Source organism: Cytobacillus massiliigabonensis (assembly GCF_900199725.1).
Taxonomy (GTDB): domain Bacteria; phylum Bacillota; class Bacilli; order Bacillales; family Cytobacillaceae; genus Cytobacillus; species Cytobacillus massiliigabonensis.
The window spans coordinates 676,741-722,115 of record NZ_LT904903.1 but is presented as its reverse complement, the minus strand read 5'-3'; the positions used below and the strand labels follow the sequence as shown (position 1 = coordinate 722,115).

Here is a 45,375-nt window from a genome sequence, read left to right as displayed (position 1 = left end):
GGACTTTTTACAAGCTATCCGGACATGATCGGGACTTCATAACCTTGATGAAGGACTTTTTACTAGTATTCGAACATGAATTGGCCTTCATAACCTTGATGATGGACTCTTTTCAAGCTATCCCACCGAATTCGGGCTTTCATTTCCTTGATAAAGAACTCTTTACAAGCTAACCGGACATGATTGGACTTTCATAACCTTGATGAGGGACTTTTTACAAGCTATCCGGACATGATCGAGACTTCATAACCTTGATGAAGGACTTTTTACAAGCTAACCGATCAATATCTATCCTTCATATGTAGTTATCTTTATGAAGAATATAAAAAAAGGCAGGGGGATTTAACAAAATTCCCCTGCCCTTTTTATACTGAACTTCAATGCATAAGGTTTCCATTGCTATTTTCTTATGAGAGCCCGCTATCACAAAAGCATCAACTTTTTTGTCCACCACAAGCGATCAAACTTATAGCTTCTGCCCACGCATGCCGCCTGGCACCTGTTCGAAGGCAGACCAGTTAATACATTTTTCTAATAAGATGGATAGAAGTACCCCCATTATTAGGCCATTTGAGATAAATGGCTGGATGAGTACAGGCAGGTTCTTGAAAAGGGATGGCGAGACGTTCATTAAACTGATGCCAATGAGAACTGGAGCAGCCAGACGAAAGATTGTATTTGAGTTAAACTCTTTTCCATTCAAACTGCCAAACGCCGTACCAAACAACTGCAAGTACGCAACAAACAGGACTGCATTCCCAACGGTAATAGGCATTGACGCTAATAATGATCCTAATGCAGGAATTAGTCCAATAACTGCGAGAAGTGCGCCGCCAATGTAAAGTGGCTTCTTTTCTAATATCCGTGTGCTTTGCAAGAATCCGATTGAAGAAGTAAATGGCGTGAATGGAACGAGTCCAAAGCCTGTCCCTACAACAGAAAAAATACAGGTTATAAAAATAGAATGACGGTACTGCTTCTCAGATGCCTTACTATTAAAAAGCTTTTGCGCAGCACTTATGGAAGCAATCGTATTGCTTAAATTTAACATTCCAGCAAAAAAAGCTACTGCTATGATTCCAACCTCTAGATTCGGATTTCCTAATGGGAATAATGTAAAAGCAAAACCAGAAGCTTGTGTGACTGAATCTGCTTGATTAAAAAAGATTAATTCATACAGCCCCCATCCAATAATCAAACCTATTAAAATTGAAAAATTACTGATGACTGTATTGCCCTTTAATTTTATTAGACTCACCAATATGACAATCCCAACGGAAAAAAGGCTAACAGGTATGTCAATCGTTCCTTGCTCTGTAACTTTCAGCATTCCTTTAAAAAAGATAAAAACGAGCTGAAAGGTTAATAGAAATAAATAAACCGACATTACCATCGGACTAAAGATTGATTGCAAAAGAGAAATACCATTGAAAGCTGCAAGAATAATTGTCACTAGACAAGCCAAAAGGACCCCAGTGGCAATCCCTCCGCCAATGGAAGAATAACTCATTCCAAGTGAAGAGGCTGATAAGCCTAAGTTAAGAATTAGTCCCCACATTAAACCTGAATGACCTTCCATTAGGGGATAACGATGTCCTTTCCAGCCCTGCAATATACATGCAAGACCTGTAAAGACAAGTGAAACTTTCAGCATCATCGCCATCGTTTCATGTGGCAGGTGAAAGGCATTTGCCACAGATATCGGAATCATGACTGTATTTGCAAAAATAAAAAACAGCCATTGAACAGAAGAAAATACTGTTATCGATGAAAACCATTTATTCATATTTCCACCACTTTCTGAAAAACAAACTAATAATTTTATAACCTATTTTGCTAGGCAAAAACGGAAAAAAGCCGGCTTTTTCAGCCGACTTCCCTATTATAATATAAATTATCGCAGCCTTAAAATTTTTTTATTGCCAATCCATTAGTCAAAGCCTATTTTCACAAGACATACTACTTACAGTTCGGCAGCTTATACCGTCACAGCAGCAAAAAACTCCTCATAAAGTGCCTGCACTGCTCGCTTTTCATCAATTTCCTTTACTCCAAACATCATACTGACCTCAGATGAGCCCTGATTAATCATTTCGATATTAACGTTCGCATTTGCTAATGCTTTTGAAGCTCTTGCCGTCGTTCCGATATTGTGGCGCATCCCTTCTCCAACGACCATGATTAAAGCAAGACCCCGCTCGATTACTACCTCATCTGTGTGAAGCTCTGTTTCAATCCGTTCTTTTATTTCCTTTTCCATCAGCGGACTAAATTGGTTTTCCCTTAAAATAATGGAGACATCATCAATGCCTGAGGGAATATGCTCATACGATAATCCGAAGCTTTCTAATATAGCTAAAAGCTTTCTTCCAAATCCAACCTCTCTATTCATTAAATATTTACTGACATAAATGCTGCAAAATCCTTGGTCACTGGCAATGCCAATAACCGGTCCATTTGTATTATCCCGTTCAGACACAATCCTTGTACCAGGTGCTGATGGGTTATTCGTATTCTTAATTTGCACAGGAATGCCTGCCTTAAATGCTGGAACAAGCGCCTCATCATGAAGTACCGTAAATCCTGCATAGGAAAGTTCACGCATTTCCCTATAGGTTAACTCTTTAACCTCCTTTGGCCGGCTAACGATGGATGGATTAACCGAATAAACAGCATCTACATCTGTAAAATTTTCATATAGGTCTGCTTTAAGCCCGCTGGCAAGAATAGAACCTGTCACATCCGACCCGCTGCGAGAAAAAGTATACACATCCCCTTCCTTGCTATATCCAAAAAATCCTGGAAAAATTAATATACCAGAACGTTCACGAAGAGAATAAAGCAAATCATAGGACTCGGGAAGGACTTGGGCATTCCCTGGATCTGCACTGACAAATAGACCAGCATCCTTTGGATTCACGTAATGGGCTTCCACTCCCTGATTTTGAAAATAAGCTGCTATCAGCTTTGCATGATTATCTTCCCCGCTCGCTTTTATTAAATCTATGAACTGGCTTGGCTTGCTTCTGTCTCCGGTCAGCCTCGCTGATAAATCATCTTCAATGATCCTAACAATCTCACTAGGAAGCTGCAATTCAAATGCTATAGAGGAATATCTTTCTATTACCCTTTCAACCCATTCTATCGGGTCATTATTTAATAAGCATTGCTCTGCACATTCAATTAATAAATCTGTCACCTTATGATCTGCGGCAAACCTCTTTCCTGGTGCTGAAACAACAATAATCTTTCTTTCTGAATCGGATTGAATAATCTGAAATACCTTCTCAAGCTGTTTTCCAGTTGCTAAAGAGGAGCCACCAAACTTCACGACTTTCATCCATACATCTCCTAATCTCTAAAAAATTTAATCTTAATTTTACTCCTATTCAGAAAATAATCAAGAGTTTTTCTCCTGTATAAACACATTTGTTTATATAGAATGGACAAAAATTCTTCACACTATGAGTAATTACCTATATTCTTGAATAAATCAATTTGAATAATACTTACCTCCATGCCAAACGAATTGTTTTTAAGCGAATCCCTAACGGATGGAGGCTGTTTTAAAATATAATGATAGTATCTAATTCAACCGTATTTTTACATTTCATACAGGAAATTGAGAAAGGAAGCATAAACTCATGGGGATTTTAATAGTAGATGACAATCAATCAAATTTGTTTGTTATTGAAAATATTCTAAAGCGTGCCGGGTACGACAATTATCTATCACTCACATCCGCTAAGGAATTGTTTGCTTACTTCCAGCAAAAGCCGCCATTGCCTATGCAGGCAGACATTATATTAATGGATATTATGATGCCTGAAATGGATGGCATTGAAGCCTGCAGACGTCTTCAGCAAATACCTCATCTTAAAGATATCCCTGTCATTTTTGTAACTGCGCTTGAAGATTCTAACAAAGTCGTAGAAGCGCTTGATGCCGGAGGAATCGATTATGTAATGAAGCCAATTAATAAAACAGAGCTTCTAGCAAGGATTCGAGTTGCATTAAGATTGAAATATGAAAAAGACTGGCATATCGAGAGGGATGAGAAAATCCGAAATGAGCTTGACCTCTCTATGAAGGTACAGACGAGCCTTTTAAGTGAACCTGTAAAAAAAGAAAACCTATTATTAACAGCCTCCTATTTGCCCGCATATAAGCTTGCAGGTGATATGTATTATTGGCAAAAACTTGATGAAGACCGCTATGCTGCTATCCAGCTTGATATGATGGGACATGGGATATCCGCCTCACTCGTGTGCATGTTTATATCTTCTGTCTTAAGAGATGCGATCACATCAGGTTCTGATCCAGAATATGTCATGAAGGAGCTCAATCGATGGATGAATTCACTAAATCAGCGTAATCAGCAGATCCCCTACTACTTCACAGCTATCTATCTTGTTCTAGATACGAAGAAGAAGTGCATTGAATATGTAAATGCCGGCCATCCAACTGGATTTGCCTTAATTGACAGCAACGAGATAAAAGAGCTAGCCAGCAATACATGCGCTGTAGGATTTTTTGAGGAAATCCAAATTAGTAAAACAGTTATTTCCTATTCTGACTCTGTTCAGCTTCTGCTTTGCACAGATGGAGTGGAAGATTCAATTGAAAAATACGAGGAAAATGGATATGAGTTTCTAAAGGAAAAAGCGTCAGTCTATTGGACCGAAACCGATAATTTGCAGCCCATTGATCATCTTTTATCCAAAAAGCAGCAAGCAAACGCTGAAGATGATATGTGTGTAGTCTTCATTCAGGCCAGATAAAAAAGAAGCAAATAATCCAGCAGATTATTTGCTTCTTTTTCAGGAATATTGATTCCATATTTATGATTCAGTTCTTTTTATATATTCCTTCAAGTCATCTTGAATGCTTTCCTTCGCAAGCTCTACATGTGAACGATACGCCGCCCGGTTTAACAAATGCGCTACGACCGGCGAGGTTAAAAACACAAAAAAGATTCCTAGTATTAATCTAATGCTCACGTATCCCTCGGTCAGTAAAAAATAAAGAAAAGTCCCAAATAATATACAAAGAACCCCTATACTCGTGCTCTTTGATGCCGCATGTGCACGAGTATAAACATCAGGCAGGCGGATTAAACCAATTGCACTTAGAAAACTAAATGCCGTTCCGATAAAAATTAAAATGGAGACAATGATTTCACTCAGCATGTTTGCGTTCAATGACAACACCCCTTTCAATGTATCTAGCAAAGGCGATTGTGCCAACAAAGGAAAGAATCCCCAGCAAGAGAATAATATCTAAAAATGCATGTGTATGAAGGAGAATAGAAAGAATAGCCACACCTGCCAAAAGGTTGATTCCAATATTATCTAACGCCATCACACGATCAGGCTTAGAAGGACCTTTTACAGCACGATAGAGTGCTGCGATAATGGAGAGAGTGATAAAAAATAAACATCCCATTAAAAATAATTTGAACATTATCGGGTTACCTCCTTTATGGCTTTCTCATATTTAATTTTCGATTGAATGACAGCATGCTCAGATTCTGGCAAGTTCAACCCATGAATGTAAAAAATCCTATTATCTGAGGAAATCTCCATAACCACTGAACCAGGGGTTAAAGTTAGAAGTAGAGCGAGAAGTGTTATTTCCATATCTCCTTCTAAATCTGTTTCCAGCTTAAATATTCCTGGCGTTACATTGATCTTCGGTCCTATTACTTGGCGAATGACATATATACTTGACGAAATTGACTCACTTATAAACAAGAGAAACAAACTTAGAATAGAGATAAAGCGTTTCATATAAAAGGAAGCGGGAAAAAAGCGCCTCATACTAAACAAAACAAGGATACCAACTAAATAACCGCCTATGAATGATAAGATGCTCCATTCATCTTGAAAAAACATCCATAAAAAAGCGATAAATAGGTTAATTAAGACTTGAATGGGCAATGGTACCCCCTCCTTTCCATGGTCATCAGAAAACTATCAACTATTAACGAATGGGATCCCCACCCATAACTGCCTCTATATACAAAATCGGATTCAGCATGCTCTCAGTCGCGATTTGTACGTATTCATGGATACCCTCTGCTCCCAATCCAAGAGCAATTGTTAAGGCAGTAAGACAGCCGATTGGCAGCATGGTGCTCAAGCTGGTTGTTCCCTTCTCCATTTCCTTACTTACATACGTTTCTCCCCAAAAGCTATTCATAAAGATTTTCATAATTGAATAAAGAACCATTAAACTTGTAATGAGCCCAATTGCACCAAGCCAGTAGTATCCTGTTTCAAATGTCCCTCGAGTAATGAAGACCTTCCCCAAAAACCCGCTAAGCGGCGGGATTCCTGCAAGGGAAAGCGCAGCAACAAAGAACATCCAGCCCACATAGGGATGATTCCGTATAAGCCCGCTAATTTCCTTCAGCTTGCTCGTTCCGGTAAGATGAATGATCATCCCTCCTAATAGGAAAATAAGCGCTTTAATAACCATGTCATGGATTAGATAATAAATGGACCCCACCATTCCCATAGATGTTAATGAAGCAAGACCAGCGATGATGAAGCCAACCCCGACGATGACATTATAGGTTAATATTTTCTTTATATCCCAATAAGCTACTGCACCAATTGCCCCGAGTACCATTGTAATTGCCCCAAGAATGCCTATAGCTAAATGGGTGATTTCCGGCTCATGATAAAACACGAGTGTAAACAGACGGAAAATCGCATAAATTCCTACCTTTGTCAGTAAGGCAGCAAATATAGCAGCAACAGCTGTCGGCGGTGCACTATATGAACCTGGAAGCCAAAAGAAAAGGAAAAGAGCCGCTTTCATGCTAAACACGATTAAAAACAAAAAGGCAACCGTTGTCATGAGTCCGTCCTGTCCCGCCTCAGCGACACGCAAAGAAAGATGCGCTAAATTCAAGGTACCTGTTATTGCATATAAATAAGCGATGGCAATTAAAAACAAGGAGGATGAAATGACATTAATTAAAATGTACTTGACTGACTCCCTAAGCTGGAGCTTCGTACCGCCTAAAGAGATTAGTACATAAGATGAAATCAGCATGACCTCAAAACAGACAAATAAATTGAATAAGTCCCCTGTCAAAAACGACCCACATACACCTGAAATCAGAAATAAAAACATGGGATAGAAATAATGCTCTTCCCTCTCTCTCCCAATAGATGAAAAGGCAAAGATTAAACAGAAAAAAGCAACTATACTCGTCGTAAGAAGAAGGATAGCAGAAAACATATCAGCTACAATCGTAATGCCAAATGGGGCTTCCCAGCCACCTGCCTGAAGTGTCTGTATTCCTTCATTTCTAATTTGGTTCATCAATAAGATAGATACAGTACCTACTATAAGAATGGCAATGATACTAAACAGCCGCTGAAAACGAATATTTTTTCTAAAGATGACCATTATTAGACCTGCTATGACAGGAATAATGATTGGCAGTATAACAGTATTATTCATCTTCCATTCCCCTTAATTGATCCAAATTATCAGTCCCTAATGTTTTATACGTTCGGTAGCTGAGTACTAGAAATAGTGCAGTGACTGCAAAATTTATCACGATCGCCGTTAAAATAAGTGCCTGAGGCAATGAATCTGTAAATGTAGTGTCATGCTGGCCTAACAATGGAGGACCACCTTTCTTTAAACCGCCCATTGTAAGAATAAGCAAATTCACACCATGACTAATAATGGATGTTCCTAAAATGATCCGAAGCAAACTCTTCGTCAAAATTAAATAGGTTCCTATTGTAAAAAGAACTCCTATAAGAATAGACATTGATGTTTCCATTTTATCCATCCTCACTTATGCTTAAGATAATTGTTACTGCTGTTCCAATAACCGCTAGGGCAACACCAACATCAAATATAACTGCAGTTGCTAGCTCAGTCTTTCCGAAAATAGGAAGATTAAAATAGCCATAGGCTTGATTTAAAAAGGGCTTATCAAACAATAAAGAACTCGCTCCTGTAAAGATGGCAATTAATACTCCAAAGGCTGCCACTTTTTTAAAATCAACTGGGATATTTCTTCTAACCGTTTCAATATCAAAGGTTAGATAAAGAAGAACTAACCCTGAGGCTACGCTAAGCCCTCCGATAAACCCACCGCCAGGATTATGATGGCCTCCGAAAAAAAGGTAAATGGAAAACGTCAAAATAATAAAGACCGCTACCTTTGTTACTGAATGTAGAATGACATCGTTCGGTTTCATTTCTTCTCCCTCCCAGCTAATTGAAGCTTTATTAGTGTGTAAACGCCGAGCCCCGCAATACAAAGCACAAGAATTTCTAGCATGGTATCTAAGCCACGGAAGTCAACAAGAATGGCGTTAACGATATTTTTCGCACCGGCTAGTGTATAGGAATCTTCAAAGTAACCAGAAATCGATTCAAAAAGCCGATGATTATTCGCTGATAATGCAATGAAAGTAAAGACTGTTCCTACTCCCAGTGATACAAATAAATTGGTTAATTTGAACGGAATACTGCTTTTTTCCTTACGCAGCTCTGGTAAATGGTAAAAGCATAATAGGAATAACGCTGCTGTCACTGTTTCAACAACTAACTGTGTTAATGCTAGATCTGGTGCACGGAAAATGACAAAGAAAAGAGAGACAAGATATCCTAATGCACCGACAGCAATAATCGCTGTAAATCTAGATTTAGAAAAAAGCACAGTGAGGGCAGCAATAAGCATCGCGACAATAACCCCGCCTTCATATAGGTGAATGGGTGCATTATTTGATAAATCAAACGAGAGATCGTTCGATAACCAAAGCGACCATCCAAGCAAAAAGATCAAAAACGTAAAAATATACACTAAATAATCTCGGACAAAACCAGTCATATATTGTTTTGTCAGTTTCAGCGAGATTTTTTCCATACCTGCAAGCAAATGGTTATACATTCCATTTAACGTTAGTGCCTGCGGATAATAGCCATAAAGCGGGGACCATTTTTTAATAGAACGATACATAATCACACCAAAACCAACTACACCTATTGTCATAAATAGCTCCGTACTCCACCCATGCCAAGGGGTAATTTTGACCTCAATCCCGCCTGCTCCAGCAAATTGCGGGAGAACTGAAGTCAAAGCAGGCTGCAGCAAATGATCTGAGATTATATTAGGGAAAAAGAAAATAACAATGACTAAACAGCTAAGAATGATCGGTGGAATCAGCATGCCAATCGGTGCTTCATGCGCTTCCTTATCCAGTCTTTCAGGACGGTGTTTACCCATAAATGTTTTAAATACGAGAATCATGCAATAAATAAATGTAAATACACTCGCTGACCATGCGATAACTGGAAATAGCAATCCTAAGCTCTTCATTCCAAACACTGGTGATTCGAAAACCGTCAGGACACTTGTAAAGAACATTTCTTTGCTTAAAAACCCATTAAAAGGCGGCAGTCCTGCCATTGCAAAGCTTCCGATGATTGTTAATGTAAATGATATAGGCATGAGACTCATTAGCCCGCCTAATTTCCGAATATCACGCGTCCCAGTTTCATGGTCGATTATACCGACAATCATGAACAAACTCCCTTTAAAGGTGGAGTGATTAATTAAGTGAAAAAGTGCTGCTAAGACAGCAAAAGCATATACTGATGATTCATCTCCAAACCCAAAATACATAGAAGCCGAACCGATTCCAAGAAGGCTCATGATCAATCCTAATTGACTAATTGTCGAATATGCTAATAATCCTTTTAAATCCTTTTGATTTACAGCGTTAACCGAACCATACAATAAGGTAATTAATCCAATGCCTGATACAATCCAAAACCATTCAGCGATTCCTCCAAAAACAGGAGTCATTCGGGCTACTAAATAAATGCCTGCCTTAACCATCGTTGCAGAATGTAAATAGGCACTTATTGGAGTAGGTGCTTCCATCGCATCTGGCAGCCATATACTGAATGGAAATTGTGCAGATTTCGTAAATGCACCTAAAAGAATAAGAATCATCGCAGGCAGAAAAAGATGATGCTCTGTTATACGATTTGCATGCTCAACCATTTCACGTATGCTGTATGTGTCCGCCATCATTGAAAGCATAATCAATCCTGCCAGCATGGCAAGACCGCCAAAGATGGTAATTAACATCGACTTCTGGGCACCATTTCGTGAATTCTTCCGCTGATACCAGTAAGCAATTAATAAGAACGATGAAATGCTTGTTAACTCCCAAAAAACATATAAAACCAATATATTATCTGAGACTACAAGCCCAAGCATAGCTCCCATGAATAACAGCATATAAACATAAAAGTTATGAAGTGCTTCTCTTTCCTTCGACATATAATAAATCGAATACAAAACAACTAGCGCACCAACACCGGTGATTAATAAACCAAAAATCAGGCTTAGCCCGTCGATATAAGCGGTATAATTTATTCCTAATGATGGCATCCAGGGAAGGTCTAAGCGAATGGTTTCCCCCTTTGAAATAGAAGGAATATACTTTAATAAATATAGAAAGACTGCTAAAGGTGCAGCAAGAACAAACCAGCCGGTATGCACTCTTCCAGAAAGCCATTTATAAACAAATGGGACAAAGATAGCAAAAACAAATGGGATGAATATCATAAGGTGTAACCAGGACATCAAATCCCCCCTCCTGACCATTTAGTCTAAAAAAATTGTATTTTGTTAAATTACCAGTGGTTGATATTGACTGAAACGAGTGCATAAGCTATAGTCATACATAGTCTAACCGTGCCGCCTAAATTTCATCTAACTTTGAGGTGAGTATTAAATGAAGAAATTCAAAGGACGTATGGACGAAAGCATCCTCGTCTGCGTCTATTATGGGCCAAATGGTGAACGGCTCATTCAGCGTGGATGTAATATAGCGCATATGCTTGATTGTCCACTATATATCCTAACCATTGATCGTTTGCCTTTTGATGAGCTGGATGCCGAAAAATCAGATTATATTACAAGATGGAAGCAGTTAGCTGAACAGCATAATGCAGAGGAATTTATCTTAAAAGATAATGAAAAACGGCCAATCGCAAAAGTGATAGCTGAAATCGCAAGAGAAAAGAAAATAACTCAAATTATTTTAGGCCAGACAGCCCAGAGCCGATGGGAGCAAATTGCAAAGGGGTCCATCATAAACTCATTATTACGTGAAATCCCTTTCGTAGACTTACATCTTATTTCCGTTTCTCGTGCACTAAGAGACCAAGAGGGGCAGTTTGAAAAAGGGGTCCGTGCGTATCTGACGAGAGAAGGAGAAGTTTATCGTTTAAGCTTTAACTATACGAAAGATGTTGAATTTGAAGGAATTTTCTTTAAGGACCATGGAACAGATTTTAATAATGGCGTATTTAAATTTATGAGAGATAAAGAGACACTGCAAGTAAATGTAACAGAAGACATTGTGAAGGAACTAAAGCATGTTCGAATGATTGAACCGCTGGACATAGATGATGATGAATGATATATGCTCTTCCACTTACTCATTTGTAAAGGGAAGAGCCTTTTTATTGTATTTATAAATTCACATCTACTTTTATTAACTGCTTTTCGTTCTTCTCAATTCCAATATAGCGTAAGGTTTCTGCTGGAGTATGATGATTATAGATCGACATTAATATAGAAATAGCAATGCCCTTACTGTATGCGTGATAGCCAAAGGTTTTCCTCAGTGTGTGCGTTCCTATTTTCCCGCTGATCCCCACTTCTTTTGCCGCTTGATTAATAATTCGATAAGCCTGCTGACGCGTAATAGGCAGGTTATTTTTCTTGGATTTAAAAAGGTAATCACAATCTTGTAATTTTGAATTTGCTAAATAATTTTCAAGTGCCATTTTTACTTGATTATTAATGTAAAAGCCCTTCTTTTCCTCGCTTTTTTCATCACTTATATAAAGAAACTCTTTCACATATGTTCCATCCCAAACATCACAAACTTTTAGGGAAAGCAAATCATGCACTCTAATCCCTGTATTAATTCCTAATACAAATAACAATAGATCCCTTGATGACTGATTTCGTAAATTCTTTTTTATGGCAAGAATTTTATTTATGTCTCTTATAGGATCGACATATTCCACCGTTATTCCTCCTACCGCCTAATGTTACATAATATAATTTTATCAAAAACTAAGTAACATTACAATTATCATAAATGCAAAAAAAATAGAGCGTAATGAAACACTCTATTTTTCCCTATCCAATTGCAGCCTATTTTAATTTGTTTTTTTTCGAAATATTTTTTCTTTCATATTGAAGTCTTCGAAATAATCGGCTTCTGTTCGAATGGACTCCTTACTCCCTAATCCGAGAAATCCGTTTGCACTTAAACTTTCATTAAATAATTCAAGAACATGTGACTGAAGTTTAACATTAAAATAGATCAGGACATTCCGGCAGATAATGACATGAAACTCATTAAAGGATCGATCAGTCACTAAATTATGCTGGGCAAAAACAACCTTTTCCAGCAAATTTGGATTTAAATAGGCGTACTCACAATCAGCTGTATAGTATTCAGAAAAGGATTGCTTTCCACCTGCTAGCATGTAGTTTTTTGTATAAGCCTGCATTTTTTGCAATGGAATGAGCCCTTTTTCTGCTTTTGATAGCACCTTTTCATTCATATCCGTTGCATAAATCTTTGTCCGGTTCATTAGCCCTTCCTCTTCCAGTAAAATAGCCATGGAAAAGACTTCCTCCCCAGTAGAACAGCCTGCATGCCAAATACGGATTTCTGGCAGCTCTCTTAGATAAGGTACGACCTCCTTGCGAAGGGCATAAAAGAAGGACGGATCCCTAAACATTTCTGTCACATTGATGGAGAAATCACCTAATAGTTTATTTAAATACGTTTCATCGTGGATAACTCTTTCTGTAAGGCTTGCAATGTTTGGCAATCTCTCTTGATTTAAACGGCTTTGAACCCTTCGCATAATTGAAGACTTCATATATTGTCTGAAATCATAACCTGAAAGGCGAAATACAGCCCATAAAAGGATTTCAAGCTCTACTTCTTCCTTATTTACTCTTGGCATTCTAAGCATCACTTCTCCATAAAAAATCTATTTCCTTATAACATTGCTACGACAGCCAAACCCTCATCACTGATAATAGCTGTTCGAGGTTTAACGGCTTGCTGATATAATCAGAGGCACCTGATTCAATGCATTTGCGGCGATCACTTTTCATTGCTTTTGCAGTCAATGCTATAATCGGTACATCCTGATGTTCCTCCATCCCGCGAATCCTCTGCATCGTTTCATATCCATCCATGACTGGCATCATAATATCCATTAACACAATATCCATTTTATTTGTTTCTTCGATTATTCTTAAACATTCCATGCCATTTTCAGCCGTTATTACATTCATGCCCTCCTTTTCGAGTGCATTTTTCACCGCAAAAATATTTCGAAGGTCATCATCAACAACAAGAACCGTTCTTCCTTTTAAAACAGTAGAGTTCTCATCAAAAGGTTCAATTGATTCAGCCGGCTCGTGCTCCACCAGTTCTTCAGTAAGCACGACATCAGCTATAGCAGATGCAGCCTCAACTTTCACTCTATTCTCCTCTATTTCTAGTAGCCCTTCCGGCAAACTAGGGATAAGTAAGGTAAAGCTGCTTCCTGCCCCTTCGCTGCTTTGTACTTTACATACCCCGCCAAGAAGCTGCGCAAACTCTTTTGTGATTGATAATCCCAATCCTGTACCCCCATACTTCCTCATTGTTGCACCGTCCACTTGCTGAAATGCTTCAAATATTTCCTCATGCTTTTCCTCTGGAATACCAATACCAGTATCAGAAACAACTACTTTTAGCCACATATCAGCTTCATTTCCAAAAGATATTTCTTGAAATTCCTGGCTGATTGCTTTTTCTACTGAAACAGAAACAGAGCCTTCCTCTGTAAATTTAAAGGCATTCGAAAGCAGGTTTTTAATAATTTGCTGTAGACGCTGCTCATCTGTAAAAATAGAATGAGGCGCCGTTTCACTTACATTAACTGTAAAGGCAAGATTTTTTTGCTTAGCAAATGGCATGAAGTGACGGTTTAATCGATCGGCAAATTCATTAACATTTACCTCTTCAAAATGAATATCAAGCTTCCCTACCTCAACCTTTGACAAATCCAAAATATCGTTTATTAAATTCAGCAAATCCTGGCCTGATGAGTGGATAACCTTGGAAAATTCAACTTGTTCTTCACTCAAGCCATGGTCTGGATCATCTGTCATCATTTCAGATAGCAATAAAATACTATTTAGTGGTGTCCGAAGCTCATGTGACATATTTGCCAGAAATTCAGATTTATATTTCGAGCTTTGCAGTAGTTCACGTGCCTTTTCTTCTAGACTCTCTTTCGCTGCTTGAAGTTCTTCTGATTTAAGCTCAGCATCCTTCGTCCGCTCTTCAAGCTGCTCATTGATCATGCGGAGTTCTTCTGCTTGTGTTTGCATTTCCTCAGATTGAGATTGTAATTCCTCAGATTGGGTTTGCAGCTCCTCGGATTGCATTTGCAATTCTTCCGTCTTTGCCTGTGACTCTTGAAGCAGACAGGCGATCTCCATTCTTCCAAGAATATTTGTAATAGCGATTCCGAGAGTTCCTAGCACCTCTTCCAAAAGCTTTACTTGTGTAGATGTAAAGGCTTGTAAGCTAGCTAATTCAATAACAGCTAACACCTCATCCTTTAATAAAATTGGCGCCATTAATATACTTTTCGGTTTGATTGTCCCCAGTCCTGTTGAAATCACCTGATAATCTTCAGGAACATCATTTAAGAAAAATACTTTTCTATCATTCGCACATTGCCCAACAAGCCCTTCTCCTTCAAAAAAGTAATCTCTTCCCGCCTTTTGCTCCATATCTGCATAAGAAGCAATGTTACGAAAAACAGGCTTTTTCCCTTCTTCCTTTAAATAAAAGACACCAAGCTTTGCTTCTAACACATTTGCTAAATTATTAATTAGCTCTTCAGCAAACCCTTTAATCGTTACATGATGACTATACAAATGGACAATGCTTGACGAATGAGTTGTTATCCAGTTTTGTTCTGTAATTTCCAAAGTATATTGCATTTCCTTTGCACTATAGGTTTCCAGCGATGAAGCCATTGAATTAAATGCGGACGCAATTTCACCGATTTCATCTTTTGCTTTTACATCAAGCCTCGGAATTCTTGTTAAATTTGCAAAATCAATCTTCTTGATTCCTTTTGTTATCGAATGAATATTTCTGCTTGTGCTTCTAATTAACCAAAGTGTTACAAGTATGATTAATATAAGTGCAACTGCGACTGCAGAGATTAGCACAATTACTAGGGTATTATATGTATTTGTAGCATTTTTCAATGATTCTTCCATTAACGATTCCTGATAATCCTTAAAATCGTCTAAGTTGATTAATAACCCATCTCGATTTGCTCGTTCTTTATCGTATAATGCTTTGAGTTTTTCTGCTTCCCCATTTTTCAGGTCTGCAAGAAATTGCTGTTCCATTTCATAATACGATTGATATGCTAATTCTATTTGATTAACATGCATTCTGCCTTCTTTCGTATTGACTGAATGCTGGAGATCAATAAGTCTCGATTGTATGCCTGCATCGTTTGCTTTCAATGACTCGGAAATAATCGTCGTATCTGTTATTTCTTTATCAACAACAATTCTTAAGAGCTGCCGATCAGCTTGATCAAATAATTGTCTAATTTCCGTTGCTTGCTTCACTTTATAATATCGGTCTTGGACAATTTCTATCATATTTGTTCTCATCAAATTGACCATAAACAAAATCACGAACATTAATAGAACCATACAAAAGACCGTTAAGCCCAATGCAAGAAATTGCTTCTTTTTAAAACTCATTTTTTCCTCCTCCTCCCTGCTAAAATATCATTCTTATGAAACTCTATCGGAATGCATTTTAGAAGGCTGTAGTAGATCAGTGGTGAATTTATTAGATAAGAGACGGAAGTATGATTACTTCCGTCTGATCATGTGGAGTCTTTGTAGTTTTTTCTTACTGATACTGATGGAGTGCTTTACCAGCATTTGTCATCCATTCAAATTGCCGTAGCTTCAGCTGGAAGAGTGTTATCGGATCCCGGTAGGTTTCCGGATTCATTCTCATTTCTCTTAATGATTCTTTATTCCATTCTATTTCTTTATTTGCTTCTTCTGCTGCTTCGTTTAGTACGCAGAATGGATGATCGAAAAACATGTGTATATCTCGATCTAACGCCTTCTCAAACAATTCAAATGGTTGAAGCAGCTGATTTAAAATTGCAGCAGATACACTGCTATAATCTTCATGTTCAATATATTGCTTATACTTATTAAGAATTAAAGCCTTATTCTGCGGAAGAGCGTTAAACAGTTTGCCTGCGCTTTTCAGTAAAAATTGGGCTGGGGTAAATCGCATAAGTATATTCATTTTTTCTAACTGAATCGAACCTCTTGTCATCCGGTCTGCATCCCGCCGCCAATCATCCAATAGTTTAAAGTCACAATCCAGTTTTATTTTCTCATCATTATAAAGGTCATTGAATCCAATACTCATTTCATTCAGGAAGCTTTGACTTTGTTCAAACTCGATCCTTGCATCAGAAATCCAATTTTGAAAAGCATCATGAATGCTCGGCAGTTCTTTTTCATCCATATAATTCTGAATTCTATCATTCATTTCATCATTAAGCTTGATATGGATTTTTCCAAAATCACAGTTCTCAGTAATATGCTCTGAGCATGTTCGCAGTAAACTTGGAATTTCCTCTGTTACTTCTAACTTCATATCATCTACCATTTTTCGAAAAGCTCTCTTGATCGTTCGAATCTTCTCTTCTTCCAGATCATTTAATTGATTCGTTGCCCCGTTAAGCTTTGTTACCATTTCTTCATTCCATTTTATTGAATCAATATAGCTATTTTCCATTTCTACACGTCTTTCTAGCAGATACTTAATCGTTCTTCGGATATATTGATGTACTTTAGATATGCGTTCTTCTTCAAGATTTCGATTGTTTTTTATTTCAGCTATAAGATTTGAGAGACCATTTAACTCGAAATCAGCAGTGGAAATAGCAAGAAGCTTTACTTTCGGGAAATACGTATGCACATGTGCAGAGACTTGGTCAACTACCTCTTGATCGGTGTTATTGATAAGAAAATGAATAGGCAGATTCGGTGCTTTCTCTCGTATCTTTAACGCTGCCTCAAGCTCCTTCTCCGAAAAAAGTTCATCTGAATTAAGAATAAATAATAAGCTATCAGCGAACTGCAAGTATTGATATACTTCATTCCTGAATTTATACTCTCCAGTCATGGCAGGCGTATCAATAATTGCAATTTTATTATCCTGCAAAAAAGACATCGGCTGCTTATATTGAATAATTGCTTGCGGATGGATGGATTGCTCTGATAGATTAGCAATCTCTCTAAATTCTTCATCAGAAATTTCCATTATTTCAGACGTATCACTATCTTTATAAATAGCTGGTATGGAGGATAGATTATGCATCGTTTTTTCGCCAATAGTTGATTGAATAAAATTTAATTTACTTCGATAATCAGTGCCAGCCAGAAGAATATGATGGTCATTCAGATTCAGCAGCTCTTTGACCATCCATCCAAAACGCTTTCCTAATTCAATTCCATTCTTTTTGGCCCACTGAGCAATAGATTCAAATAGAAGATATCCCTCTTCCAGTTCATCTCCATCTCTCGCGGTTTTCTTTAATAAACTTTCTGCTTTATTGATGATTTCTGGTTCAATTCCAGAGGTAAAAATTTCACTCCAGGCCAGGGTGGAAGCAGCGGCAAACAAAGCATGAGATGAGTCAGCCAGCTTCAGCCAATTCGTTAGGTGATCCGGGATAAGGTGAGACAATTCTTTGATTAAATACTTCCCATCGATTAATTCGAAATACGTATGATGATAGAGTTCAGATAACTCATGCCATTTATGCGCCTTGCTCCCATCCTTATGTAGAAGAATTTGATTAATCTCATTAAGCCAAGAAAAATAGAATTCACTATTCTTATAACACTTCCAGAATGATACGGATAGTACTTCAAACTTCATTAAGTCCACTTTATAGAGTGTATGCAGCACCTCACTGAAATCACTTGGAGGCATTTTCATCATTTTTCCTTGTTCAACATATGTGTGGAGAATACCGTACCACCGCAAATCTCCTGTGCGAACAGATTCATTTACCGCAAGCTCCACCGCATTATGCCAATCCTGATATTCCTCAAAAAAGGATCGTGCAATTTCCGTTACTTCCGAATAGTCCGGGTTTAAGATCACAGCTTCTTTAATCACTTCTACAGCCCGTTCAAGCTTCCCCTGCTCAATATAAAGTGAAAACAGCTGCAGAAGTACTTCTGTCTTTAATACATCTGAATCGGTATGAATGGATCGATAAATATCCTCTGCCGTTGAAAGCAGTTCAAGCTCAAAATAGGCATCAGCCATATTTTTCTTCGCCCATGGCTCTAGTTCATTACTTATGTTTTCCCATTTAAAAATGGCAGCTTCATAATCCCGGTTATGGAAATAGAATTCCCCTTGTGAAAAGCGGATATAGGATAAATCAGATAACTCCTTCTTCTGTTCCTCCATATAAAGATCTCCAAGGATTTTCATTGAATGCAAATACTCATTTTCGTTTACCAATGTTTGGTAATAAACTTTCTTATTTAGCTTTTCATCTATTGTCATCATGTTTCCCCCACGAACATTATTTTGAAAGATAAACAAATTCAGCCTAGAAAGCTGAAGGGTCACGGCCACGATTCAACAAATTTCTTCAACTCTTTCTTGTATTCTAACAAATTATCTATATTTTTTTGATTACATTATTGTATTCCATTGTAACAATTTTAATAATAGGAAAATATTCATGCGCTTTTTTATCTAAATAGCCGCTTTTAAATAAAATGAAACATGCATATATAAAGAAATTCGTCAGGATGCAGGTTTTTTTGTCACATTCTGCAGGTTCCTCACATCGTCCCTCATTGATTTACCTAGTAGAAATCAGTAAAATAAAGAATAACTATATATTATAGAAAGGCTGATACAGGTTTGGAAAATAATTCATCCAATTTTATTAAAAATATTATGATTGAAGATTTGGAGACTGGAAAGCATAAAGGAATTATCACTCGCTTTCCGCCTGAGCCGAATGGATATCTTCATATCGGTCATGCCAAATCGATTATTATTAACTTTGGTCTTGCAGATGATTTTGAAGGAAAAACAAATTTACGCTTCGATGATACAAACCCATTAAAGGAAGACCAAGAATATGTAGATTCTATTAAAGAAGATGTCAAGTGGCTTGGTTATGAATGGGATGAACTGCGCTTTGCATCTGATTATTTTGAAGAAATGTATAATCGTGCGGTCCTTTTAATAAAAAAAGGAAAAGCATATGTTGATGAATTATCACAAGAAGAGATCCGTGAATACCGCGGCACACTCACAGAACCTGGAAAAAACAGCCCGTACCGCAATCGTACGATTGAAGAAAATCTTGATTTATTTGAGCGTATGCGCAATGGAGAATTTGAAAACGGCAGTAAAGTTTTGCGGGCAAAGATTGATATGGCCTCACCAAATTTAAACATGCGTGATCCAGTCATTTACCGAGTAGCACATGCTACACATCACAATACTGGAGATAAGTGGTGCATTTATCCGATGTATGCTTTTGCACATCCGCTTGAAGATGCAATTGAAAATGTTACACATTCAATTTGTACCACTGAATTTGAAGATCAGCGCCCGTTATATAACTGGGTTGTTGAGGAATGTGATATGGAAAGCAAGCCGCAGCAAATTGAATTCGGACGCCTGAACATCACAAATACTGTCATGAGCAAACGAAAATTAAAACAGCTTGTGGATGAAGGCTTTGTTGATGGCTGGGATGACCCGCGGATGCCAACGATTTCTGGTTTAAGAAGAAAAGGCTTTACACCAGGAGCTATTCGCGAATTTGTTAAAGCAACTGGCGTTTCAAAAGGCTCTGGAGCTGTCGATGAGGCAATGCTTGAGCATTTTGTCAGAGAAGACTTAAAGCTTGAAGTACCGCGTACAATGGGAGTATTAAATCCATTGAAAGTAGTTATTACAAACTATCCAGAGGATAAGGTTGAAATGCTTGATGCTGAAATCAATCCTGAAAATCCTGAAATGGGTTCACGCCAAATCCCATTCTCGAGAGAAATTTATATTGAGCAAGATGACTTTATGGAAGATCCGCCGAAAAAATACTTCCGCCTTTTCCCTGGCAACGAAGTACGTTTAAAGCATGCTTACTTCATTAAATGTAATGATGTCATTAAAGATGCAGATGGCAAAGTCGTTGAAATTCACTGCACATATGATCCTGAGACAAAGAGCGGCACAGGCTTTACTGGGCGTAAAGTAAAAGGAACAATCCATTGGGTAGATGCAAAAAATGCCGTTCCAGCAGAGTTTCGTTTGTATGAACCGTTAATCCTTGATGCAGAAATGAACGAGGAAATTCCTCAGGAAAAAACATTCCTCGACTATGTTAATGCCAACTCACTGGAAATTGTCCAAGGGTTTGTTGAGCCTAATATGAAGGATGTTCAGCCGCAGGATAAATTCCAATTTTTCCGTCATGGCTATTTCAATGTTGATCCAAAGCATTCAACTTCTGAAAAAACGGTATTTAATCGCATTGTTTCATTAAAAAGTTCATTTAAATTATAATAACATCAAAGCAATTGGAAGAAATAAGGAGGAATTCAGGTGACAAATCAACATAATAATCAAGAACTGCCGCCAAAAACTTGTACAATCGATAAATTAGTAACGGTTCCTGAAGATATAGAAAAAGTGCTTGCAGGCAAAAAAACAGCTACACGCCGCAATGGACGCTATGCGGACATCGGTGAAATTATGACCCTTCAGGGAAAAGACTTTGTCGTTGAAAATGTTTATTCTCAAGCACTTGGTGAGTTAACGGATGAACATGCCAAGCAAGAAGGCTACGAAAATGTAGAGGAGTACAAAGAATCTATTCTTTCTTTCCACCCTGGTATGCCTTGGCTGCCGCAAATGAGGGTGTGGGTACATGAATTCCGTCCTGTTTCGGAGTAATGGATACACTTTACCGATTTATTGTTTACCTGCATGTAGGTAGTGCGGTTTTCTCAATTGGGCCCTTCATTATCTTAATTCCAATTGTAAAAAAGCTTCGTTCTGCCGATACAAATGTGCAGCAAGCCTATATCGATATCATTCGATTTTCCGTCAGACTCGTTAAACATGCTGGACATGTCTTAGTGGGGAGCGGTGTTTTACTTATTGTAATGGGTCCTTGGACATGGAAAGCATCATGGATCATTGCAACATTAATTGTCATGTTTGGTTCAATTTTTTTCTTAGCTCGTGCGTATACACCTACACTTCGTGTTTTTTTTGAGCCTAAACAAGACAAACCTAAATTAGTCAAAAAACTATCATGGTCAAGCTGGCTCTATCTCATTCTTCTTATGATCATGCTTTGGTTTATGGTGGCTAAGCCAGCACTTTGGTAAAAAACCATAATAATGGTCAGTCTCCTATTTAGAGGCTGACCATTTTTTAAAAGATAGGCGTATAACTTATAAGTCAGAGAATTGTCTAGCTTCAGCGCCTGCCCCCTCGAGGTCACAAGCCAATCCTCCCAAAAAGTAAAGAACACCTTTCCGGGAGGATTGGCTTGTGCTTGTCGGGGGTGAACACAAAGGAAAGCTTCTTTGAGAGATCATCGCAGGAACAATCGGAACTTTGATTGTTCCGAAGGCGCTTGCGCATTTCTATTAAGGGATATTATTTTCTTTTTCATAGACTAGTGAACTATAATATACATAGGAAATAACGAATTAGCTGAAACTTTTTACACATATAAACGTTAATTAACTAACTGCACTATTTTAAGGAGTGAATAATTGTGGGCGTTACTTTACGTAAAGGTCAAAAAGTAGATTTAACAAAAACCAATCCCGGTTTGGAAATGGTTGTTGTCGGATTAGGATGGGATGTAAGCAGTGGAGGCCGTTCAAACTATGACTTAGATGCTTCTGCATTTTTAGTAGGTCCTTCAGGAAAAGTTCAAAGTGATTTGGATTTCGTCTTCTATAATAATCCATCTGGCGGAAACGGATCAATTATTTATAGCGGCGATAACAGAACAGGTGCCGGCGCAAGCGATGATGAGCAAATTAAAATTGAACTGAATAAAGTTCCACCTTCCATTCACCGCATCGCCTTCACGATTACTATCCACGATGCCCAAGCAAAAGGGCAAAACTTCGGACAAGTTTCGAATGCCTATGTAAGAATATTTAACGCATATACGAATGAAGAATTAATTCGCTTTGATCTTGGACGTGAATTTACGGTAGAGACGGCCATTGTAACGGCAGAGCTATACCGCCATAATGGCGAATGGAAATTTAATGCCATTGCCAGCGGGTTCCAAGGCGGTTTAGCAGCACTTTGCCGTAATTTCGGTGTGACTGTTGACGATGAGCCTGCGGTACAGCCTGCATTTCAGTCAGGATACCAGCAGCAGAACAGCCCATCCTTTGGCGGCACACAACAGGTATTTAATACTCAGCCAAACACAGCATACAATCAACCAAGCTACGGCCAGCCGACTCACCAGCAAAGTACATTTAATCAGCCTGGGTTTGGATCAAACGGACAATACAATTCTCCGTATAACCAGCCACAAGGGATTGGTCAAGCTGGACAAGCTAATACGTCCTATAATCAGCCTTCTTATGGACAATCCAGCTACTCATCAGCGAGCAACCAATCTACATATGGACAGACAAACTCCTCCTCCCATGCATATGGGGGTGACAATATCAATTGTATTCGCTGCGGATCTTCGAACGTTAGAACCGGAGAAAAGGGCTTCGGCCTTGGAAAAGCAGCAATAGGCGGACTTATCCTAGGTCCAGTGGGACTATTAGGCGGATTTATAGGAAAAAACCAATTAAAATTTACTTGTAACAACTGCAGCCATTCCTGGTCACCAAATCAAACCGATTACGCACAATGGGCAAATCAGCAAAAAAGAAGAGCGCAAGAGCTATTTACCCGCTATAAGAGTCAAGATGTTATGGATGCGGTAGTAGCTGCCTGTGCACTTGTAGCACTTGCCGATGGCAGACTTGATCAGGCTGAGCGTCAAAAAATGATTGAGTTTGTCAACCAGAGCGAGGAATTAAGAGTTTTTGATACAAACAAAGTGATTCAGCAATTTAATTTATTTGTGCAAAAAATTGAAAGAGATTCTATTATTGGACGTGCTGAAGCATTCAAAGCTTTAGGACGTATTCGATCAAAACCGGAAATTGCCAGATTGGTTGCTCGTTATTGTATTGCTATCGGCTATGCAGACGGCCATTTTGATCCAGGCGAGAAACAAATCGTTACTGAAATTTGCATGGAGCTTGGCTTAAATCCGCATGAGTTTTTGTCATAACTTGAAAAGCGGAAGCGTCTGCTTGCGCTAGACTGTTCTCAAATTCTAAAAATAGATAATAATTCTGCAAAAAGAGGGCGATCCTTACTGGATCCTCCTCTTTTTGCAATATTATATAAATGGAGGGATTATGATGCAAAATAGAAAACTAGTGATTACCCAAAATCTTAGTCAAGGACTAATTGAAAAAATTAAAGAGATCATACCAAACTGGGAGCTTGTGATTGGAAAAGAAAAAAGCATCTGGTCCGACCATTTAAATGAGGCAGAAGTTATTGTTAGCTGGAAGAAGGAAATGGAGGGATTGATATCTTCCCACCATTCCAAATTGCGCTGGCTGCAAGCATGGTCAGCTGGAGTGAATAGCTTGCCATTACAAAAATTAGAAGATAAAAATATACATACAACCTCAGCAAATGGCGTTCATGCCTATCCCATCTCAGAAACCATCTTTGCCCTTATGCTTGCATTAACACGGAAAATCCATACATATGTAAAAAACCAGCAGACAAAAACATGGGATCATGCAGGGCTAAATCTTGAAATACACGGGAAAACCATTGCGATTTTAGGAATAGGCGCTATCGGCAAAGAAACTGCAAAAATTGCTAAAGCATTCGGGATGGAAGTCATTGGCTTTCGGCACTCAGGAAAACCTGCGGAATATGTAGATACGATGTATACACTCCAGCATTTAAATAGTGTGCTGCCGCAATGTGACTATGTCGTGGTCACTCTTCCTTACACAAAGGAAACCCATCATCTATTTGGAATTGAGCAATTTAAATTGATGAAGCCCTCCTCTTTCTTCATTAATATAGGCAGAGGAAGCATCGTTGAAGAACAAGAGCTCATTAAAGCTTTGCAAGATGGAGAAATTTCTGGTGCGGGTCTTGATGTTTTTGAACAAGAGCCTTTATGCGAAGGCAGCTCATTATGGGAGCTTGAAAATGTCATTATTACTCCACATACATCCGGGTCAACAGAACATTATACAAAACGTGTGATAGAAGATATTTTCATCCCTAATTTGAAACAGTACATACAAGGAGACACTCCTGCAATTAATTTAGTTGATTATAATAAAGGATATTAATGTCATAGCCTTGCAGAAATTTGCAAGGCTATCTATTATTATCTGCCGGAAAAATAAGACCCATCTCTTTCCTTGCAGCGTCCAAAATCGTTGCAGTTACATGGGAGTTCCTATGGGAATTAATAGAGGACTCTTTCTTTCCTTCCTTAATCAAATCAACAAAAGCCCTAGCTTCATCGTACATCCCATCCCCTTCATGCTTAGTAGAAATAACTTCTTTTTTTCCATCCCGATAACGAATTTCTACATGTCCGGGTTCAGCCATATGATCAATGATCATCGTTCCTTCCTCCCCTTGTATTTCTGAAGGCAAGTTGGAATCCGTTATTTTTGAGTGCATAATAACTGCTTCCATTTCATCATACTTTATAAGGAGGCTTCCCTCTCCATCAACGCCCGATTCTAGCATGACACAAGTTGCCTTTACTTCCTTCGGCTCACCGAATAAGACAACCATTGGGTAGATGCAATAAACCCCTAAGTCCATTAAGGATCCGTTAGAGAAAACGGGGTTAAATGCATTCAAAATTGTACCTGCTTTATATGCGTCATATCTAGAGGAATACTGACAATAATTTGCGGCATATCTGCGGATTTTGCCAAGCTTATACAGATTTTCCTTGATAAGAGTAAAATTAGGAAGGAAGGTTGTTCTCATCGCTTCCATCAGCAGCACATCATTTCTTTTGGCTGCTTCAATCATTTTCTCTACTTCTGCTGCATTTGAAGCGAATGGCTTCTCACATAATACATGCTTGCCATGATTTAAAAAGGTAATTGCCTGACTTGCATGAAATGAATTCGGACTGGCTATATAAACCGCATCCAGCACATCACTCATCGCCATTTCTTCAATAGAAGTAAATGTATTGTGAACCTGATACTTTTCAGCAAATTCACGTGCCCGCTCCGAAGTCCGTGAATAAACAGCAGTTAATGAAAAATCAGTCATTTTCTTTACCGCCTGTAAAAATCGATCAGTAATCCAGTTCGTTCCTATTACTCCAAAGCGTATCATTATCTTTGCCTCCATTCAGTTTGTCGATAGATTATCAATATGTATGCCATTCAATCAAGTTACCACTAGTTTAAGTACTTATCCTTTTTTTAAGCCACTAATTTAATAGATTTTGTCAATTTTAACATTTTTAATCTATGACCACAAAAAAACAGTACCTCCAAGAAGGCACTGCTAATTAAATTATCTAATATCTTGTTCATGATATGCTTGTTTATCAGCCTTAACCTTTTTCGTCTTTTTAGGTTTTGGTCCCATATTGTCAAATCGTGCTTGCTCATAAACAGCTGTGCCTACGATTTCAGCAACATCCTTCAGCTTTTCTTTGCTAATTTTATCAATAGTATCTTCTGGCGTATGGTACCAAGGTTCAGATGGACTATGAATGAATAGAGCAGCAGGGATTCCAGCTTCCGCAAATGGGACATGGTCGCTTCTTCCACCTTGTGAGTATGGAGTTGATTCTCCATTTAATCGTATACTAGAAGCCTGAGCAAGCTCAGTAACAAGGTTCGGCTGTCCGTCTAGAGTTGCCATAATTAATTCACCAGCATCCTTGCTTCCTACCATATCAAGATTAAAGTTTGCAATGATGCGGTTTTTATCATCATCCGAAAGGTTTGCAACATAGTGTGTTGAACCAATCAAGCCTAATTCTTCAGCACCAAATGTAATGAAGCGAATTTCAGAATCAGTCGGTAAATCTTTAAATACACGAGCTAGTTCAAGTGTCATTGCAGTTCCGGAAGCATCATCATTTGCTCCAGGTGCACCAGCTACTGAATCGTGATGAGATCCTACTACGATCACATCATTTGTATCCTTCTTTTTATTCGTTGGTTTTTTCGTTGCGATTACATTATGGGAAACACTCTCCCCCGTCCTTGCACCCTCGATTTTTAAAGCTGCTGTAAGTGTTTCCCCATTACTTAAGGAAGCAGCAAGGGCATCCCCCTCTGCTTTTGATAAAGACGCGGCAGGAACATATTGATCATTTGCCTCTCCAAGCGTACCGTTCATGGCGCCTGAAGTATTATTGTAAATCACAACGCCTGATGCGCCTTTATTAGCGGCATTTAACACTTTTTCCGCAAATGAAATATCCCCGCGTTTAATCAGAGCAATTTTCCCTGTAAGATCCAAACCTTCTAAGTCACTTGCGGTAGCTAATCCGGCGTATACAAGTTCACCTGATACCTCTCCGCTCACTGTATAAGTAAAGGAACCTGGATTTAGCTGTCCATCATAACCGGTTACATCCAGCTCAATTGTATGAGGAGGGGTATAGCCATAGAAAGTAAATGGCTGCAAATCTACTTCATACCCATAGGATTCGAACTGCTCTTTGATAAACTTAACAGCATTATCTTCCGCTTCCGTACCTGCAACTCTAGGAGTCTTTGATAAATATTCAATATTTTTATAAATGTTTTCTGTATTTAACTTGTTGATCACCTTATGATCAAACACTTTAACCGGCTGATTCTCAGCAATTTCTACCGGTTTGGCAAAAACTGCCTGTGAACCGACTGCACCAAATGCTAATGTACTAGCTAGTACTATTGTTAAAACAGGCTTTTTCATATGTTACCTCCTAATAGATTAATAGATTCTAATTAAAATGTTATAATATTAAAATAATTTAAATAAGAGCACTAAATACTAAGTTTACCTAGTTATAAATTTCTAATTACAAACAAATATATACCTATCAGTCCATTAATCATGGGCACGACCACATAAAAAAAACCAGTCTCTACCAAATTGGTATGATACCGGTTTTGAACAAAATATTTATTTCATTATGTCATGGTCAACATAGCGCTCACCATTTAATTCACTTATTACATTAATCGCTACTCTTGCACCATCGCCAGCTGTAATGATTGTGTGCATACTTACACCAGCAACTGTGCCTGCTCCCCAGATGCCTTCGATATTTGTCTTCCCATTGGCATCCAAGTCTAAGATCGTCTTAATACGCGGCTCTGTACCAGGCTTTGTTTGTAAACCAATTTTTTCAGCTAGATCTGTTAGCATCCCAGTTGCAAAGATAACATGCTTCGATTCAAATGATTGATCACCCGTATGAATTGTGAAGCCAGATTCAGCCTTCTCGATATTTTCCACGGTCGCTTCTTTAAGCTCTGCTCCAAACTTAACTGCTTGTTTTTTACCTGTCTCAACTAACTCAGGACCAGTAATCTCCATTACTCCATAATGGTTTTCAACCCAAGCACGCTTTGTGACACTTTTATCACTATCAATAACCAATACTTTTTTCCCTGCTTTTGCAGCAAATAAAGCAGCACTTGCACCTGTAGGACCAGCCCCAATAATTGTAATATCAAACATGCGAATTCCTCCTTTAATATTTTCTATTTATAAGACTATATCAAATAATATTAATTGTAAAACAATGTGTTTTCAGAAAACATTATCCAAAATTAATCCTCATCCTTTACATCTAAATCTTCTGGGATTGGTTCATTTAAGATTTCTTCTACCAATTCCTTATATTTTTCGACTTGCTGCAAATGAGTTGTGAATTGGTCTTTATTGATTAAATATTGTTGTCCGTCATAAATTGCACGAATTCGTTTTTGTTGAACTAGGCTTTCAATATATGATTCTGGATAAGAGAGATATTCAGCTGTTTCTTTAATGGTCAAATACATATTTGTTTCATTCCTTTTTGAAAGTATATGAGTCATTATAACAGAAGAAAATGACTCATTTCGCTGCGAAAAGCCAAAGAAGCATGTATAATCATATGTTGATTCATACATGCTTCTTCATATTACTAATCTCATCCTTTAATTTCTATTAGTTTTTGCCTTAAATCACTTTCCATTGCTGCCAGTTCATTTTCTGCAAGACGGCGTTTATGACGTCCCTCCTCCTGAATTTTCAGCGTTTCCTCCAGGGTGGAAATCAAGCTTTCCTGTGTTTTCTTTAACGTTTCAATATCCACGAGCCCGCGCTCATTTTCTCTTGCTGTCTCTATCGTATTCGTTTTAAGCATTTCAGCATTCTTCAACAGCAACTCATTCGTTGTTTTTGACACTTGTTTCTGTGCCTCTACTGCATGACGCTGTCTAATTAAAGTTAATGCAATTGCCACTTGATTCTTCCAAAGCGGAATCGCGGTCATAATGGATGATTGAATTTTTTCAACAAGCGCTTGGTTCGTATTTTGAATCAGGCGAATTTGCGGAGCACTTTGGATTGTTACCTCTCGGCTTAATTTTAAATCATATAAACGTTTATCTAATCGATCAGCAAATTGGATCATGTCATTTACTTCTTGAAACTTCATTTGGTCATTTGATGCTTCTGCAGCTTTTTTCAGCTCCGGAATCGTTTTTTGATGCAATTCCTCAAGCTTTATCTCTCCTGCAGCAATATAAACATTCAATGCGTGGAAATACTCTTTATTATTTTCATAGAGTTTTTCAAGCATAACGACATCTGATAAAAGTATATTTTTGCTGCGTTCCAGCTTCACACTAATCCGGTCAATTTGTGCCCCTGTTTTCTGGTATTTAGAAAGCGTTTCTTGGATGGAACTCGATAACCTTCCAAACATCCGAGCAAAGAAGGATGGCGGCTGTGCATGTAATTCATCAGGATTGACCTCATTAAACTTTTGCATTAAGTCGCTAATTATTTCCCCAACTTCTCCAATATCCTTCTTTTGGACATGTTCTAACATCGTATGAGAAAAGGTTAATAGCTTCGATTGCGCTGGTGTCCCATATGAAATCATCGCCTGGTGGTTTTTCGGATCAATTTGTTCAGCAAGCTGATATGCCTTTACCCGGTTTTCCTCTGGAATCACATCAATAAGCTTAACAGGCTTCTCCTCTTTCGATTGCATGCTCTGAAGTTCCTGGTTCTCCCCAAACGGATTGGAGAGAAGATCATCCATTAAATTTGCCTGACTTGTATTTTTCAACAGGGATGGATTATTTTCACTCATTTTAATCGCCTGCTTTCATCAAGATTTCGGGAATCTTTTATTGTTTTAATTGAGTGCTTTGCAACATCTATTTCAAAATTCAGGTGATCAATATCATCTGAAATGACTTGATACAAATCTTCCTCTACTAATGAAGAAAGCTGTTCCAATGTCTTACGTGTTTCATATAAAGACTGATCGAGCTCATAAGTCTTTTTGGGCTGAGCGGATAAAAATACATACTTCTCTGATAGCTCCACCGCGGAATCCAAATGAGAAAAATAAAATTGTTCCGCCTTGTAAAATCGCTTCGGCTCTTTTTTTGTTAAGCTGTATATTTTTCGTGTTGTCCGAGTAAACTCCACTCTCTGCTTTAGTGATGGAATATGGCGAATAGAAAGCAGCGATTTATGCAATCGATTAATTTTCCCCTTCGCCTCATCTAAATTTTTCTTAATATACTGGTACTCTTTTCTTGTTAATTGATGCTTTTTCAAAAAACGCTTCTTTAAAACCATCCCACTTATTAAAAAAGTAAGAAATCCAGCAAAAAGCGAAATAGCACCCGAAAGCAAAAAGGTTTGATCGAAGGCGAAAAAGCTTACTAACCAAACAAGAAAGGTCGTAGGGATACTTAGTAACATTCGCAAAACAAAGACTAAGAATTGATTCATCACAATCGACTCCTGACATTTAATCCTTATTATTTATACGTATGAACGAAATCAAAGTTTCAGATTAATAAATAAAAACAATTCCATCCTTACCATTAAAGATACATGATATACACACTCCCTTCCATAGACCACAACCTTAAATCTAACTAAGACTTAAGACGTATTTAAAAGCAGCTCAAAAAATTTCAATCTTGTAATAAATTTTTACCAAAACGTGATGAATTACTAGTATAATTATCACACGAAAGGGGAATTAAGAATGTTTTTCACCAAAGAGAAAAAGATCAACAAAGGCCAAGTACAGCAACTAATTGAACAAGAAATTAAGGACGTCCGCCTTGAACTTGAAAAAGGTACGGATATCGCTCTTCAAATAGAATTAATCGGTTTATCCAAGCAAGATTTGGCCGTATTGCGAGGAATTAAACCTATTGTTGCAAAGTATATTAAAGATATTTATCAAGAGGCGCTCTCCCATCCGCATGAAGGGGTTAGAAAAATTACTGACACTTCTCTTATTGGGATTACTACGGAAATGAGCCAACAATATGTCCTTAGCCTTTTTGAAGGTGTAGTCAATCAGGAGTATTGCCAGCGCAGGTTACAGGTTGGTCAATTATATGTGCAGCTTGGCGTACAAATCCACTGGTTTATGTCTGTCTATAAATTATTACTGACAAGAATTCTTGAATGTGTATTTAGAGAACTTACCCTAGAAGAACATGATACATTCCAAATATTTTTTGCCGTATCAAAGATATTTAACTTAGAAAATCAGCTCGTTATCTCTTCCATGCAAATGACACAACAGCAATTGCTAACCGGAAAAGAACTTGAAGCGAAAAAGTCTATAAAAGAATATGTCGGTGATTTTGTTGAGAATTTAGCGGCAATGACTGAGGAGACTGATGCATCAGTTAATCAAATCCTCCAGCAAACTGTACTTATTTCTGAAACAGCAAAAAAAAGCCTTCAAACATCTGTGTCCATGGAGAACAAGTCTGAAAATGGCAAGGATCAGTTAGACAAGGTTATTACAAACATGCATGAACTGAAAGAAAATGTTCAGCATATTACCAAAACGATCGAAGAACTTGAAAGAAATTCTAATCAAATCGGTGAGATTGTTAATGTAATTACTGGAATTGCTGATCAAACAAATTTACTTGCACTAAATGCAGCAATTGAAGCAGCTCGTGCAGGTGAACATGGCAAAGGCTTTGCAGTCGTAGCTGATGAAGTACGAAAGCTAGCTGAGCAAACAAAACATTCTTCTTCTAGTATCACATCGCTTGTTAAGGAAACAATTTCGCAAATTTCTAATGTAATATTGCAAATGAATACAATTAATCATGTTGTGGATACCGGAAATACAGAACTAACAAACACAACCACTGTATTTAATGATGTTCTGCAAAATAGTGTCGATAATAAAGAAATGAGCCAGAATACAGAAATGGATATTCAGTTATTGTCTAATCTTCTTAGTGAAATTAATGAGGCTGTTTCAAAAATGGCTGTTTCAACTGAGGAATTAAGAACGACGATTTCTAATTTTTAAACATACTGAAAAGTCTCGATAAAGCAGATTTATCGAGACTTTTTCATATCAATTTTTTATTTCAAAATAGAACGATGAATCGCCTCATCAAAAGTATGAATAATATCATCCACATGCTCAATCCCCACTGAGATTCGAACAACTTCTTTTGTGATCCCTAAAGCTTCGCTTGCCTCCGGCGGCAACGCACGATGAGAGGTTGTAAGCGGATGAGAAACCGTCGTTTCAACCCCAGCTAATGTAGGAACAATTTTAATCCAGGAAAGTGATTTGAAAAATTTGTGGATGTCCACATTCTTTGATAGTTCAATCGATACCATTGCACCATAGCCTGATTCTATTTCATGAAATGGATAATATACCTTAGCAATATTCGGGTTCTCTAAAAATGCCTCAGCCAGCTTCCTAGCATTGAATGACTGGGCTTTCATGCGCAGTGCAAGTGTTTTTAATCCCCGGCATGTTAGCCACGCTTCAAACGGGCTTACATTTGCCCCGAGATTCACTACCTTTGCCCGCGCTATTCCAACTAAGTCTTCCCTTCCAACAACCACACCTGCTGTCACATCGCTATGACCGCCAATATACTTCGTTGCACTATGAATAACTAAATCAACACCTAATAGATAAGGCTTACAATGAAACGGTGTAGCAAAAGTATTATCAACAAGGGTGTGAAGATTGTGTTTTTTGGCAAGAACAATCACTGCTTCTAAATTCTCCACTCTTAGCAGGGGATTTGTAATTGACTCTGTATAAAGAAGCTTTGTATTTTGCTTTATCGACTCTTCAACCTTGGAAAGATTAGAAAAAGCAACAAAAGTTGTTTCAATGCCAAGCTGATTTAGCTCCTCTTTAAGCAGATGAAAGCTGCCGCCATATAAATCATCAGCTGCTATAATATGATCGCCGCTTTTCACTAAAGCAAGCACCCCTGCTAAAATAGCAGATAAGCCTGATGAAGTTGCAACACCTGCTGGTGCACCTTCAATCGCAGCAACCGCCTGACCTAGTTCATCTGGATTTGGATTACCTGTACGAGAGTATAAGTAATTCCCTTCTCCTTGATAATACCCTTCTAATTCATCTAAATTATCAAAAGTAAATGCAGATGTTTGATAAATCGGTGTAATCTTGCTTTTAATCGGCTTTTTTTCCTTTTTGCCTTTGCCACTATGTAATAACATCGTTTCAAACTTTTTCTCCAAAACACTCACCTTCCATTTTAGGTGTCTGACACCGCTCTTGATGGGCTAAACATCTAACCAATTGTTTGATTATTGTTTCTATTATAAGCCCAGGGCCATCCTTTTTCATTAATGATAAACGTTTTTTTAAAAAAAGAGTTGCTTTCCTCGTTATCAACTGGCATGCTTAAGAGACTTTAAAGTAAAGAAAAGCAGGTGGCATAAATATGATTGAAATCAAAACATCTGAACTCAGTGATGGGGAATTCAATAGAGGTGTATTTGCAACGCGTGATATAACAAAGGGTGAGCTTATCCATGAAGCACCTGTTATTGCGTATCCAAATAAAGAACATGAATTTATCGAGAAAACGATACTTGCTGATTACGCATTCGAGTATGGAAAAAATCATAGCGCCATACTACTTGGATATGGAATGCTATTTAATCATTCCTATCAGCCGAACGCCACATATGATATAAACTTTGATAATCATACGTTTGACTTCTATGCCTATACAGACATAAAGGCTGGAGAAGAAATCCTGATTAATTACAATGGAGATGTGGATGATACAGATCCGTTATGGTTTAATAAGGAATAAGGAATAAGAAAAGAAGGGACATTCAACATCGAATGTCCCTTCTTTTCTTATATTAATTCTCAGCTAATTTTGTAGTAACTTTTTCTTCTGCCTTTTTCACCATCGGGTCTTCCGCCTGTTTTGCCCGCTTAATAAACAAAGCAAGAACAATGGCAACAGCTGCAATACCTGTTGCAACTAAAAATGCGTCATTAATCCCTTCCAGCATCGCTTTCATCGCTATTTGCTGTTTCATTTCTGCTAGAACAGCTTCTGTAGGCTGTGCAGTTAGATTTTTCATCGCATCTTCAGCAATTTCAGTTGCATGCGTTTCTGTGCGCGTTGACATTACTGTCACTAACAATGCAGTACCAATTGCTCCTGCTACTTGGTTTAATGTATTGTTCATCGCTGTTCCATGTGGATAGAATCTAGTAGGCAATTGATTTAATCCATTAGTAGAAACTGGCATCATAACCATTGACATTCCAAACATCCGCACAGAGTTTAAGATAACTAAATAAGTATACGTCGTTTCATCTGTTAATTGGCTAAAGAAGTAGGTTGTTACTGTCATAATGATCAATCCAGTAACAGCAAGAATACGTCCGCCGAATTTATCAAATAGTTTCCCTGTAATTGGTGACATGAAAGCCATAACAAGTGCTCCTGGAAGCATCATTAGACCTGCGTCCATCGGGGAAATTCCACGAATCGTTTGCACATAAATTGGAATTAATAGCATCCCTGCAAACATAGCCATATTCACAATCATCGTAATCGATGATGATAAGGCAAACATTGGATATTTATAAACCTTGAAGTTAAGCATTGGACGATCCATTTTCAACTGACGTAAAATGAACCATACAAGAGAAATCACACCTACAGCAATTGTTCCATAGACATGAGGACTATCCCATCCCTTGTTTCCAGCAGAACTGAATCCGTATAGAATACCGCCAAAACCAATACTTGATAAGAGCAGCGAAAAGATATCAAGACGGATATCCACTTTTTCCTTTTTATCTTTAAGCAAGAAAAAGCCAATTAAAATAACAACAATAGCAATTGGCGTAACAAAGTGGAAAAGCATTCTCCAATCATAATGTTCAATAATCCACCCGGATAATGTTGGTCCGATTGCCGGTGCAGCCATTAAGATTAACCCGAACACACCCATGGCTGCTCCCCTTTTTTCAACCGGGAAGCTCACAAGCATAACATTCATTAAGAGAGGCATCATAATTGCCGAACCTGATGCCTGAAGCATTCGGCCTGTTAATAATATTGGAAATGAATGTGCGATTCCAGCCACTAGTGTACCTATTGTAAATAAACACATAGCAACTAGGAATAAACGACGTACTGAATATTTTTCAATTAAAAAAGCTGTAGCCGGAATTAAAATTCCATTTACAAGCATAAAGCCGGTCGTCAGCCATTGTACTGTTGAAGCATCAACCTCTAAATCAGCCATAATTGAAGGCAACGCGACATTTAATAACGTATTGTTCAAAAAAGCAATAAAAGCACCAATCATCAGGACAGCTATTATCCCATACGGTGGACGATCAGTCTTTTTTATGGAATGGTCCATGTTGTTTCCCCCTATATACATTTAGTTCATTATTTTGTACTGCTATTTCACATAAGCTATATCATAAACCATGAGTTCAAATTATGCAATTAAAAAATACCGCGATATTTATGTGTTTGTATTAACTATAGAAATAATATACTATTAGTTTTATACAGGTAGTTCAACAATTTTTAAAGGTGATTATATGAACGCTAGGAAAAAACATGTGATAAAAATGGCTCACCAATTATTTATCGACAAAGGCTTTCAAGCAACTTCCATTCAAGACATATTAGAATATAGCGGTATTTCTAAAGGTACATTTTATAATTATTTTTCGTCTAAAAACGAATTATTAATCGCCCTTTTCAAGACAATCTATAAAGATTTAGAAAAAGAGCGGAATGAATTATTAATTGGCAAAGATCCTTCCAATATTGATATCTTTATTAAGCAAATTGAATTACAGCTAAAAACGAATCGAACAAGCAAATTAATCTCCCTTTTTGAGGAGGTCTTTGTTTCCAATGATGAAGATCTTAAGCAATTTATAAAACGCGGCCATTTGCGAATGCTTCATTGGTTATTCCATCGGTTCATTGATCTCTTTGGGGAAGAAAAAAGACCCTATTTATTAGACTGCTCAATTATGTTTATAGGGATTCTTCAGCACAACCTTAAGTATGATGCCTTGGCAAACCAATCACATGCAAGTATTCATAAAGTAGTCCGGTATAGCGTAGAGCGGATTGTTAAGATGGTTGATGAGGTTGCAGATGCTGGGGATCAGTTAGTTCAGCCGGAGCTGATCGATAGCTGGGTTCCTGTTTGCAAGAAACTGGACCAATCGTTCCAGCAAAAGCTATATCATACGGCATTAGCTTTAAAAAAGACTCTCACACATAATGAAGAACACTCGCAGCATATAGAGTTATTGGATTTTATTCAAGAGGAGCTGCTCCAATCAAAAAGTCCTCGGAAGTTTTTAGTGGATAGTGCGATATTATCTTTGAAAACCAATCAGTTAGTTCTCGAAAAAATGGAGCTTCAAAAACTTGAACAGCTTGTTTCTGATTTTTTTGCGCAAATAGAAGAATAACATAATAAATAATTAGGAGCCAGTTGCCTGCTTGTACAAAGCAGAAACGGGCTCCTAATTTATTTATTAATGAAATATTCCACTTTCATTCGACTTCTTCCTTAGTTTATAAGTAATCCTGTTAATAGGCTCTTTCAAAAATACACCTAATAGGATAGCAATAGCAGCGAAGATAAGGAGAAATATGATATCCGTTCTGACATTTTCCCAAACAATCCCTCCAACCGCTTCTCGCATTAGATCAATGGAATAAGTAAATGGCAAAAATGGGTTAATCATTTGAAAAAATCTTGGAATTAATTGCACAGGATATGTTCCGCCTGCTCCTGCTATCTGTAAAACAAGAAGAACAATCGCCATTGCTTTGCCAACATTCCCGAATATCGAAACGAGTGTAAAGACAATCAGAATAAAGACAAAGCTAGAAAGCAGTCCAAATAAGAGGAACCAGCCAGGACTATGGATATATATATCCTTCAATATAAAAATATCTCCTAATGTCACGATCAATGTCTGCAAAAAGCTAAAGGTCCAAAAGGTTAATAGTCGCCCAAAATAGATTTCATGACTTGTATATTCCTCATAATGTGCTGGATCAACAGACAATAGTGAAATTAATAGTAAACACCCAACCCAAATAGCTAAAACAGTATAAAAAGGATTCATGCCAGACCCATAGTTTGGCAATGAAAATAAGAGGTTATTCTCAATTTTCACCGGATTAGCCAGGAAGCTGCTTTCAGAATTCGGATTATTTCGCAGGATGTCTATAATCTCATTAAGATTTGTTTCCTTCTGCAGCCTTTCTATCGTGTCCGCTACCTCATCAACTTTGTTAGCAATCATTGGATATTGCTTATTCGCATTTTGTAAAACCTCCTCCCCTTTATGAAGAGTACCTGCAGCATTATTTAATGCATTAGATATAGAAGGAAGAGTCACAGACAATTCTTCTAATATGCCTTTCGCGTTTTGTAAAGTCTGTTTTGTCTTTAGGACTTCCTCGTTAATAAAGGACTCAATTTTTTGTTTGTCCGCTTCAGAAATCTGATTCACCAATTGCTGCACATTGCTGATAGCAAATTTGAAACGGTTTAATTGATCTTGAGAAGGTACCTTGCCATTTGCTATTAAAGTTTGTAATTCCTCAAAAGCACCTTCCACATTTTCAAAATTTGTAAGAATCTGACTGAGATGGTTTAAATGCTGTTGAAGATCATTCTTTACTTTTTCATTTGCATCGTTATTCTGTGCAATATTTAAGGCTTCATTTAATTTCCTTTGAACATTCCTAGTAACCTCTTCCCCTTTTTTCAGGAGCGGATCAATTTCTTCCACTATCATTTGTAATTTTTGTGGATCCATTTCCATTGCCTGAAGCTGATTGATTTTTGTTTTTGCAGAATCAGTCACCGTTTTTAGTGTTTGTATGTCCTTTTGAATGTTTGGTTTGAAAGTATCTATATCTGCTTCCGCATTACTAATAACCTGATTTGCTTTATTAATAATGCCCATTCCTTCATTTGCTATTGCTTCTACCTTTGGAACAGCTTGCTGAACCTTTCCAAGGATATCGTCTGCACCCTCTGCATAGGACATAGATTGATTGAGCAAAGCCTTTACTTCTGGAAGTTTCTTCTGGAGCTTAAAGATAAATTCCTCAAATTGCTTAATAGCAGGAAGTCTATTCTCCAACTCTATTCCAATCTGATTAAATAAATCAAAAATCACACCATTAACCGTTGCAACAAACTTATTGCTTACCTGCTCAGCAATGGCACTCGCTCCTTTTGAAGTAATTTTGGGGGCTATGGCATTCTTTTTATCGTTCTCATAATACTCAATTTTTGCCTGCTGCTGTTTGTCATTAACAATCGTTGCCAGATTCTTAGAAAATTCACGAGGAATAATAATAGTAGCAAAATACTCCCCTGACAAAACCTTTTCCATCCCATTATTTTTATCAACAAACTGCCAGCCTAAATCTTTGTTGTTCTTTAATTCCTTTACAATCTCCTCTCCTGCATTCATTTGGACTCCGTTGATTTCTGCCCCTCTATCTTCATTAACTACACCAACAAGGATATTTTTTGTATTTCCATAAGGGTCAATCGATGCCTGAATATTAAACCAGGCATATAAGGATGGCAGCAGAATGAGACCGCCGACTAATATAGAAGCAACCCAATTTGTAGTTGTCTTCCTCAGGTCGTTTGAATAAATCCCCCAAATATTTTTCACCTGGCACCATCCCTTTCATCATCCCCATACATTTCCAGCTATTACATTAATGTGCATCGAATATTCACTTTTATACCTTAGGAAAATGCTACAAAAATGAAAAAAAGAGATAAGCTTCAATAAGAAGTTCATCTCTTTTCTTCCACACTTAACTAAATAAATTCTGCAATATCCTTTAACGGAATGCGCGTTGTTTTGAATGGCGATGCTTCTGCTTTACCTAAAGCTATTAACACCATGGGCGTGAAACGTTCAGACACATTAAACCTTTCATTAAATTTCACCTTATCAAAGCCACCCATCGGTACAGTGTCATACCCCTTTTCTTTTGCAATGAGCATAAGCTGCATGGAAACTAATCCAGCATCAAAAGATGCGATATTTTTTCTAGCTTCTTCTGATAGATTTGGGTACAGACTATTTGCATTGTTCATTAATCGGTTCATATTTTCCTCATCCATAAAGCCTGCATCATAGCCGCTTCGATAAACCTTTTCAATATTCTTATGCATTTCCTTATCACCTAACACTGCTATAACAGCAGAAGATGACTCAATTGGTTCTTGGTTATTAGCAATCAAACGCAGTTCCTTTTTTACCTCTTCGTTATCAATGATGATAAATCGCCATGGCTGGAGATTACTAGAAGAAGGCGCTAAGATAGCACTATTTAAAATGTCTACAATTTCTTCTCTTGCAATTTTATAATTTGGATCATATTTTCTAATAGAGTGACGTTCTCTGATAACAGCTGATACGCTTTGATCATTTTTAGCCGACATTCGTATTCCTCCTAGTTGTATATAACTTACTAATAGTAAGTTTAAATATAGCTTACTATTAGTAAGTTAATAGGTCAAGCATAAATGTATTTATGGTAGAATAGAGAGAATGAAGAAATTAAAATGGGGTTTTAATATGACTGAATCAACATTTGGAAATAATAAACAAAAGGATTGCCAGAATATATGCAATGACTTCCATAGCACCATAGAATTTCTTGGAAAGCGTTGGATGGGAATAATTATTTATAGTTTGTTCAAAGGACCTAAACGCTATCACGAAATCCTCGAAAACATTCCTGGCATTTCTGACAGGTTATTAACCGAACGATTGCGTGATTTAGAAAAGGAAGGATTGATTGTAAAGAGGATTCTAACTACCCCAAAGAAGAAAGTTGAATACGAATTGACGCAGTCTGGAAAAAAGCTTGAAGATGTGTTTTTAACAATTGTAGAGTGGACACAAGCTAAGAATGAATCATAAGTTCATTCAAAAAACCTCCTTAATTAATAAGGAGGTTTTTTGAATGATCTATACAATTATTTCTGTTTGTTCTTTTTAGTTAATCTGCCTAATAGGAAAGCTCCCGCAGCAACGCCAAGTACTGTATTTGTCTTCTTATTAAAAACTTGTTTTGCAACAAGATTTAAATTTTGCGGTCTTTCAGCAAGACGTCTCATGAAATAGCCGTACCAGTCTTTTCCAAAAGGTACATACGTACAGAAGTTATACCCTTCGCTTGCTAATTGAAGCTGAAGCTCTTTTCTGAAACCGTAAAGCATTTGGAACTCAAACTTATCATTTGGAATATCATTCTTCTTCACAAAATCCTTCACATGGTTGATGATATTATGATCATGAGTAGCAATAGAAGTGAATTTTCCATTTAATAAATGCCATTCAATTAGTTTAATAAAGTTTGAATCAATTGCCTTTTTATCTTGATAAGCCAATTCTTCCGGTTCTTTATATGCACCTTTTACAATGCGCAGACGATAATTTTTATATTTTTGAATATCCTCTTCTGCACGGAAGAAATAAGCTTGAATTACTGTTCCAACATTATCATATTCCTTTGATAGCTCATCAAGAATATCAAATGACGGATCTAAATGGCCATGGTCTTCCATATCAAAGTTAACAAAAATATCGTAGCGGCTAGCTTTATCTACGATTTCTCTTAAATTATTCAAACAAAAATGATAATCAATATCCAATCCTAGTTGAGTAGGCTTTAAAGAAATATGAGCATCTACTTCATTCTCATGAATCGCTTCGATCACATTAAGAATTTGCTCCTTTGCTTCAGTTGCCTCTTCTTTTTTAAAGACAAATTCTCCTAAATTATCCACCGTACAAGAGATTCCGTGTGCATTTAATTCTTTAATGCTCTTGATGGTTTCCTCTATATTTGTTCCCGCTACGACACTTTGCGCCCCCAATTTTAGCCCGTACTTCTTCGCAGCACTATTTAGAAATTGGTTTTGTGATAGGCCGATAAACAAATCTTTCAACATAGCGATTACTCCCAACTGTTTTATTTTTCAGAGTAATTATATCATACGTATTCGACAAAAATCGATTGCTAAAATATTCAAAAAATATTTATATTCACTCTCCATTTTGTGTTCTTTCTAAAATTAGGAAACTTTAATATCATTTATCCGTAAATGTAATTATATCTTTTACCAAAAAAGGAGGAGCTATGAAAACTTTAGTGCGCGGAGAAAAAATTAAACTCTCAGATCTAACGTCGTTTACGCAATTACAAGTAGAAATTAATGTCACATCCAGCTTTGAAATTGATATTACTTGTTTCGGATTAAATGAGGAAAAAAAACTTTGCGATGATCGTTATATGATTTTCTATAACCAATTACAATCGCCCTCTAACGCAATTCAGCTCCAGGCTCATCACAATGGCGCAGGAACATTCCTCCTTGATTTATCTAAACTGCCAACCTCTATTCAGCATCTTGTATTCACAGCGACCATTGATGGAAATGGGACAATGGGGATGGTTTCATCTGGATCATTCATTATTAAAGCGAACAGTGAACCTATACTTACCTATTCTTTTAATGGCAGTGATTTTAAAAATGAGAAAGCAATCATTATGACAGAAATTTATTTTAAAGATATATGGAGAGTTTCTTCTGTTGGCCGGGGGTTTGATGGAGGGCTGGCAGCGTTATTGAAGGATTTTGGCGGTGAGGTTGCTGAAGAACAATCACAGCCTGCCTCTCATGAAGCACCTTTGCCGACTGCTCCTTCTGCACCGGTCACTAGCAAAAAAATATTACTTGAAAAGAAAATGGAAGTACAAGCACCTAAAATCCTCGATCTTTCCAAAAAGGCTAAGGTTTCTTTAGAAAAGGTTGGGCTGCAAAATCATCATGCAAAGGTTGCTTTATGCTTAGATATATCCGGTTCGATGTCTGGACTTTATCGATCTGGGAAGATTCAAGAATTTGCGGAACGGATCTTAGCGTTGGGTACCCGCTTTGATGATGATGGATCGATTGATATTTTCTTATTCGGCGCAAATGGGCATGAGGCTGGAGAATTAACCATTGATAATTTTAACGGATTCGTCCATCAGCTGATTAGACGTTATCCTTTAGAAGGAAGCACTTACTATGGAAAAGTAATGAAAATGATCCGTCAGCATTATTTTGGTTCAGCCAGCAAGCGTAATCAGCCGATCTCAAAGGAAATGCCTGTCTATGTCATGTTCGTAACAGATGGAGCAACCTTTGATGAGAAGGAAACAATCAACCATATCCAAAACTCTTCCTATGAGCCAATCTTTTGGCAATTTATGGCCATTGGAAAATCTAATAAAGGACTTAAAAGCCGCGGCTTCTTCCGAGCTTTCCAATCAGACTTTACATTCCTAGAGGAGCTAGATAACTTATCTGGGCGATATCTTGATAATGCTGATTTCTTTAGTGTTGAGGACCCTCAGTATATATCTGATAACGAGCTCTATGATTTACTTATGAAGGAATATCCAGAATGGGTGAAAGCGGCAACTGCTAAAGGGATTATCCAGAGGCAATTAAGCCATATTTAAAAAAACACAATCCCTTTTGAATCTTAGAAGGGATTGTGTTTTGGTTTTAATTGCTGGATTAGATCGTGAATTTTTTGATCAGCCCTTTTAAATCCTCAGCCATTTTTGCTAAAACGGATGAAGAAGAGGCTACTTCCTCCATGGATGCAAGCTGTTCTTCTGAGGCTGACGCAATCTCTCCTGTACGTTCTACAGAGACTTTTGCGATTCTTGATACCTCATCTATAGAAGAATTAACCTGTTCCACACCTGCTGACATTTCTTCAGAAATCGCAGATAGCTCTTGAACTTCAGCACTTACATGCTCAATCGATTTCATAATGAAGTCAAATGTTTTGCCTGTATCCTGAACTAAATCCATCCCTTCATTGACCTCATTTGTACTTTTATCCATCATATCCACAACTCGCAGCGTATCATTTTGAATGACATGTACAAGAGTAGCAATTTGGCTAGCTGAGGTGCGCGATTGGTCAGCCAGTTTTTTCACTTCATCTGCAACAACTGCAAATCCTTTCCCATGCTCACCAGCACGAGCCGATTCAATTGCAGCGTTTAAGGCTAATAAATTCGTTTCCTCCGCTATCGCCGTGATCATATCAATAATCTGACCAATCTCTGCTGATTTACTATTTAATTCTTTAATTACTTTATTCGTTTCATCCGTTGAATGGTTTATTGACCTCATTTGCTCAATTACCTTTAGAATGGATTCATTCCCGATTACTGCCTGTTGTGTCGTTTCGGATGCCGATTCTGCCACTGTTGACGTTTTTTCCGCTACTCGTTGAATGCCCATTGCCATTTCATTAACTGCTTTTGCACTATCTCCCGTATTCTTTCCTTGTATTTCAGAGCCGCTAGCGACTTCCTGAATAGCAGTTACAATCTGTTCCGTAGCAGAATTTGTTTGCTGTGCACTAGCTGTCAATTCCTCTGCAGAAGATGCAACCTGTCCGGATGTGTGCTCCACCTGAATGATTAACTCCCTCAAATTTTGGGTCATTTGATTAAACGAATCTGCTAATTCACCAATTTCATCTCTATTCTTTATCTTTACATCATCCACCCGCAAATTTCCTTTGGCAATTTGTTCCGCTGATTTTGAAATTTGCTGAACAGGCTTGGAAATGATTTTGCTTAAATAGATTGCGACACCTATACCAATAAGATATGCTCCCACAGAAATGACAAGTAATAAAGTTTTCATACGGCTTATTTTATTCGATTGCGCTTTACTCGTTTCTTTAAAAGATTCTTCTTGACTAGAAATGGCCTTTTCTACATTTTCAGCAACTCTTCCAGATATAGCATTCCCTTTTATTTTCATTAATCTTGTAATATCATCTAATTGATCTTTCTTTTTATACTCAATTGCTTCTAAAGCAACTTCCTGGTATTGGACTTCCACTTCAATTAAATCTTGGATTATTTTTTTTGCTTCTGAATCAAGATTCTCATTTAACATCTCTTTTGCGCTTTTCACAAAATCATCATGTGATCGATTAAATCGCTTTATATTTGCTTCATCTGGATTAATAATGAAACCTCGCAAAGCAATTTGCTCTGATAATACAGCTTCCTGCATTTTAGAAACAAGATTAATTTTGTTTAGACCATCATCAATCGCTTCCGTATAATTTTCATTAATAGTATCGTACTGTAAATATGAGCTAGTTGAAATGATCACTAATAGCAAAATTATGGATAAAAATCCGAGAATTAATTTTCTTCTTACAGTTATTCTCATTCTTTTGTTTCTCTCCTTGATAAATATTCTAGTTGTTCAAAATCATTATATTAAACTATTTTCTTATGTAATAAATTCGTGCAATCACTCCTAATTCACACAAAAATAACCCTTCTAAATAGAAGGGTCTAAAAAAATGAAAACAATCGTTTTCGGCAACTGGCTGGCATAGCATACCTATCATACTTTAGCCCCTGTAGTTTTGCGTCTCTATTTTTCAATAGATTTGCCCCTTATTATTAAATATTTATTACTATATTACTATATTTTATCACAAATACGACAAAAGAGCAGGATTTTTATCACAATCAAACAGGACAGAGGGATAGGTCCCTTGTCCCGTTTTCAGGTCCAAAGATTAAAATGCTTTGTTCCAAAATTGAAGAAGTACTCATATGGTACTTATAAGACTATTTTGGAGGTTTTTATTATGTATCACCACATTGTAAAACCTAATGAAACACTTTGGTCCATATCCGAAGATTATCGGGTTCCCTTTCAATCCCTTATACAAGCAAATCAAATAGTAAATCCAAATTTTATCCATGTGGGGCAATCCATAATTATTCCAGGACTGCCTGACCCTAATCAAATCCCATATTCTATTCATGTCTCCGTCAAAAATAAAACATTGACATTAATGCGGAATCAAACTCCGGTAAAAACATACCCTATTGCAGTCGGTAAAATTCTTACTCAAACCCCGATAGGCGACTTTGTTGTCATAAATAAGGCTCCAAACCCTGGTGGGCCTTTTGGGACAATGTGGATGTCTCTCTCCAAAAAGCACTACGGAATCCACGGCACAAATAATCCCTCTTCCATCGGAAAAGCCGTTTCAAAAGGATGTATACGAATGCACAATTCAGATGTAGAAGAACTGGCACGTACCATTCCGATTGGGACTAGGGTTTTTATTCGGTGATTTGCTAACACAAACTAGGCTGCTATATATGAATCGAAGTTTGTTCTATTGTTTTTCTAGAATAAAGGACAGTCTCTACATTATCTATATAGGATTTGTCCTTTATAGCACCGATGAACGACCGGTTCCTTTTTTCTTAGCTTGTTGGGACCTTCATAACCTCGATGAACGACCGGTTCCTTTTTTTCTGAGCTTGTTGGGGCTTTCATTCACGCGATGAACGACCGGTTCCTTTTTTCTGAGCTTGTTGGGGCCTTCATTCACGCGATGAACGACCGGTTCCTTTTTTTCTGAGCTTGTTGGGGC

At 37.6% G+C, this 45,375-nt stretch carries 38 protein-coding genes and 1 riboswitch; of the genes, 13 read left to right on the top strand and 25 right to left on the bottom strand.

Annotated elements, in window-relative coordinates; translation table 11 throughout:
• Positions 1-466 precede the first annotated feature (466 nt).
• Both C1726_RS09600 and C1726_RS09595 read right to left on the bottom strand, forming a co-directional pair.
• Positions 467-1,786, bottom strand: coding sequence for a uracil/xanthine transporter (locus tag C1726_RS09600; RefSeq protein WP_102272928.1), 1,320 nt, complete (start codon positions 1,784-1,786; stop codon positions 467-469).
• A 192-nt stretch (positions 1,787-1,978) separates the two neighbouring features.
• Positions 1,979-3,340: an aspartate kinase gene (locus tag C1726_RS09595; protein ID WP_102272927.1), complete on the bottom strand. Its 1,362-nt coding sequence runs from the start codon at positions 3,338-3,340 to the stop codon at positions 1,979-1,981.
• Positions 3,341-3,644: 304 nt separating this feature from the next.
• Between C1726_RS09595 and C1726_RS09590 the strand changes: the two genes are divergently transcribed.
• On the top strand, positions 3,645-4,781 hold the full coding sequence (locus C1726_RS09590) for a SpoIIE family protein phosphatase (protein ID WP_102272926.1): 1,137 nt from the start codon (positions 3,645-3,647) through the stop codon (positions 4,779-4,781).
• A gap of 60 nt (positions 4,782-4,841) precedes the next feature.
• On the opposite strand, the gene mnhG is transcribed toward C1726_RS09590, so the two are convergent.
• From mnhG to C1726_RS09555, 7 genes are read right to left on the bottom strand one after another with little or no spacing between them, the layout of a single operon-like run.
• Positions 4,842-5,189 (bottom strand): monovalent cation/H(+) antiporter subunit G, encoded by a 348-nt coding sequence (mnhG, locus tag C1726_RS09585; protein WP_180968169.1) that lies wholly within the window; start codon positions 5,187-5,189, stop codon positions 4,842-4,844.
• Positions 5,179-5,463: a Na(+)/H(+) antiporter subunit F1 gene (locus tag C1726_RS09580; RefSeq protein WP_102272924.1), complete on the bottom strand. Its 285-nt coding sequence runs from the start codon at positions 5,461-5,463 to the stop codon at positions 5,179-5,181. The genes mnhG and C1726_RS09580 overlap by 11 nt, the downstream gene beginning before the upstream one ends.
• Complete coding sequence (locus C1726_RS09575; protein WP_102272923.1) at positions 5,463-5,939, bottom strand: Na+/H+ antiporter subunit E; 477 nt, start codon at positions 5,937-5,939, stop codon at positions 5,463-5,465. The genes C1726_RS09580 and C1726_RS09575 overlap by 1 nt, the downstream gene beginning before the upstream one ends.
• A 43-nt stretch (positions 5,940-5,982) precedes the next feature.
• Positions 5,983-7,476, bottom strand: coding sequence for a Na+/H+ antiporter subunit D (locus C1726_RS09570; protein WP_102272922.1), 1,494 nt, complete (start codon positions 7,474-7,476; stop codon positions 5,983-5,985).
• On the bottom strand, positions 7,469-7,807 hold the full coding sequence (locus C1726_RS09565) for a Na(+)/H(+) antiporter subunit C (RefSeq protein WP_102272921.1): 339 nt from the start codon (positions 7,805-7,807) through the stop codon (positions 7,469-7,471). Before C1726_RS09565 ends, C1726_RS09570 begins: the two co-directional genes overlap by 8 nt.
• Before the next feature lies 1 nt (position 7,808).
• Complete coding sequence (locus C1726_RS09560; protein WP_102272920.1) at positions 7,809-8,231, bottom strand: Na(+)/H(+) antiporter subunit B; 423 nt, start codon at positions 8,229-8,231, stop codon at positions 7,809-7,811.
• Positions 8,228-10,633: a Na+/H+ antiporter subunit A gene (locus tag C1726_RS09555; protein WP_102272919.1), complete on the bottom strand. Its 2,406-nt coding sequence runs from the start codon at positions 10,631-10,633 to the stop codon at positions 8,228-8,230. Before C1726_RS09555 ends, C1726_RS09560 begins: the two co-directional genes overlap by 4 nt.
• Before the next feature lie 151 nt (positions 10,634-10,784).
• Here C1726_RS09555 and C1726_RS09550 point away from each other — a divergent pair, with 151 nt between their 5' ends.
• A complete protein-coding gene (locus C1726_RS09550) occupies positions 10,785-11,474 on the top strand; it encodes a universal stress protein (RefSeq protein WP_102272918.1) in 690 nt (229 codons plus the stop codon).
• A gap of 52 nt (positions 11,475-11,526) precedes the next feature.
• Here C1726_RS09550 and C1726_RS09545 read toward each other — a convergent pair whose 3' ends face one another.
• The 4 genes from C1726_RS09545 to C1726_RS09530 all read right to left on the bottom strand — a co-directional run bounded on the left by C1726_RS09545 (position 11,527) and on the right by C1726_RS09530 (position 18,734).
• Positions 11,527-12,090: a tyrosine-type recombinase/integrase gene (locus C1726_RS09545; RefSeq protein WP_102272917.1), complete on the bottom strand. Its 564-nt coding sequence runs from the start codon at positions 12,088-12,090 to the stop codon at positions 11,527-11,529.
• A 135-nt stretch (positions 12,091-12,225) separates the two neighbouring features.
• Positions 12,226-13,056 (bottom strand): CheR family methyltransferase, encoded by an 831-nt coding sequence (locus C1726_RS09540; protein WP_180968153.1) that lies wholly within the window; start codon positions 13,054-13,056, stop codon positions 12,226-12,228.
• 37 nt (positions 13,057-13,093) lie between these two features.
• Positions 13,094-15,877 (bottom strand): response regulator, encoded by a 2,784-nt coding sequence (locus tag C1726_RS09535; protein WP_102272916.1) that lies wholly within the window; start codon positions 15,875-15,877, stop codon positions 13,094-13,096.
• A 154-nt stretch (positions 15,878-16,031) separates the two neighbouring features.
• Complete coding sequence (locus C1726_RS09530) at positions 16,032-18,734, bottom strand: GTP-binding protein (RefSeq protein WP_102272915.1); 2,703 nt, start codon at positions 18,732-18,734, stop codon at positions 16,032-16,034.
• A 366-nt stretch (positions 18,735-19,100) separates the two neighbouring features.
• Here C1726_RS09530 and C1726_RS09525 point away from each other — a divergent pair, with 366 nt between their 5' ends.
• From C1726_RS09525 to C1726_RS09505, 5 genes are all read left to right on the top strand, one after another.
• Complete coding sequence (locus C1726_RS09525; RefSeq protein WP_102272914.1) at positions 19,101-20,759, top strand: glutamine--tRNA ligase/YqeY domain fusion protein; 1,659 nt, start codon at positions 19,101-19,103, stop codon at positions 20,757-20,759.
• A 39-nt stretch (positions 20,760-20,798) separates the two neighbouring features.
• Positions 20,799-21,149 (top strand): ASCH domain-containing protein, encoded by a 351-nt coding sequence (locus C1726_RS09520; protein WP_102272913.1) that lies wholly within the window; start codon positions 20,799-20,801, stop codon positions 21,147-21,149.
• Complete coding sequence (locus C1726_RS09515; protein ID WP_102272912.1) at positions 21,149-21,589, top strand: hypothetical protein; 441 nt, start codon at positions 21,149-21,151, stop codon at positions 21,587-21,589. The genes C1726_RS09520 and C1726_RS09515 overlap by 1 nt, the downstream gene beginning before the upstream one ends.
• 395 nt (positions 21,590-21,984) lie before the next feature.
• Positions 21,985-23,529 carry a TerD family protein gene (locus C1726_RS09510; RefSeq protein ID WP_102272911.1) on the top strand — a complete coding sequence of 515 codons (1,545 nt, stop codon included), beginning with the start codon at positions 21,985-21,987 and terminating at the stop codon, positions 23,527-23,529.
• Between the two features lie 133 nt (positions 23,530-23,662).
• Entirely contained in the window at positions 23,663-24,625 is a 963-nt protein-coding gene (locus C1726_RS09505; RefSeq protein WP_102272910.1) for a D-2-hydroxyacid dehydrogenase, read from the top strand.
• Between the two features lie 28 nt (positions 24,626-24,653).
• On the opposite strand, the gene C1726_RS09500 is transcribed toward C1726_RS09505, so the two are convergent.
• From C1726_RS09500 to C1726_RS09475, 6 genes are all read right to left on the bottom strand, one after another.
• Complete coding sequence (locus C1726_RS09500) at positions 24,654-25,643, bottom strand: Gfo/Idh/MocA family protein (RefSeq protein ID WP_102272909.1); 990 nt, start codon at positions 25,641-25,643, stop codon at positions 24,654-24,656.
• A 183-nt stretch (positions 25,644-25,826) separates the two neighbouring features.
• Positions 25,827-27,227 carry a M28 family peptidase gene (locus tag C1726_RS09495; protein WP_102272908.1) on the bottom strand — a complete coding sequence of 467 codons (1,401 nt, stop codon included), beginning with the start codon at positions 27,225-27,227 and terminating at the stop codon, positions 25,827-25,829.
• Positions 27,228-27,437: 210 nt separating this feature from the next.
• Complete coding sequence (locus tag C1726_RS09490) at positions 27,438-27,998, bottom strand: FAD-dependent oxidoreductase (RefSeq protein WP_102272907.1); 561 nt, start codon at positions 27,996-27,998, stop codon at positions 27,438-27,440.
• A gap of 92 nt (positions 27,999-28,090) precedes the next feature.
• Positions 28,091-28,321: an excisionase family DNA-binding protein gene (locus C1726_RS09485; protein ID WP_102273252.1), complete on the bottom strand. Its 231-nt coding sequence runs from the start codon at positions 28,319-28,321 to the stop codon at positions 28,091-28,093.
• Between the two features lie 131 nt (positions 28,322-28,452).
• Positions 28,453-29,625 (bottom strand): toxic anion resistance protein, encoded by a 1,173-nt coding sequence (locus tag C1726_RS09480; protein ID WP_102272906.1) that lies wholly within the window; start codon positions 29,623-29,625, stop codon positions 28,453-28,455.
• A complete protein-coding gene (locus C1726_RS09475) occupies positions 29,622-30,278 on the bottom strand; it encodes a 5-bromo-4-chloroindolyl phosphate hydrolysis family protein (protein ID WP_102272905.1) in 657 nt (218 codons plus the stop codon). The genes C1726_RS09480 and C1726_RS09475 overlap by 4 nt, the downstream gene beginning before the upstream one ends.
• A 262-nt stretch (positions 30,279-30,540) precedes the next feature.
• Between C1726_RS09475 and C1726_RS26145 the strand changes: the two genes are divergently transcribed.
• Complete coding sequence (locus tag C1726_RS26145) at positions 30,541-31,842, top strand: globin-coupled sensor protein (RefSeq protein WP_102272904.1); 1,302 nt, start codon at positions 30,541-30,543, stop codon at positions 31,840-31,842.
• Between the two features lie 56 nt (positions 31,843-31,898).
• Here C1726_RS26145 and C1726_RS09465 read toward each other — a convergent pair whose 3' ends face one another.
• On the bottom strand, positions 31,899-33,050 hold the full coding sequence (locus C1726_RS09465; RefSeq protein WP_235822737.1) for a trans-sulfuration enzyme family protein: 1,152 nt from the start codon (positions 33,048-33,050) through the stop codon (positions 31,899-31,901).
• A gap of 206 nt (positions 33,051-33,256) precedes the next feature.
• On the opposite strand from C1726_RS09465, the gene C1726_RS09460 reads away from it, so the two are divergent.
• Positions 33,257-33,634: an SET domain-containing protein gene (locus C1726_RS09460; RefSeq protein ID WP_102272903.1), complete on the top strand. Its 378-nt coding sequence runs from the start codon at positions 33,257-33,259 to the stop codon at positions 33,632-33,634.
• A 52-nt stretch (positions 33,635-33,686) separates the two neighbouring features.
• Here C1726_RS09460 and C1726_RS09455 read toward each other — a convergent pair whose 3' ends face one another.
• Complete coding sequence (locus tag C1726_RS09455; RefSeq protein WP_102272902.1) at positions 33,687-35,213, bottom strand: DHA2 family efflux MFS transporter permease subunit; 1,527 nt, start codon at positions 35,211-35,213, stop codon at positions 33,687-33,689.
• Between the two features lie 187 nt (positions 35,214-35,400).
• Between C1726_RS09455 and C1726_RS09450 the strand changes: the two genes are divergently transcribed.
• Positions 35,401-36,294: a TetR/AcrR family transcriptional regulator gene (locus C1726_RS09450; RefSeq protein ID WP_102272901.1), complete on the top strand. Its 894-nt coding sequence runs from the start codon at positions 35,401-35,403 to the stop codon at positions 36,292-36,294.
• A gap of 66 nt (positions 36,295-36,360) precedes the next feature.
• On the opposite strand, the gene C1726_RS09445 is transcribed toward C1726_RS09450, so the two are convergent.
• Together C1726_RS09445 and C1726_RS09440 are read right to left on the bottom strand one after the other, a co-directional pair.
• Entirely contained in the window at positions 36,361-38,535 is a 2,175-nt protein-coding gene (locus tag C1726_RS09445; RefSeq protein WP_102272900.1) for a YhgE/Pip domain-containing protein, read from the bottom strand.
• 152 nt (positions 38,536-38,687) lie between these two features.
• Positions 38,688-39,317 carry a nitroreductase family protein gene (locus C1726_RS09440; protein WP_102272899.1) on the bottom strand — a complete coding sequence of 210 codons (630 nt, stop codon included), beginning with the start codon at positions 39,315-39,317 and terminating at the stop codon, positions 38,688-38,690.
• A gap of 136 nt (positions 39,318-39,453) precedes the next feature.
• On the opposite strand from C1726_RS09440, the gene C1726_RS09435 reads away from it, so the two are divergent.
• Positions 39,454-39,801 (top strand): winged helix-turn-helix transcriptional regulator, encoded by a 348-nt coding sequence (locus tag C1726_RS09435; protein ID WP_102272898.1) that lies wholly within the window; start codon positions 39,454-39,456, stop codon positions 39,799-39,801.
• A 56-nt stretch (positions 39,802-39,857) separates the two neighbouring features.
• On the opposite strand, the gene C1726_RS09430 is transcribed toward C1726_RS09435, so the two are convergent.
• Positions 39,858-40,835: a proline dehydrogenase family protein gene (locus C1726_RS09430; protein ID WP_102272897.1), complete on the bottom strand. Its 978-nt coding sequence runs from the start codon at positions 40,833-40,835 to the stop codon at positions 39,858-39,860.
• A 188-nt stretch (positions 40,836-41,023) separates the two neighbouring features.
• Between C1726_RS09430 and C1726_RS09425 the strand changes: the two genes are divergently transcribed.
• On the top strand, positions 41,024-42,394 hold the full coding sequence (locus tag C1726_RS09425; protein ID WP_102272896.1) for a VWA domain-containing protein: 1,371 nt from the start codon (positions 41,024-41,026) through the stop codon (positions 42,392-42,394).
• A 58-nt stretch (positions 42,395-42,452) separates the two neighbouring features.
• Here C1726_RS09425 and C1726_RS09420 read toward each other — a convergent pair whose 3' ends face one another.
• On the bottom strand, positions 42,453-44,144 hold the full coding sequence (locus C1726_RS09420; RefSeq protein WP_102272895.1) for a methyl-accepting chemotaxis protein: 1,692 nt from the start codon (positions 44,142-44,144) through the stop codon (positions 42,453-42,455).
• A 151-nt stretch (positions 44,145-44,295) separates the two neighbouring features.
• Positions 44,296-44,385: riboswitch (cyclic di-GMP riboswitch) on the bottom strand.
• A gap of 189 nt (positions 44,386-44,574) precedes the next feature.
• Here C1726_RS09420 and C1726_RS09415 point away from each other — a divergent pair.
• Positions 44,575-45,069 (top strand): L,D-transpeptidase family protein, encoded by a 495-nt coding sequence (locus tag C1726_RS09415; protein ID WP_102272894.1) that lies wholly within the window; start codon positions 44,575-44,577, stop codon positions 45,067-45,069.
• Positions 45,070-45,375 lie beyond the last annotated feature (306 nt).

Bases quoted from the DNA above. Each gene is read 5' to 3' on its own strand.
- C1726_RS09600 (WP_102272928.1), bottom strand. From the start codon at position 1,786: ATGAATAAATGGTTTTCATCGATAACAGTATTTTCTTCTGTTCAATGG.
- C1726_RS09595 (WP_102272927.1), bottom strand. From the start codon at position 3,340: ATGAAAGTCGTGAAGTTTGGTGGCTCCTCTTTAGCAACTGGAAAACAG.
- C1726_RS09590 (WP_102272926.1), top strand. From the start codon at position 3,645: ATGGGGATTTTAATAGTAGATGACAATCAATCAAATTTGTTTGTTATT.
- mnhG (WP_180968169.1), bottom strand. From the start codon at position 5,189: ATGCTGAGTGAAATCATTGTCTCCATTTTAATTTTTATCGGAACGGCA.
- C1726_RS09580 (WP_102272924.1), bottom strand. From the start codon at position 5,463: ATGTTCAAATTATTTTTAATGGGATGTTTATTTTTTATCACTCTCTCC.
- C1726_RS09570 (WP_102272922.1), bottom strand. From the start codon at position 7,476: ATGAATAATACTGTTATACTGCCAATCATTATTCCTGTCATAGCAGGT.
- C1726_RS09565 (WP_102272921.1), bottom strand. From the start codon at position 7,807: ATGGAAACATCAATGTCTATTCTTATAGGAGTTCTTTTTACAATAGGA.
- C1726_RS09560 (WP_102272920.1), bottom strand. From the start codon at position 8,231: ATGAAACCGAACGATGTCATTCTACATTCAGTAACAAAGGTAGCGGTC.
- C1726_RS09555 (WP_102272919.1), bottom strand. From the start codon at position 10,633: ATGTCCTGGTTACACCTTATGATATTCATCCCATTTGTTTTTGCTATC.
- C1726_RS09550 (WP_102272918.1), top strand. From the start codon at position 10,785: ATGAAGAAATTCAAAGGACGTATGGACGAAAGCATCCTCGTCTGCGTC.
- C1726_RS09540 (WP_180968153.1), bottom strand. From the start codon at position 13,056: ATGCTTAGAATGCCAAGAGTAAATAAGGAAGAAGTAGAGCTTGAAATC.
- C1726_RS09535 (WP_102272916.1), bottom strand. From the start codon at position 15,877: ATGAGTTTTAAAAAGAAGCAATTTCTTGCATTGGGCTTAACGGTCTTT.
- C1726_RS09530 (WP_102272915.1), bottom strand. From the start codon at position 18,734: ATGACAATAGATGAAAAGCTAAATAAGAAAGTTTATTACCAAACATTG.
- C1726_RS09515 (WP_102272912.1), top strand. From the start codon at position 21,149: ATGGATACACTTTACCGATTTATTGTTTACCTGCATGTAGGTAGTGCG.
- C1726_RS09505 (WP_102272910.1), top strand. From the start codon at position 23,663: ATGCAAAATAGAAAACTAGTGATTACCCAAAATCTTAGTCAAGGACTA.
- C1726_RS09500 (WP_102272909.1), bottom strand. From the start codon at position 25,643: ATGATACGCTTTGGAGTAATAGGAACGAACTGGATTACTGATCGATTT.
- C1726_RS09495 (WP_102272908.1), bottom strand. From the start codon at position 27,227: ATGAAAAAGCCTGTTTTAACAATAGTACTAGCTAGTACATTAGCATTT.
- C1726_RS09490 (WP_102272907.1), bottom strand. From the start codon at position 27,998: ATGTTTGATATTACAATTATTGGGGCTGGTCCTACAGGTGCAAGTGCT.
- C1726_RS09485 (WP_102273252.1), bottom strand. From the start codon at position 28,321: ATGTATTTGACCATTAAAGAAACAGCTGAATATCTCTCTTATCCAGAA.
- C1726_RS09480 (WP_102272906.1), bottom strand. From the start codon at position 29,625: ATGAGTGAAAATAATCCATCCCTGTTGAAAAATACAAGTCAGGCAAAT.
- C1726_RS09475 (WP_102272905.1), bottom strand. From the start codon at position 30,278: ATGAATCAATTCTTAGTCTTTGTTTTGCGAATGTTACTAAGTATCCCT.
- C1726_RS26145 (WP_102272904.1), top strand. From the start codon at position 30,541: ATGTTTTTCACCAAAGAGAAAAAGATCAACAAAGGCCAAGTACAGCAA.
- C1726_RS09460 (WP_102272903.1), top strand. From the start codon at position 33,257: ATGATTGAAATCAAAACATCTGAACTCAGTGATGGGGAATTCAATAGA.
- C1726_RS09455 (WP_102272902.1), bottom strand. From the start codon at position 35,213: ATGGACCATTCCATAAAAAAGACTGATCGTCCACCGTATGGGATAATA.
- C1726_RS09450 (WP_102272901.1), top strand. From the start codon at position 35,401: ATGAACGCTAGGAAAAAACATGTGATAAAAATGGCTCACCAATTATTT.
- C1726_RS09440 (WP_102272899.1), bottom strand. From the start codon at position 39,317: ATGTCGGCTAAAAATGATCAAAGCGTATCAGCTGTTATCAGAGAACGT.
- C1726_RS09435 (WP_102272898.1), top strand. From the start codon at position 39,454: ATGACTGAATCAACATTTGGAAATAATAAACAAAAGGATTGCCAGAAT.
- C1726_RS09430 (WP_102272897.1), bottom strand. From the start codon at position 40,835: ATGTTGAAAGATTTGTTTATCGGCCTATCACAAAACCAATTTCTAAAT.
- C1726_RS09425 (WP_102272896.1), top strand. From the start codon at position 41,024: ATGAAAACTTTAGTGCGCGGAGAAAAAATTAAACTCTCAGATCTAACG.
- C1726_RS09420 (WP_102272895.1), bottom strand. From the start codon at position 44,144: ATGAGAATAACTGTAAGAAGAAAATTAATTCTCGGATTTTTATCCATA.
- C1726_RS09415 (WP_102272894.1), top strand. From the start codon at position 44,575: ATGTATCACCACATTGTAAAACCTAATGAAACACTTTGGTCCATATCC.